The sequence below is a fragment of the Bifidobacterium catulorum genome (assembly GCF_003129925.1).
Classification (GTDB): Bacteria; Actinomycetota; Actinomycetes; order Actinomycetales; family Bifidobacteriaceae; genus Galliscardovia; species Galliscardovia catulorum.
Genome location: NZ_QFFN01000001.1, coordinates 173,014 through 230,684, shown reverse-complemented (window position 1 = coordinate 230,684; position 57,671 = coordinate 173,014). Strand labels below are relative to the sequence as shown.

Annotated in this window: 46 protein-coding genes and 2 tRNA genes (2 of these 48 only partly in view); 34 read left to right on the top strand and 14 right to left on the bottom strand. The window is 62.8% G+C overall.

The window, feature by feature from the left end:
• The 9 genes from coaE to DF200_RS00925 form a co-directional block, all read left to right on the top strand.
• Positions 1–508: the 3' portion of a dephospho-CoA kinase gene (gene coaE, locus DF200_RS00965; RefSeq protein ID WP_109136422.1), read on the top strand. Its footprint begins 149 nt before the window's first position; 508 of the gene's 657 nt are visible here — the last part of the coding sequence; the start codon falls outside the window, past its left edge; its stop codon occupies positions 506–508.
• 55 nt (positions 509–563) lie between these two features.
• Positions 564–2,675: an excinuclease ABC subunit UvrB gene (uvrB, locus tag DF200_RS00960; protein WP_109136421.1), complete on the top strand. Its 2,112-nt coding sequence runs from the start codon at positions 564–566 to the stop codon at positions 2,673–2,675.
• Between the two features lie 37 nt (positions 2,676–2,712).
• Positions 2,713–3,045, top strand: a complete 333-nt coding sequence (locus tag DF200_RS00955) for a hypothetical protein (RefSeq protein WP_109136420.1) — start codon at positions 2,713–2,715, stop codon at positions 3,043–3,045.
• Positions 3,046–3,135: 90 nt separating this feature from the next.
• Positions 3,136–4,125 carry a TerC family protein gene (locus DF200_RS00950; RefSeq protein WP_109136419.1) on the top strand — a complete coding sequence of 330 codons (990 nt, stop codon included), beginning with the start codon at positions 3,136–3,138 and terminating at the stop codon, positions 4,123–4,125.
• Positions 4,126–4,414: 289 nt separating this feature from the next.
• Positions 4,415–5,857, top strand: coding sequence for a pyruvate kinase (gene pyk / locus DF200_RS00945; RefSeq protein ID WP_109136418.1), 1,443 nt, complete (start codon positions 4,415–4,417; stop codon positions 5,855–5,857).
• A gap of 131 nt (positions 5,858–5,988) precedes the next feature.
• Positions 5,989–6,062, top strand: a tRNA-Leu gene (locus tag DF200_RS00940).
• A 62-nt stretch (positions 6,063–6,124) separates the two neighbouring features.
• A complete protein-coding gene (locus DF200_RS00935; protein WP_109136476.1) occupies positions 6,125–6,727 on the top strand; it encodes an ANTAR domain-containing response regulator in 603 nt (200 codons plus the stop codon).
• 52 nt (positions 6,728–6,779) lie between these two features.
• Positions 6,780–9,635, top strand: a complete 2,856-nt coding sequence (polA, locus tag DF200_RS00930; RefSeq protein ID WP_109136417.1) for a DNA polymerase I — start codon at positions 6,780–6,782, stop codon at positions 9,633–9,635.
• A 56-nt stretch (positions 9,636–9,691) separates the two neighbouring features.
• The gene (locus DF200_RS00925; RefSeq protein ID WP_109136416.1) at positions 9,692–10,600 is read left to right on the top strand and encodes a Nif3-like dinuclear metal center hexameric protein; all 909 of its coding nucleotides are present in this window, start codon (positions 9,692–9,694) and stop codon (positions 10,598–10,600) included.
• Positions 10,601–10,618: 18 nt separating this feature from the next.
• Here DF200_RS00925 and DF200_RS00920 read toward each other — a convergent pair whose 3' ends face one another.
• Complete coding sequence (locus DF200_RS00920; protein WP_109136415.1) at positions 10,619–12,058, bottom strand: aspartate ammonia-lyase; 1,440 nt, start codon at positions 12,056–12,058, stop codon at positions 10,619–10,621.
• Positions 12,059–12,306: 248 nt separating this feature from the next.
• Here DF200_RS00920 and DF200_RS00915 point away from each other — a divergent pair, with 248 nt between their 5' ends.
• A complete protein-coding gene (locus DF200_RS00915; RefSeq protein ID WP_109136414.1) occupies positions 12,307–13,254 on the top strand; it encodes a LysR family transcriptional regulator in 948 nt (315 codons plus the stop codon).
• 33 nt (positions 13,255–13,287) lie between these two features.
• Here the strand turns inward: DF200_RS00915 and DF200_RS00910 are convergent, their stop codons facing one another.
• A complete protein-coding gene (locus DF200_RS00910) occupies positions 13,288–14,457 on the bottom strand; it encodes an ABC transporter permease (RefSeq protein WP_109136413.1) in 1,170 nt (389 codons plus the stop codon).
• A gap of 166 nt (positions 14,458–14,623) precedes the next feature.
• On the opposite strand from DF200_RS00910, the gene DF200_RS00905 reads away from it, so the two are divergent.
• Both DF200_RS00905 and DF200_RS00900 read left to right on the top strand, forming a co-directional pair.
• Positions 14,624–14,697 (top strand) — tRNA-Pro (locus DF200_RS00905).
• Positions 14,698–15,018: 321 nt separating this feature from the next.
• Entirely contained in the window at positions 15,019–15,693 is a 675-nt protein-coding gene (locus DF200_RS00900; protein WP_109136412.1) for a DUF3800 domain-containing protein, read from the top strand.
• A 440-nt stretch (positions 15,694–16,133) separates the two neighbouring features.
• Here DF200_RS00900 and DF200_RS00895 read toward each other — a convergent pair whose 3' ends face one another.
• The 3 genes from DF200_RS00895 to DF200_RS11050 all read right to left on the bottom strand — a co-directional run bounded on the left by DF200_RS00895 (position 16,134) and on the right by DF200_RS11050 (position 18,105).
• A complete protein-coding gene (locus DF200_RS00895) occupies positions 16,134–16,901 on the bottom strand; it encodes a protein kinase domain-containing protein (protein ID WP_109136411.1) in 768 nt (255 codons plus the stop codon).
• 462 nt (positions 16,902–17,363) lie between these two features.
• Complete coding sequence (locus DF200_RS00890) at positions 17,364–17,942, bottom strand: nucleotidyltransferase family protein (protein WP_109136410.1); 579 nt, start codon at positions 17,940–17,942, stop codon at positions 17,364–17,366.
• Positions 17,914–18,105 (bottom strand): hypothetical protein, encoded by a 192-nt coding sequence (locus tag DF200_RS11050; RefSeq protein ID WP_241520063.1) that lies wholly within the window; start codon positions 18,103–18,105, stop codon positions 17,914–17,916. The genes DF200_RS00890 and DF200_RS11050 overlap by 29 nt, the downstream gene beginning before the upstream one ends.
• Positions 18,106–18,409: 304 nt before the next feature.
• On the opposite strand from DF200_RS11050, the gene DF200_RS00880 reads away from it, so the two are divergent.
• Both DF200_RS00880 and DF200_RS00875 read left to right on the top strand, forming a co-directional pair.
• On the top strand, positions 18,410–18,670 hold the full coding sequence (locus tag DF200_RS00880; RefSeq protein WP_109136409.1) for a type II toxin-antitoxin system RelB/DinJ family antitoxin: 261 nt from the start codon (positions 18,410–18,412) through the stop codon (positions 18,668–18,670).
• Positions 18,663–18,923 carry a type II toxin-antitoxin system YafQ family toxin gene (locus tag DF200_RS00875; RefSeq protein ID WP_109136408.1) on the top strand — a complete coding sequence of 87 codons (261 nt, stop codon included), beginning with the start codon at positions 18,663–18,665 and terminating at the stop codon, positions 18,921–18,923. The genes DF200_RS00880 and DF200_RS00875 overlap by 8 nt, the downstream gene beginning before the upstream one ends.
• Before the next feature lie 270 nt (positions 18,924–19,193).
• Here the strand turns inward: DF200_RS00875 and glgX are convergent, their stop codons facing one another.
• On the bottom strand, positions 19,194–21,332 hold the full coding sequence (glgX, locus tag DF200_RS00870; protein ID WP_109136407.1) for a glycogen debranching protein GlgX: 2,139 nt from the start codon (positions 21,330–21,332) through the stop codon (positions 19,194–19,196).
• A 161-nt stretch (positions 21,333–21,493) separates the two neighbouring features.
• Between glgX and DF200_RS00865 the strand changes: the two genes are divergently transcribed.
• Positions 21,494–22,777 carry a proline-rich domain-containing protein gene (locus tag DF200_RS00865; protein ID WP_109136406.1) on the top strand — a complete coding sequence of 428 codons (1,284 nt, stop codon included), beginning with the start codon at positions 21,494–21,496 and terminating at the stop codon, positions 22,775–22,777.
• A gap of 185 nt (positions 22,778–22,962) precedes the next feature.
• A complete protein-coding gene (gene aroA, locus DF200_RS00860) occupies positions 22,963–24,303 on the top strand; it encodes a 3-phosphoshikimate 1-carboxyvinyltransferase (protein ID WP_109136475.1) in 1,341 nt (446 codons plus the stop codon).
• A gap of 104 nt (positions 24,304–24,407) precedes the next feature.
• Here aroA and DF200_RS00855 read toward each other — a convergent pair whose 3' ends face one another.
• The 3 genes from DF200_RS00855 to DF200_RS00845 all read right to left on the bottom strand — a co-directional run bounded on the left by DF200_RS00855 (position 24,408) and on the right by DF200_RS00845 (position 28,667).
• Positions 24,408–25,652 (bottom strand): acetate/propionate family kinase, encoded by a 1,245-nt coding sequence (locus tag DF200_RS00855; protein ID WP_109136405.1) that lies wholly within the window; start codon positions 25,650–25,652, stop codon positions 24,408–24,410.
• A 171-nt stretch (positions 25,653–25,823) separates the two neighbouring features.
• A complete protein-coding gene (gene pta, locus DF200_RS00850) occupies positions 25,824–27,494 on the bottom strand; it encodes a phosphate acetyltransferase (protein WP_109136404.1) in 1,671 nt (556 codons plus the stop codon).
• A gap of 162 nt (positions 27,495–27,656) precedes the next feature.
• The gene (locus DF200_RS00845; RefSeq protein ID WP_109136403.1) at positions 27,657–28,667 is read right to left on the bottom strand and encodes a sugar-binding transcriptional regulator; all 1,011 of its coding nucleotides are present in this window, start codon (positions 28,665–28,667) and stop codon (positions 27,657–27,659) included.
• 172 nt (positions 28,668–28,839) lie between these two features.
• On the opposite strand from DF200_RS00845, the gene DF200_RS00840 reads away from it, so the two are divergent.
• The 5 genes from DF200_RS00840 (at position 28,840) to DF200_RS00820 (ending at position 34,130) form a co-directional block, all read left to right on the top strand.
• Positions 28,840–30,159 (top strand): MFS transporter, encoded by a 1,320-nt coding sequence (locus DF200_RS00840; RefSeq protein ID WP_206603396.1) that lies wholly within the window; start codon positions 28,840–28,842, stop codon positions 30,157–30,159.
• Positions 30,160–30,181: 22 nt separating this feature from the next.
• The gene (locus DF200_RS00835) at positions 30,182–31,570 is read left to right on the top strand and encodes a four-carbon acid sugar kinase family protein (protein ID WP_109136401.1); all 1,389 of its coding nucleotides are present in this window, start codon (positions 30,182–30,184) and stop codon (positions 31,568–31,570) included.
• 117 nt (positions 31,571–31,687) lie between these two features.
• Positions 31,688–32,725 (top strand): 4-hydroxythreonine-4-phosphate dehydrogenase PdxA, encoded by a 1,038-nt coding sequence (gene pdxA, locus DF200_RS00830; RefSeq protein ID WP_109136400.1) that lies wholly within the window; start codon positions 31,688–31,690, stop codon positions 32,723–32,725.
• Positions 32,726–32,905: 180 nt separating this feature from the next.
• Positions 32,906–33,346 carry an RpiB/LacA/LacB family sugar-phosphate isomerase gene (locus DF200_RS00825; protein ID WP_109136399.1) on the top strand — a complete coding sequence of 147 codons (441 nt, stop codon included), beginning with the start codon at positions 32,906–32,908 and terminating at the stop codon, positions 33,344–33,346.
• A gap of 31 nt (positions 33,347–33,377) precedes the next feature.
• Entirely contained in the window at positions 33,378–34,130 is a 753-nt protein-coding gene (locus DF200_RS00820) for a triose-phosphate isomerase family protein (RefSeq protein WP_206603395.1), read from the top strand.
• A gap of 81 nt (positions 34,131–34,211) precedes the next feature.
• Here the strand turns inward: DF200_RS00820 and DF200_RS00815 are convergent, their stop codons facing one another.
• The gene (locus DF200_RS00815) at positions 34,212–36,689 is read right to left on the bottom strand and encodes a phosphoketolase (protein WP_109136397.1); all 2,478 of its coding nucleotides are present in this window, start codon (positions 36,687–36,689) and stop codon (positions 34,212–34,214) included.
• 529 nt (positions 36,690–37,218) lie between these two features.
• On the opposite strand from DF200_RS00815, the gene guaA reads away from it, so the two are divergent.
• A complete protein-coding gene (gene guaA, locus DF200_RS00810; RefSeq protein WP_109136396.1) occupies positions 37,219–38,781 on the top strand; it encodes a glutamine-hydrolyzing GMP synthase in 1,563 nt (520 codons plus the stop codon).
• A gap of 154 nt (positions 38,782–38,935) precedes the next feature.
• On the opposite strand, the gene DF200_RS00805 is transcribed toward guaA, so the two are convergent.
• Positions 38,936–40,417, bottom strand: coding sequence for an ATP-binding protein (locus DF200_RS00805; RefSeq protein ID WP_109136395.1), 1,482 nt, complete (start codon positions 40,415–40,417; stop codon positions 38,936–38,938).
• 160 nt (positions 40,418–40,577) lie between these two features.
• Between DF200_RS00805 and DF200_RS00800 the strand changes: the two genes are divergently transcribed.
• Positions 40,578–42,458 (top strand): acyltransferase family protein, encoded by a 1,881-nt coding sequence (locus tag DF200_RS00800; protein WP_158275736.1) that lies wholly within the window; start codon positions 40,578–40,580, stop codon positions 42,456–42,458.
• A gap of 88 nt (positions 42,459–42,546) precedes the next feature.
• Here the strand turns inward: DF200_RS00800 and DF200_RS00795 are convergent, their stop codons facing one another.
• Together DF200_RS00795 and DF200_RS00790 are read right to left on the bottom strand one after the other, a co-directional pair.
• Positions 42,547–43,932: a nucleobase:cation symporter-2 family protein gene (locus DF200_RS00795; RefSeq protein WP_109136474.1), complete on the bottom strand. Its 1,386-nt coding sequence runs from the start codon at positions 43,930–43,932 to the stop codon at positions 42,547–42,549.
• A gap of 56 nt (positions 43,933–43,988) precedes the next feature.
• Positions 43,989–44,570, bottom strand: coding sequence for a xanthine phosphoribosyltransferase (locus tag DF200_RS00790; protein WP_109136393.1), 582 nt, complete (start codon positions 44,568–44,570; stop codon positions 43,989–43,991).
• A gap of 284 nt (positions 44,571–44,854) precedes the next feature.
• On the opposite strand from DF200_RS00790, the gene DF200_RS00785 reads away from it, so the two are divergent.
• The 4 genes from DF200_RS00785 to DF200_RS00770 all read left to right on the top strand — a co-directional run bounded on the left by DF200_RS00785 (position 44,855) and on the right by DF200_RS00770 (position 50,694).
• The gene (locus tag DF200_RS00785; RefSeq protein WP_109136473.1) at positions 44,855–46,426 is read left to right on the top strand and encodes a sodium/proline symporter; all 1,572 of its coding nucleotides are present in this window, start codon (positions 44,855–44,857) and stop codon (positions 46,424–46,426) included.
• Between the two features lie 124 nt (positions 46,427–46,550).
• Complete coding sequence (locus tag DF200_RS00780; RefSeq protein WP_109136472.1) at positions 46,551–49,208, top strand: UvrD-helicase domain-containing protein; 2,658 nt, start codon at positions 46,551–46,553, stop codon at positions 49,206–49,208.
• A 272-nt stretch (positions 49,209–49,480) separates the two neighbouring features.
• Complete coding sequence (gene rpsD, locus DF200_RS00775; RefSeq protein ID WP_109136392.1) at positions 49,481–50,107, top strand: 30S ribosomal protein S4; 627 nt, start codon at positions 49,481–49,483, stop codon at positions 50,105–50,107.
• A 218-nt stretch (positions 50,108–50,325) separates the two neighbouring features.
• Positions 50,326–50,694, top strand: a complete 369-nt coding sequence (locus DF200_RS00770; RefSeq protein WP_109136391.1) for a YccF domain-containing protein — start codon at positions 50,326–50,328, stop codon at positions 50,692–50,694.
• Between the two features lie 28 nt (positions 50,695–50,722).
• Here DF200_RS00770 and DF200_RS00765 read toward each other — a convergent pair whose 3' ends face one another.
• Positions 50,723–51,394, bottom strand: coding sequence for a winged helix-turn-helix domain-containing protein (locus DF200_RS00765; RefSeq protein WP_109136390.1), 672 nt, complete (start codon positions 51,392–51,394; stop codon positions 50,723–50,725).
• 164 nt (positions 51,395–51,558) lie between these two features.
• Between DF200_RS00765 and DF200_RS00760 the strand changes: the two genes are divergently transcribed.
• The 7 genes from DF200_RS00760 to mltG form a co-directional block, all read left to right on the top strand.
• Positions 51,559–52,389 carry a histidine phosphatase family protein gene (locus tag DF200_RS00760; RefSeq protein ID WP_109136389.1) on the top strand — a complete coding sequence of 277 codons (831 nt, stop codon included), beginning with the start codon at positions 51,559–51,561 and terminating at the stop codon, positions 52,387–52,389.
• Positions 52,390–52,468: 79 nt separating this feature from the next.
• The gene (locus DF200_RS00755; protein WP_109136388.1) at positions 52,469–53,146 is read left to right on the top strand and encodes a histidine phosphatase family protein; all 678 of its coding nucleotides are present in this window, start codon (positions 52,469–52,471) and stop codon (positions 53,144–53,146) included.
• Between the two features lie 83 nt (positions 53,147–53,229).
• Positions 53,230–53,631 (top strand): DUF948 domain-containing protein, encoded by a 402-nt coding sequence (locus DF200_RS00750; protein WP_109136387.1) that lies wholly within the window; start codon positions 53,230–53,232, stop codon positions 53,629–53,631.
• Between the two features lies 1 nt (position 53,632).
• The gene (locus DF200_RS00745; protein ID WP_109136386.1) at positions 53,633–53,878 is read left to right on the top strand and encodes a hypothetical protein; all 246 of its coding nucleotides are present in this window, start codon (positions 53,633–53,635) and stop codon (positions 53,876–53,878) included.
• A 125-nt stretch (positions 53,879–54,003) separates the two neighbouring features.
• On the top strand, positions 54,004–56,685 hold the full coding sequence (alaS, locus tag DF200_RS00740) for an alanine--tRNA ligase (protein ID WP_109136385.1): 2,682 nt from the start codon (positions 54,004–54,006) through the stop codon (positions 56,683–56,685).
• 22 nt (positions 56,686–56,707) lie between these two features.
• Positions 56,708–57,190 (top strand): Holliday junction resolvase RuvX, encoded by a 483-nt coding sequence (ruvX, locus tag DF200_RS00735; protein WP_109136384.1) that lies wholly within the window; start codon positions 56,708–56,710, stop codon positions 57,188–57,190.
• Positions 57,187–57,671: the start of an endolytic transglycosylase MltG gene (mltG, locus tag DF200_RS00730; protein ID WP_109136383.1), read on the top strand. 709 nt of this gene lie beyond the right edge of the window; only the first 485 of its 1,194 coding nucleotides appear in the window; it begins with the start codon at positions 57,187–57,189; its stop codon lies off the right edge, out of view. The genes ruvX and mltG overlap by 4 nt, the downstream gene beginning before the upstream one ends.

Below are 57,671 nucleotides of genomic sequence, written 5' to 3'. Positions count from 1 at the left end.
GGCCAAGGGAAGCGAGGGGCTGGACGAGGTCGTCCGCCACTTCGGACGGCATGCAAGGGACTGCAACGGCGATATGAACAGGGCATGGGTCGCGGCCAACGTCTTTTCGAATCCCGATAGGCTGAAGGAGCTCAACCGCATTCTTCACCCCATCATCTTCAGGGAGGCCGGTCGCCTTGAGTACGAATGGCTCGACTCCCATCCGGAACCCGGGGACGGGAGCCGTCGTCTGGTCATCCACGACATCCCGCTTCTGGTGGAGACCGCGCGTTGGGATTATTTCGACTCCATCATCACCGTCGAGGCACCCGAGGAGGTCCGGGTCAGGCGTATGGTCAGGAACCGCGGCATGAAACGCGACGACGCCCTGGCCCGCATCCGCAACCAGGCGACCCAGGAGCAGCGTTTCGACATCAGCGACTACGTCATCGACTCCACCAAGCCCCTCGAACAGATGTTCGAGGATGTTGATAGACTGTATCGCATACTGACGCATCCCGTGTACTGACTCCGGCAGCGGGGGCCGGTGCATGTGGTGTCGTTCATCGACGTAGGGGGCGGCCATGGGATACAACATCGAACGCATCAACAAACCCTTCGTGGTCAAATCCCCTTATAAGCCAAGCGGGGACCAGCCACAGGCGATCGACGAGCTCGCCTCCCGCATCGAGAACGGGGAGAACGACGTGGTGCTCATGGGCGCCACCGGCACCGGCAAGACCGCTACGACCGCATGGCTCATCGAACGTCTGCAGCGTCCCACCCTGATCCTCGAACCGAACAAGACGCTTGCCGCCCAACTGTGCGCTGAATTCCGCGAACTCATGCCGGACAACGCCGTCAGCTATTTCGTCAGCTACTACGACTACTACCAGCCCGAGGCGTACATACCGCAGACCGACACCTATATAGAAAAGGACTCCAACATCAACGACGACGTTGAGCGACTGCGCCATGCCGCCACGGCGAATCTGCTGACGAGACGCGACTGCGTGGTGGTGGCCACGGTGAGCTGCATCTACGGACTCGGCACGCCGGAGGAATACGCGGGTCGCATGCTGTTCCTCAGGGAAGGGCAGCAGATCGACCGCGACGACCTGCTGCGCAGGTTCGTCGACATGCAGTACAAGCGCAACGACATAGCCTTCACCAGGGGAACGTTCCGGGTGCGCGGCGACACCGTCGAGATCATCCCCGTCTACGAGGAGCTGGCCATCCGCATCGAGTTCTTCGGCGACGAGATAGACCGCATCTCCACGTTGCATCCGCTCACCGGCGACGAGATCGCGCACGAGCCGGAGGTGCACATCTTCCCGGCGTCCCATTACGTGGCCGGACCGGAGCGTATGGAGAGGGCGCTGAAGACCATTCGCGAGGAGCTGGACGAGCGTGTGGCCGAACTGAGGAAACAAGGGAAGGACCTTGAGGCGCAGCGGCTCACCCAGCGCACGACGTACGACCTTGAGATGCTCACCCAGATCGGCGTCTGTCAGGGGGTGGAGAACTATTCGCGTCATTTCGACGGCCGGGCACCGGGCACCCCTCCCCACACATTGCTGGACTTCTTCCCCGACGACTTCCTCCTGGTCATCGACGAATCCCATGTGACCATCCCCCAGATCGGCGCCATGTACGAGGGGGACGCCTCACGCAAGCGAACGCTCGTGGAGCACGGGTTCCGTCTGCCGAGCGCCATGGACAACAGGCCGCTCAAATGGGACGAGTTCCTTGAACGCATCGGACAGACCGTATACCTTTCCGCCACGCCCGGCGACTATGAGCTCGGCCTTTCCGACGGGGTGGTGGAGCAGATCATCCGGCCGACGGGGCTTGTCGACCCGAAGATCGACGTCAGGCCGGTGGAGGGGCAGGTGGACGACCTGCTCGGCGAGATCAAGGAGCGTGTGTCCAGGGACGAGCGAGTACTGGTCACCACGTTGACCAAAAAGATGGCCGAGGACCTCACCGACTACCTGCTTGAGCGCGACATCAAGGTGGAGTACCTGCATTCCGACGTCGACACGCTGCGGCGCGTGGAGCTGCTCCGCGAGCTCAGGGAGGGCAAGATCGACGTGATCGTGGGCATCAACCTGTTGCGTGAGGGCCTGGATCTGCCCGAGGTCTCGCTCGTCGCGATACTCGACGCCGACAAGGAGGGGTTCCTCCGCTCCTACCGCTCACTGATCCAGACCATCGGCCGCGCGGCGCGAAACGTGTCCGGCACCGTCATCATGTACGCCGATCACCGCACCGACGCCATGACCAAGGCGATCAACGAGACCAACCGTCGACGCACCCGGCAGATTGAATACAACAAGGAGCACGGCATCGATCCGAAGCCGCTCATCAAGAAGATCAGCGACGTCAACGACATGCTCGCCAAGGAGGACGTCGACACGCAGACGCTGCTCGAAGGGGGATACCGCAACGCCAACAAGGCCGGGAACTCCCATCTGGGGGTGCCGTCGTTCAACGCGGACGAGGCCGACAGGCGTCATCGGGAGATACTTGAGGCGGGATTGCCGGCCCAGGACCTCGCCGATCTCATCCGCCAGCTCAGCGAGCAGATGCACACCGCCGCCGAACAGCTGCAGTTCGAACTCGCCGCAAGGCTGCGCGACGAGATCCGCGACCTGAAGAAGGAACTGCGGCAGATGACCGAGGCGCAGAAGTAGCCTGTATCATCGATGTATCAACGATCAGGGAGGACGTATGGCCAAGGATGGGAAACGACCGGCATCCGACGCTCGCCGGGGGCGCATCGCCTCGTATGCGGTGGCGGTCCTGCTCACGACGTCGATGATGGTGTTCGTGGGCGTCAGATACAGCTGGTGGCTCACGGTGATACTGCTCGTGGTCATGGTGCCGGCCGGAGCCGCCACACTGTATCTGAACCTGCACCCGGAACGCACCGGCGGCCGCAGCATGCTCGGCATCTCCGACGCGTCCACGCTGCTCGACCCGTTACGGGGAGGGCCAGGGACGGGACGGAACGGTCGCGGGCGGGACGGAGGCCCCTCACCGGACGAGAAGAACGACCGTTGATGAGCGAGACGACGACCCCTTTGTAAAAAAACGTCAGAGCTTCCCCGCAGACGGATACCCCGTCATTGACCCTCCGTATAGTGATGTGACATGGCTGAGACTCCACTGTGGTTTATGGCCGGCACGTTCGTCGTGCTCGCCGTGTTCTTCATCATCGATCTTTTCATCATAGGCCGGCGTCCGCACGTGCCCTCGACCAGGGAATGCGTGCAGCATATCGCGTTCTTCGTGGTCATGGCGTTGATTTTCGGCGCCGCCGTATGGGTGGTAGCGGGCGCCAAGCCCGCCATCGAGTTCTATTCCGGATGGCTGACCGAATACTCCCTGAGCATCGACAACCTGTTCGTGTTCGTCATCATCATGGCCAACTTCGCCGTCCCGAAGCAGCTGCAGAAGTTCGTGCTGTCCATCGGCATCACCATCGCGCTGGTCCTGCGCGGCATCTTCATCCTGCTCGGCGCGGCGATCATCACCCGCTTCACCTGGGTGTTCTTCCTGTTCGGGGCCTTCCTGCTGTTCACGGCCTTCAAACTCGCCTTCGGCAAGGACGATGACGAGGAATACCATGAAAACGCCCTGATCTCCACGCTGCGCAAGGTCATCAGGATCTCCGACGAATACGACGGCGAACGCCTGCGCACCACCAAGAACGGCATCCGATACTGGACCCCGATGCTCATCGTCTTCCTCGCCATAGGCACCACCGACGTCATGTTCGCCTTCGACTCCATCCCGGCGATCTTCGGCCTGACCAAGGACCCGTTCATCGTGTTCACGTCCAACGTCTTCGCCCTGCTGGGCCTCCAGCAGCTATACTTCCTGCTCGGCGCCCTGCTCGACAAGCTCGTGTACCTGCCCGTCGGCCTCTCGGTCGTGCTCGGCTTCATCGGCGTCAAGCTCATCATGGAGGCCCTGCACGGCAACACACTGCCGTTCATCAACGGCGGACAGCCCATCCATGCGGTGCCCGAGGTGCCGACATGGCTTTCCCTCGCCGTCATCATCGTATCCATCGGCACCGCGGCGCTCGCCAGTGTGCTGAAGATGCGCAAGGTCGACGCGGAGTCGTCGCGCGACTGACCGTCGGCGCCCCGGCTTCCCGCATTCCGCGCCATACGAATCATGAATCCGAAATCCGTCCCGCATCCTCCGCAAGAGATGCGGGACGGTTTGCTATCGTTAACGGGTCCAACCCTGAAACGACGGCCCGGACGACCACGTGGCGCGATGTGCGCTGTATGTTATCCTGGCGTTCATGCAACACGCCGCCGCGGTTATCGGTCAGGTCTTGAACAGCTAGTAAGCTAATCCATGGCAACAGCGGGGACATCCCTGTTCCCCGTCCGTCTAGAAGGAATAGGCAGGCAATATGCGTAAAGCCAAGATCGTAGATACCATCGGACCGGCCACCGAGTCTCTCGAGAACATCACCAAGCTCGTCGAAGCTGGCATGGACGTTGCTCGACTGAACCGCTCCCACGGCACGCCCGAGGATCATCTGAAGGTCTACAACAACCTCCGCGAGGCCGGCAAGACCGTTGGTCGCAATGTCGCCGCCCTGGTTGATCTGCAGGGCCCGAAGATTCGTTGCGGCTGGTTTAAGAAGAACGCTGACGGTGAAGACAAGGTCATCCTCAAGGAGGGCCAGGAGTTCGTCATCACGACCGACGACATCGAGGGCGACGAGCACATCACCTCCACCACGTTCAAGGGCCTTCCGGGCGACTGCCACCCCGGCGACCCGATTCTGATCGACGACGGCAAGGTCCGTCTTGAGGTCACCAAGGTCGAAGGCAACAACGTCCACACCAAGGTCGTCGTGGCCGGACCGGTCTCCTCCCACAAGGGCATCAACCTCCCGGGCGTGGCCGTGAGCCTGCCCGCACTGACCGAGAAGGACGAGGCCGACCTTCGTTGGGCCATCCGCACCGGCGCCGACATCATCGCCATGTCCTTCGTGCGCTTCGCCTCCGACATCGACCGCGCCCACGAGATCATGGACGAGGAGGGACGCCGCATTCCGATCGTCGCCAAGATCGAGAAGCCGCAGGCCCTTGAGAACCTTGAGGACATCGTCAAGGCCTTCGACGGCATCATGGCCGCCCGCGGCGACATGGCCGTCGAGTGCCCGCTGGAGGAGGTGCCGCTGGCCACCAAGCGCATCATCGAGCTGGCCCGCAAGTACGCCAAGCCCGTCATCGTGGCCACCGAGGTTCTCGGTTCCATGGTCCACTCCCCGGTGCCGTCCCGCGCCGAGGCCTCCGACTGCGCCAACGCCGTGCTTGACGGCGCCGACGCCACCATGACCTCCAACGAGACCGCCGTCGGCGAGTACCCGACCGAGACCGTCGCCACCATGGCCCGCATCTCCGAGTACGCCACCTCCCACGGCTTCGACCGCATCCCGGACCTCAACAACCTCGACATGTCCAAGTCCGGCGCCGTCTCCTCCGCCGCCGTGGACCTCGCCGACAAGCTCAACGCCAAGGCCATCGTCGCCTTCTCCCAGACCGGTGACACCGTGCACCGCGTCTCCCGTGAGCGTCCGGCCGCCCCGATCTACGCCCTGACCGCCAACGAGCACACCTATCACTGGCTGGCCCTGAGCTGGGGCACCGAGGCGTTCCTGCTCGACAAGGACTACCACGACATGACCCGCAAGGAAGTCATGACCCTCACCGACGCCACGCTGAAGGCCGCCGGCAAGGTCGAGGACGGCGATCGCATCGTCGTGCTCAGCTGCTCCCAAGGTGACCACAAGCCGGGCAGCACCGATTCCATCTACGTGCACACCGTCGGCCACAAGGCCTGATGCTGCGTCGATGATTCGGTAGCATCATTCCGAGCGAACCATACGGGACCTGTCTGCGCGACACGGAACACGCAGACAGGTCCCGTATGTTTGTCAAGCGAAACAAAGTAGTGTAACATCCCTTGGGGAATGCCCCGGTATCCCAATTGGTAGAGGAGACAGCCTCAAAATCTGTACAGTGTGGGTTCGAGTCCCACCCGGGGCACTGGCTGATAAGCAAGGAAGCAATTTCGCTGATCATAACTGAAAGGGGCGGAAATGGCAGACATGGACGTTGATGAGATGGTTGACGATTCCAAGGGCCGAACCGTGGTCGTGGCTGAGGATGAAGCCCTTATTCGTCTTGATATCGTCGAATCCCTGCGCGGTGCCGGATATGATGTGGTCGGCGAGGCCGCCAGTGGTCAGGAGGCCGTCGATCTGGTCAAGGAGCTTGTCCCCGACGTCGTCGTCATGGACGTCAAGATGCCCGGCAAGGACGGCATCACCGCCGCCAAGGAGATCGCGGAGGAGAATCTCGCCCCCGTCGTCATGCTGACCGCCTTCTCGCAGCAGAATCTTGTGGAGAAGGCCGCAGACGCCGGTGCCATGGCCTATGTCGTCAAGCCGTTCGTCCCCGAAAAGCTGTTCCCGGCGCTTGAGGTGGCCATCAGCCGCTTCGATCAGATGAACGCATTGCGTGACGAGGTGTCCGACATGAAGGCCCGGTTCGAGGCGCGTAAGCGTGTGGACCGTGCCAAGGGTCTGCTCATGGAGAACATGGGACTGACCGAATCCGAGGCGTTCCGTTGGATTCAGAAGACGTCCATGGACCGTCGTCTGACCATGCAGGAAGTCGCCGACGCCGTCATCGAGCAGGTGCAGGGCTGATAGTCATACACATATAAATACAAGACTGTTATAGCAACGGCAAAGGAGTCTCATGGTTCTGTCCTCGCAGGAGACGGATACGGCGGTGGCAGACGGGAGGCTGCTTGTCGTCGATGGGCATTCGCTGGCGTTCCGCGCTTATTTTGCATTGCCCGTCGAGAATTTCAGCACGGAGTCGGGTCTTGCCACCAATGCGGTGTGGGGCTTCGCCAACATGCTTTCGAGGGTGATTCTCGATGAGCGGCCCACTCACGTGGCGGTTGCGTTCGACGTCAAGGGCGGCACGTTCCGCAACGAGTTGCTGCCTCAGTACAAAGGTACGCGTGACGCCGCGCCGGAGGACCTGCTTGAGCAGCTTCCCGTCATTCAGGACATGCTGAAGGCGCTTGGCGTCACCTACATCGAAAAGCCGGGCTATGAGGGCGATGACGTCATCGGCTCGCTTGCGTCGATGGGGGAGGACTCCGGATTCGACACGCTGGTCCTGTCCGGCGACAGGGATGCCTTCCAGCTGATCGACGACAAGATCACCGTGCTGTATCCGGGGCATCATTTCAAGGACCTCAAGCACATGACGCCGCAGTCCGTCGAGGAGAAGTATAAGGTCTCCCCGCGGCAGTATCCCGATCTTGCTGCGTTGCGCGGCGAGACCGCCGACAACATCCCCGGCGTTCCCGGGGTGGGCGACGGATTCGCGGCCAAGTGGCTCAACCAGTTCGGCTCGCTCGAAGGCATCATCGAGCATGCGGACGAGATCAAGGGCAAAAAGGGCGAGGCGCTGCGCGAACACATCGAGCAGGTGAAGCTGAACCGTCAGGTCAACGCGCTGGTACGGGATCTCGACCTTGGCGTCGACCTTGCCGAACTTGTGCTATCCCAGCCGAATCTCACAGCCCTCGACAAACTGTTCTCGCGTCTTGAGTTCGGCCCCCGGACCAAGTCAAGGATTCTCAAGGCGTTCCCCGAAGGGGTCGCCGGTCCGGATTACACTGATGAGGCCACGAGTCAGGAGATCGTCGAGCCGCGGGTGGACAGGCTTGCCACGGAGGACGGCGTGCTCCCCGAATCATTCCGTTCATGGGCGGATGAGCATATCGCCGGAGTGATTCGGCCGTGCGTCGTCGCTGATGACGCCGACGCCCTCGACGACCCGACCCATACTGTCGAATCGTTCTGGGTCATGCACGCCGTCGGATCGACCAGACTCGGGACAAGCCGTCTCACCTCCCTTATCGTGACGGCACCGGATAATCATGCCGTCATATTGGATCGGAGCAGGGTGGAACTGTGTCGTGACGCGATCCATTCGCTGCTGTCCTCGCATTCCGGCGCCCTCGCCGTGCACGGGTACAAGGAGCAGCGTCATCTGCTCGCGTCCGTCGGCGTCGACGTTCCCCATCCATGGTTCGATACGCAGCTCGCCGGCTATCTCGTGGAATCCGACTATCATCCCGAATCCCTGGATGCGGCCGCCGTGCATTTCCTCGATGTCGTTCCTCCCGAGCAGGACCGGCCCGCCCAGGGGGAGCTCGCTTTTGACGAGGTAGATGACGCCGATGACAATGCGCAGGATGCCGCCATGGATGACGCGTTGGCCCGGCAGGCCGCGTATGTCGTCGAATTGACGCGCCGTCTCGTCCCCATGACGGTGCAGCGCGGCCAATACGCCTTGCTGCACACCGTGGAGATTCCTGTCTCGCAGGTGCTTGCAGCCATGGAATCCGTCGGCGCCGCCGTCGACGAAGGCCGACTGATCGGCATGCGCGACCGTTTCGCCACCGAGGCCCGGGAAGCGCAGGAGCAGGCGTGGCAGTCCGCTGGCAAACGCATCAACCTGCAAAGTCCCAAGCAGCTGCAGGCCGTGCTGTTCGATGACATGCGGCTTCGCGGCACCCGCAAGACGAAATCCGGCGGATACACCACGGACGCCGCCGCATTGCAGGAGCTTGCCGTACGCAATGTGAACAACGAACGGGCGTCGACGTTCCTCGTGGCGCTGCTGCGGCATCGTGAGACCAACAAGCTCAAGCAGATCGTGCAGAGCCTGCTCGACGAGGTCAACCATGATGACGGGCGTATCCACACCACGTTCGAGCAGACGGTCGCCGCAACGGGCAGACTGAGTTCCGCCGCGCCCAACCTGCAGAACATCCCCAACCGCAATGCGGCCGGGCGTGAGATACGCGGCGCGTTCGTGCCGGGGGAGGGGTTCGTCTCCCTGATGAGCTGCGACTACTCCCAGGTGGAGCTGCGTATCATGGCGCACTGCTCCGGCGACGAGTCCCTCATCGAGGCGTTCCGGTCGGGGGCCGATTTCCACCGGTATGTGGCCTCGCTGGTGTATGAGATTCCGATGGACGACATCACGGGGGACCAGCGCTCCCACGTCAAGGCCATGAGCTATGGCCTCGCCTATGGGCTGAGCACCTATGGTCTTGCCCAGCAGCTCAAGATCTCGCCGGCCGAGGCCGATGTGTTGAAGGACAAGTACTTCGCCACGTTCGGCAAGGTGCATGAATACCTTGAGGGTCTGGTGTCTCAGGCCCGCAACAACGGGTACACGGAGACGATGTTCGGACGTCGCCGGTATTTCCCCGGTCTGAAATCCGGCAATCGTAGGGTCCGCGACGCCGCCGAGCGGGCGGCCCTCAATGCGCCGATCCAGGGTACCGCCGCCGACATCATGAAGATCGCCATGATCAAGGCGGATTCGGAACTTCGCGGACACGGCCTGCGCAGCCGCATCATCCTGCAGATCCATGACGAACTCGTGTTGGAGATCGCCCCAGGGGAAGGCGATCGGGCCACGGAGGTGGTCCGTGACGCGATGGAGCATGCCGTCGACCTCGATGTGCCGCTCGACGTCTCCACCGGCATCGGGGATGACTGGCAGCTCGCCGCGCACTGACGCCATCCATCCGGCGCCGTCGCGCTGCCCCATCGATTCGAAGGAAGGATTCCATCATGGCTGGTTCCATCAATGCGCCCGTCAACGTGAAGCAGGTCGTGGATGTTCTGGAAACGTTGTATCCGCTGCGCTATGCCGAGGACTGGGATGCGCCGGGTCTCATCGTCGGCGACCCGTCATGGACGGTGAAGGGAATATACTGCGCGGTCGATCCGACGCCGGATATCGTCGACGAGGCGATCGAGGCCGGCGCGAACCTGCTCATCACCCATCATCCGTTGTTCTTCCGTGCCGTCCATGAGGTCGGCGGACTGGGATTCCGTGGTGCCATCGTCAATCGTCTCGTCGAGCATCGTTGCGCGTTGTGGGTGGGGCACACGAACGCCGATTCGGCGCATCGCGGAACCGCGCACGCCTTCGCCGACCGTCTGGGGCTGACCGACCAGCGCCCACTGGTGCCCATCCACGACGACCATGCCGAATTCCCGGTCGGTCTGGGACGTGTGGGATCGCTGCCCGAGCCCATGAGCCTGTATGATCTGGCTCATCGTGTGGCCGATTTGCTGCCGAGGACGAATCTGGGCGTGCAGGTCGCCGGGGACCCGGAGCAGCTGGTGCGGCTCGTGGCCACGCTTCCCGGCTCCGGTGATTCGCTGTTCGACGAGGTGCGTGCCAGCGGAGCCGACGTGTACATCACCAGCGATCTGCGACATCATCCCGCGACCGACGCGTGGCAGCAGGCGCGGTATGAGGCGCGCCTGCGCCGACGTGGGCTGTCGGATATCCCGGGGGACGCCATGCCGCGGCCTGCGTTGATCAACACGCCCCATTCGGCCATCGAACGGTCCCTGTTCCATTATCTCGTCGGCGATGTGAGTTCGGCCATCGAGCGGGCGTATGGCGTCACGGTGCCGGTGGCGTTGTCCGGAACCAATACGGACCCTTGGGATTTCCGCGTGGACTAGCGGTCCGGCGACTGGCGGCTAGCGTCCCAGACGCGTGAGCTTGAGCGGATCGAGCACGTCGTCGAGAATCTCCCTGCGCACCACGCCCTCGTCCACGGCCACGTCATGGACGCTGCGGCCCTCGGCGAGGGCTTTCTTCGCCAGACGTACGGCCTCCTCATAGCCGACGTATCCGTTGAGCGATGTGGCCAGCGACGCGCTATTGGTGGCGCGGACGAGACCGATCTGCTCGTTGACGGTGATGCCTTCGACACAGTTGGTGCGAAGGGTGTCCATGGCATGGGCGAGGATGCGCATGCCGTCGAGCAGGGAGTGGGCGATAACCGGTTCGAAGGCGTTGAGCTGGAGCTGCCCGGCTTCGGCCGCGCAGCTTACGGTGGTGTCCATGCCCATCACGGTGAATACGCTTTGGTTCACGCATTCGGGGATGACCGGGTTGATCTTGCCGGGCATGATGGACGATCCGGCCTGTCGTGCGGGGATGTGGATCTCCACGAGGCCCGCCTGGGGTCCGCTGGTGAGCAGGCGGATGTCGTTGGCGATTTTGCCGAGGTGCACGGCGAGTCGTTTGATGTGCGATGAGGTGTCGACGAAATCGGCCATGTCGCTGGTGGCGGCGATGGGGTCATCGGCCGCGCTGGCGGGGATGCCGGAGACGTTGCGCAGTTCTTTGGTGACGAGTCCGCGGAATCTGGCGTCGGCGCAGATGCCGGTGCCGATGGCGGTTCCGCCGAGGTTGACTACGGCGAGTCTGGCGATTTCGTCGTTAAGCTTGTGCGAGTCGTTGGCGAGTACGGTGTGGAATGCCCCGAATTCCTGACCGAAGGTCATGGGGACGGCGTCTTGGAGCTGGGTGCGTCCGAGTTTGACGATGTCTTCGGTGCGGTGTGAGAGGGCCAGGAACGACATGGCCAGCGCGTCGCAGCTGCGGATGAGCGCGCGCAGCGCGAAGATGAGGGCGAGCCGGACGGCAGCCGGATAGGTGTCGTTGGTCGATTGCGATTTGTTCACGGTGTCATTGGGGTGGATGATCGCATAATCGCCTTTGTGGTGGCCGCCGATTTCGAGGGCCCGGTTGGCGATGACTTCGTTCATGTTCATGTTGGTGCTGGTTCCGGCGCCGCCCTGCAGGACGTCCACGGGGAACTGGTCGTTGAACCCGCCGTTATAGATGTCCCGGCATGCTGCATCGATGAGCCGTCCCTGCGTCGTGGTGATGCCGCCGAGCCGTACGTTGGCGCGGGCGCATGCCTGCTTGACGAGCGCATAGGCCTGGATGAGCTCGGGGTGACGACTGACCGGCACGCCGGAGACGGGGAAGTTCTCGATGGCCCGCTGCGTGTGGATGCCCCAGTACGCGTTCAGTGGGACCTGCAGTTCGCCGATGCAGTCGTGTTCGGTCCGTGTGGCATCGGCGGATGCGGTGGCGTGTGCTGGTGTGAGAATGGCGGCGGTCATGTTTTTGCCCTCCCTGATGGTCCGGTCGTGTCGGCCCCTGGTTCTGTGCTGTTGCGTCGCCGCTCGGTGCGGCGACAGTTCATGACCATACGCAGTGCGATGGTATCGTACAAGAGCACCACTTCCTTGAATTAACATAGGGAAAACCTATGTTGTTTATGATGCGTCGTATGAAAACGTTGCAATCACGGCAAAACAATGGTTCCGAAGCGGGAGGCGCCCCGTCGTTGAGCGGTCGTAAAGGTTACATGACCGTAACACAGCTGCAGGCGTTCTACTATGCCGCCACGTTGGGGTCGTTCACCGCGGCCGCCGAATATCTCGGCATGACGCAGCCCACGGTTTCGGAACTGGTCCGCAAGATCGAATCGACGTACGAACTGCCGTTGTTCGTGCGTGGGGGACGTCGTCTGGTGCCCACCACGGCGGGAACGACGTTGCTGCCGTGGGCGAAGCGTCTGCTGGACGGCATGCTGGGGGCGGAGACCGCCATGAACGCGTTGCTCACCGGCGAAGGCGGGACCGTGTCGTTCGGCATCCTGAGAAACGCCGGATACTATGGGCTTTCGAATCTGGCCACGGTCTTCTGCCGTGCCCACCCGAACGTCCATCTGCGCCTGGTGGGGCAGAACTCGTTCGAGGTGGCCGACGCCGTGCGTGACGGCGAGCTCGAAGGGGGACTGCTGTGCCTTCCCGTTCCCTCGGACGGATTGGAGATCGTACCTCTCATGCGGCAGCAGATCGTGTGGGCCAGTTCCAAGCGGGAACGCTGTATGCGGCCGATGCGGGTGGAGGATATTCCCAAGGAGCCGTTGATCCTGTATGACGCCCATCACGGTTGGCACGACCCCTCCCGTCGTCAGCTCGCCCAGCAGGCGCAGATGAAGGGGGTGTCGTTGGAACCGATCATCGAGATCGAGACCGTCGGCGCGGCGGTCGACCTGGTGGCGCATGGTCTGGGCGACACCATCCTGCCGCGTGCGGTGACCATGGACCGGGATTTCCCGACGTCGGTGTACACCACGACGTTCGAGGACCCCATCTACGACACTTTCGCCCTGGTGACGCGCAAGGGCTGGGAGCTTTCCCCCATGGCCGGCTACATCGCCGATCTCGCCGTCTCCATGCTTCTGTCGACCGCCGTGACCAGGGACGAGATCCTGTATGACGGCCCGACGGTGCCGTTGTCCGTCTGACGGACGAACCATCCGCGCCGGTGTTTTTCGCAATCAGTTCCTGGGGGAGATGCGCGAATCGCGGGGCGTCGTGCTCACCGGCCGTTCCGTGGTCAGCTGCGCGTATACGCGATCGGCCTCGATTGCGGCGATCTGCCGGGAGAACACGATGAACCATCCCATGAACAGGATGCAGGCTAGGGCCTCCACGTTCGTCAGCGTGGTTCCTCCCCGCAGCCAATGCGCGCCAGCCACGGCGATCGTCACGAGAATCAGGTCGGATACGACGTACATCGCCTTCGACATCTGCGGCGCGAGCCACGGCAGGAAGACCATGAGCAGACCCATCGGAAGGCTCAGGCCACGGGCGCAGACGTTGTGCAGTATGGGATGGGGCGTGTAGCGGAACAGGCCCACGCCGGCGAAGCAGATGCCGGCGAGCGATAGCAGCGTCGACAGGCATATAATGCGGGCGGGGAAATGCGGGATGTCATGCTCGGCGCCGGGGGCCGGGGGAGTGCGGTCGTTCCGTCCGGCGTCGGAATCCGCGGGCGGCTGTCTCATCCGCATCCGCTGCGTGGTGATGAGCTCCGAGACGGCGAAATAGCTCAAAATCACGACGCAGACACCAGCCAATACCAGCGTGGAGTTGAACATGCGCGCGGCGAACGTGGTGCGGTCGCCAAGCTGGGAGAAATTGTTCCTCCACCAGTTCGGATCGTCCGAGGTGAAGCCGGCCGTCGAGACGCCCGACACCACGAATAGCGGGAGCAGCGACGCGATGGTCTTCGAATTGAGCGAATCCGCCTGAACGAACACCAGATACCCGGTGACCGCGGCGAACAACGCGATAATCGCGGGGACGTACGGGCCGAACAGTCTGATTCCCATTGCCCCGTTGATGATTCCGAGCAGGGCATACACGCTGAGGAAGACAGTGGACCCATACACCACGGAGAGGGACAGCGTCTCGAACGCCCGGCGGAGGGGAACGAACCAGCCGCGCCGCAGATTCCACGAATGGGACCTGCGGGAATACCCGATGACGAAGGATACTACGGCGCAGGCCGCGACAACGCCGGCGCAGGCCGCGAACAGTCGGCCGGACACCAGCCAGATCGCCGGCGCCATGTCGAGATACAGGTTCGTGGCCGCACCGGAACACACCGCGCAGACCAGTGACGCGACAAGTCCGAACGACTCCGCCTGCTGATGCCTTCCCATATGCCTCCCGCCATGATGCACGTCATGCCCGCCTTCGGATTCCTCTTCCACTGTAGAAGGCCGGATGGAAGTCGCGAAAAAATGCGGGAATATGCCGTGTCCCCGTCTTTCATGGGTTATACTGAATACTTGTGTCCGCATGGGTCATCGGATTCCCGTACGGCAACGGGCTGTGGCGCAGTTTGGTAGCGCGCTTGCTTTGGGAGCAAGACGTCGCAGGTTCAAATCCTGTCAGCCCGACTCGAAAGCCCTGCTCCCGCTTGGAGAGCAGGGTTTTTCTTGATATGTGCCCCCTGCGTGGTAACACTCAGTAACAATGACCGCACACCTTAGCCTCAATTAGCTGTGCCGGAAAGAAAAAGCACCAGTGTTTCATGATGTTTCGCATGAGTGACGTTCCGGGGCATTCGCCATTAGTATAGCCATCATGAATCCTGGCTCTTGCATGTCAGAGCTGGTTCTGTCATAATGGTGACGCTTCGTCCCGTAAGGGCGAGGCTCCAAGTCGCCGGGGGTATTCCCCCGGCATTCCTTTATCCGCCGTCTTGTCAGGGGAATCGGTTGAGCGAATTGAGCATCTTCGTGGACGAGTCCGGCGAATGGGGCAAGCTGTCCGAATACTATCTCATCACGCTGGTGTTCCATGTGCAGTCCACGCCCATAACCACGCACATCGAGAAGTATGAACGGCATCTGACAGATTCGGCTTTGCCGGACATCCCGTTCCATGCCGGTCCGTTGTTCAACGGGCACGACGATTACGAGGACGTCTCATTCGCGGATCGCAAGAGACTGTTCTTCGCGTTCTTCACGCTTGCCCGTAACCTTCCGTTCCGATACGTGACGTTCGCCCATCGCAAAAGCATGTTCGACGGCGACAGGACCCGATTCGAAGCACAGCTCAAACGCGATCTTGCGGACTTCTTCCTATCACATCTCAACGAATTCCAATCGTATGAGACAATCAAGGTGTACTACGACAATGGGCAGCAAATCGTATCGAATGCGCTGAAAGCATCCATCGACTATGCGCTGTCCAAGGAGGCCGTCGTGTATCGCGATGCGCAACCGAAGGACTATCGCCTGGAGCAGGCCGCCGATTTGATGTGCACCATCGAACTGACAGCGTTGAAATTCAACGCCGGCGAAGAGACCGCTACCGACCGAAAGATGTTCAAAGATCGGCGTGACTTCCGTAAAAACTATCTCAAGATTCTACGACGCAAGCAATTCTGATGGAATCCAGAAGCATGGTCTTTCTGCCGGGAATCCAGTAACTACCGACGAAACAGTTCTTGCTGGACTGCAATCCAACCACTCACGACACGCCGAGCGTGTCGCCTTCCCAAGCAGCCAATCCCAGTAACATTTCAGTCACAGTGACCGTCAGGATTAGCCAAACGCACTGGTTCCAGCAAAGAACACCAAATCTCAGAAACGGCTTGATTCCAACGATATTCACCCCATCTAAAGCAGCTGATTTTTGCAAAACAACCCCCTGATGGTACAGGACGTCGCAGGTTTAAATCCCGCCGGCCCGACAACAAGAGCCCTACTCCCGCAAGGGAAGCAGGGCTCTTTCTTTTTGATGGATAGCTTTTCGATAGTCAGAATCGTGTTACTGGAACATGAACTACATCACTTTCCGCTTCCATCACGCCCTAGCTAGGCTTGTACTAACGAGCTTTGCTTTCTTGTCTTGGATCAGGCGAGCTAGGCAACGCCTTGAGCGCATCAATGACTTCTTTTACGCTTTGATATCGAGATATCGGGTTATTGTCTGAACATTTTTGAATGACCAAGATTAACGGAGATCCATTAACAAACAGACTTTCTTTTCCAGTAAATATATAACTGAGAATGAAGCCGATTGCATATATGTCATTAACTGCCCTAAAATCTTTGAAAGAAACGAGCGCTGGATCCACGATTGATCCCTTCATGACAGATCCGGAACTGGTGAGATCAGAATTGTTTTCTTTTGCTAGCCCGAAGTCGGAAATCTTGACCACAAAGGCATCGCCATCTTTATATGTATACAGCAACACATTCTTATAGCTCAGATCACGGTGATAAATGCCTTTATTATGGAGAAAATTCAATCCATATAGAAATTCCATTGCAATCTTAAGACGGAAACCAAATGAGAGTTTTGTATTGTTGCGAGCAATGTAATCCTTTAGATTACATTCACAGAATTCCATTGTGCAGCTACTATTGGATTCATCATACTGATAAACCTTTAGAATATAAGGAAAATCAAAGCTTTTCATGAGATCGAACTCTCTATGGAACCGTTGCCGATCCTTATCGCTGGTATTTTTCTTGAGCTTCTTTCGCGCAAAAACCTCCCCATAGTTCGGATCAATATATTTATGAACAATGGCATATGCCCCCTCGCCAACGAGTTGAAGGTCGGCGTTCCTAGTTCCATTACGCGTTATTTCAGCGCCCTAAACTTTAAACACCGAATCATATTTCTCAATATCAATGGGAGTGAGTCCTTTGGGGATTGAGCTGCCTCCAGATGATTGAAGCCAACTCTTGGAACTATCAATCACTCTCAGATATTCCGGCATCGTTCGGATTTTAGCCCCCGCTCTATTCGCGAGTCTAACCAATGTAAGGTATTCCTCATTGACACCAATGAGTGTGCGGCTTTCTTCGGCGTTGTAGTGTCCATCGATTCCTTGCGGTGCCTTATAATTCATAAAGTCAAAGGCATTGTTATATTGCTCATGTAGTCACGCAAAAACCTGTTGATACTTTCTTATAGTCGAATGCCATCGTTACCTCCTGATATCGGAAACGGGTTGTGCGCCTCATCGTGCGCTTGCTGATTCCAGTCTAAAGGCACATTCCATCCGCCAAGCGGGTACAACAAGCCGTTGTTGGTGCCGGCAATATCACAGGCGGACGGTCAGATCGGGCCAGCGCTCCAGCCATCGTTTGTCGCGGATGCGGCGTTCGACCAGATCGCGCGGCACGGTTGTCCCGTCGACCGTCACCGGGCGGACTATCAGATTGAGCAGGTCGGCGGAGCCGTAGCTGTAGAGGAACGACAGCTTGCCGTTCTCGTCGAGTCTGACCGCCACAGCGGTGGCGGTTTCGGTCCAGTGGGCGATGCCTTCAGCCGCGGAGTGGAATGGGACCGCGCCGTCCTTGACATGCATGCGGGCTTGGTTACGAATCTCCCAGCGCGCGAACGGGAAACGTACGTTCGCATGGTCGCTTAAGGTCCAGTCCGTTTCAGGCGCGGTATCAGAAGACCGGAAATACACCAGGTCAACATCGCGGGGTCGGACCGGTTCATTGCCCTCCAGGGCATCCCAAACACGATTGCGCAGAAAGCCCGCACCGATCCACCAGTCGGGAAGGCCCATCGACTTCGCCGCCGCGAGCACCTGCATCATCCAGTCATCAGCGGCGACGAGTCGCCCGATCTCCGCCTCGGACTTAGGAAATCGTCTCGAAAGCAGTGTCATCGTCGGCTTCGCTTACTGCTGAGACTGGAGCATGTTCGGCCGATCCGTCTTCCGCGAGCGCGGCGGACGGGATAAGCACACTCACATATGGGGTCGCGCCGGACAGGACGTTGCCGTAGAACTTGAGCCCGATCGTTTCGCAGGCCTGTTCCATCGTGTACATTGACGCTCCTCCTTACGTTCCTTCATTATCCGGCAGCTCTTACCGGTAGTTTCTACCGGCGTGTCGCAGGAGGCCCGGTTACCGTCACCAGATGACGACACAAGGGGGTGGTGACGTTTTGTTGGTCCGTATGGGCGTGCAGGAAAGGAGAATCCTCGGGGGATGTTTCGGCATGAGTGACGTTCTGGGGCATTCGCCGGTACCGTGGCCTCCGCGAGTCCTCAAAGCCGGCCCACAACGTAACTTGCATCCCCCATTGTGTTGCACTGTTCATACATTAGCATTACTCTGGCGAGGAGTTTCGATGGCCGATACCGTAACAATCAGTTTCCGCACGGATCCGCAGGTCAAGCGGCAGGCGAAGGAACTGTACGAGTCGATGGGACTGGACCTGTCGACCGCATTGAACATGTTCCTGCGCCAGTCCCTGACCGACAACGGCATGCCGTTCCGCGCCACGAGGGAGAATCCGCTGAACATGGAGGCCCGCCGCCAGGCAGACACCCGGGAGGGTGCCGCGTTCCCGTCTGTGGACGATCTGATGACGGACCTGATGGATGCTTAGATCCGTCTTCCGCACCACGCAGTTCAAGAAGGACTTCAAAGGACTGCTGAAGAAGCATTACGACCCGGACAAGCTGCGGCGCGCCGTGGAAGCGTTGATGGCAGAAGATCGCGATCTGCTGCCGACCAAATATCGCGATTACGCGCTGGTCAACAACTGGAAAGGGTATCGGGAGATCCACATCGAGTCAGACTGGCTGCTCATCTACCGCATCGAACGCGACGAGCTGCAACTGGCGCTGACCCGTACCTGATCGCACGACCAGCTGTACTGGCATGTGACGTCGGAATACCGTCCACGAGTGGAAAAAGATCATCGACCGGGGGCGTGACATGGCCGGTTATGAACTGATCAGGCAGTTCGCGCAGCTGCATCCCGACCGTCAACTACGTTCCCTTGACATGGAAAACCGCACCTCCAATCATCGGACACGAATTACTCCAGTCCAACAATTGGGGTGCGGTTCGGTTTCACTCAGCGACCGGTCAGGGCGTTTATCACGGGGAGATACGTCCGCCTCCCATTACTCCATGACGCGGCGGGAGCGTTTGGCGCTCATGAGCAGCAGGAAGCTCCTCGGCTGCGCGGTGATGACGAACCCCGCCTCATAGGTGAGCTCCGGGCCCTTCGGACTGAACGTATCCACCACCAGCGTCCACGTGGAGCCGTACTTCTCGTCCGGCAGCTTGAACACGATCGGTTCGTAATGCGCGTTGAAGATGAGCAGGAAGCTGTTGTCGGTCATGGGGGAGCCGTACCAGTCGGTCTCCGGGATGTCCTTGCCGTTGAGGAACACCATCACCGACAACGCATGCGTGTTGCTCCAATCCTCGCGGTCCATGATCTCGCCGGTGTGGTCGAACCATTCCGCCTGCGGGATGCGGTCGGACATGTCGCCGGCGGCACGCCCCGTGAAGAAGCGGCGGCGGTGCAGCACCGGATGGCTGAGACGCAGATGGATGAGCTTCTTGGTGAATTCGAGCAGGTCGCGGCGGTCCTGGTCGAGCTCCCAATCGGTCCACGAGATCTCGTTGTCCTGGCAATAGGCGTTGTTGTTGCCCTGCTGGGTGCGTCCCACCTCGTCGCCGCCGCAGATCATCGGGATGCCTTGGCTCACCATGAGCGAGGCGATGAAGTTGCGGCGCTGACGCTGGCGCAGGCAGTTGACGTCCCGGATGTCGGTGGGGCCCTCCACGCCGCAGTTCCAGGAACGGTTGTGCGATTCGCCGTCGCGGTTGTCCTCGCCGTTCGCCTCGTTGTGCTTGTCGTTGTAGGTGACCAGATCGTTGAGCGTGAACCCGTCGTGGGCGGTGATGAAGTTCACCGAGGCGACCGGTCGGCGGCCGTTGGCCTGATACAGGTCCGAGCTGCCCATGAGACGGCTCGCGAACTCGGGCAACGTGGACGGCTGCGAGCGCCAGAAGTCTCGTACGCAGTCGCGGTATCGGCCGTTCCATTCGGACCAGCTGGACGGGAAGCCGCCCACTTGGTATCCGCCGGAGCCGAGGTCCCATGGTTCGGCGATGAGCTTGATGTGGGAGAGCACGGGATCCTGCTCCACGATGTCGAAGAACGCAGAGAGCTTGTCGACCTCCTGGAACTGCCGGGCGAGCGTGGCCGCCAGATCGAAACGGAAGCCGTCAACGTGCATCTCGGTCACCCAGTACCGCAGCGAGTCGGTGATGAGCTGCAGGGCGTGGGGCGAGCGCATCAGCAGGGAGTTTCCGGTGCCGGTGGTGTCGAAGTAGTGGGCGAAGTCGCCGCCGACCAGACGATAGTAGTTGCGGTTGTCGATGCCGCGGAAGCTCAGGGTGGGGCCGCGGTGGTTGCCCTCGGCGGTGTGGTTGTACACTACGTCGAGGATGATCTCGATGCCGGCCTCGTGGTACGCCTTGACCATCGACTTGAACTCGTTGACCTGCTCGCCGTATTCGCCGGAGCTGGAGTAGGCGTTGTGCGGGGCGAAGAATCCGATGGTGTTGTAGCCCCAGTAGTTGCTCAGGCCCTTTTCGGTGAGGAAGGAGTCGTTGACGAACTGGTGGATCGGCATGAGCTCCAGCGCGGTGACGCCGAGCTCCTTGAGATAGTTCACGACGGTGGGGTAGGCGAGACCGGCGTAGGTGCCCCTGATCTCGGCCGGCACGTCCTTGCGCAGGTTGGTCATGCCGCGCACATGCGCCTCGTAGATCACCGAGTCGTGGTAGGGGATGCGGGGATGCTTGTCGTTGCCCCAGTCGAAGAACGGGTTGACGACGACCGACTTCATGGTGTGGGCCGCCGAATCCATCGTGTTGAGGTCGTATTCGTTGTCGGGGTTGCTGAACTTGTAGGAGTAGAGGCTTTCGTCGCCGTCCGTGTGGCCCTGTATGGCCTGCGCGTACGGGTCGAGCAGGAGCTTCGAGGGGTTGCAGCGGTGTCCGTTCGGCGGATCGAACGGACCGTAGACGCGGTATCCGTACCGCTGCCCGGGCTGCAGGCCCGGAATGTAGTTATGCCATACGTATGAGTTCTGCTCGGTCATCTCGATGCGGGTTTCGTTGTCGTCCGCATCGAAAAGGCAAAGCTCCACTTTTTCGGCCGCTTCCGAGAACAGGGCGAAATTGACCCCTGCGCCGTCGTAGCGGGCTCCCAACGGGTACATTGAGCCTGGTCTGATCTGCATACCTCCAGTATCGCATCGTCCATGCCCATAATCGGTGATACAACGGTTAATCTATGGTGAATCACTGACGGATATAGGGTTTTGCGCCGTGGATATCGCCGGATGGAGTGTCCCCCCGGTATAGACTGGCCTTACAACACCAGAGACGAAGGAGTTTGCCCATGGCGGATGAAGACAAGGCCAACGCGAACGGGGAGCAGGACGGCGGGAACGCCGGGACGGTGCCGGAGAACGCCGCCGCCCGGCATGATGCCGCAAATCCCGCGCCTCCCTATGGCACGACGCCCGATGGAGGTCCTCAGCAGCATGCGCGGCAGCTGCCCCCGCAGGGATACCGCCAGCCGTCGCAGGGCGGCGCACCCGCATTCAATCCCCAGGCGCCTCACTACGCGCCTTCAGGGCGTGCCGTGCTGCCGCAGTACGGGAATCCCGCACAGCGTCCCGATGCGCCCAACGTGCCCCCGCAGGGATATCCGGCCAATGGAGGCAACGGCCCGAAGGGCCCGAACGGCCCCGTTCCCCCCTATGCCGGCGGACGTCCGGCGTCCGGTCCGCAACCGCCATACGGCGGCGGATATGGCCAGCCCGTGCAGGAGAACAACGCGAAGGGCAAGGCGGGCGGCAACCGCAAGCTGTTCATAGGCCTCGGCATCGGCGGCGGGGTCATCGTCCTCGTCGTCATCATCGCGTTGGTCGCGTTCTTCGTGCTCAGGGGCGGCAAGCCGGAGGCGCAGGACTACAACAGCACGCTGACGAAGGTCTACAACTTCCAGACGAAGCAGGGAGACGTGCAGTCGAAGCTCACCCAGGTGTACTCCGCCACCTACAAGGGGGGAAGCACCTTCGATGACGACGACGTCGCCAAGGTCAAGGCCAAGCTCAAGGAATACCGGGACGAGGTGGACTCCGTCAAGGACGACAAGTCCATGAACGACGCCAAGGTCAAGGAGAAGTACGACGCCTACGTCAAGCAGGCGGACGCCTACGCCACCTACGCCACCAACCTCGCGGAATCCGGCAAGACGCTGTCCGATACCACGCAGGTGTGCGGGGACCGCCCCGACGACGGACCGTACTCCGCTTCCTTCGTGACGAACTACACGAAGTTCATCACCTCCTGCACCGCCAAGCTCGACACGCTGAGCCAGGTGCCCGACAAGGCGGTGGCGAAATACGCCACCGACATGAAGGAGAACATGAACAAGACCGGGGAGGTCGTGAAGCAGCTCGGTGCGCTCGGCAACCCCACCAAGATACAGTACGGTTCGCCCGCCTACGAGAAATACAAGAAGCTGTCCGAGGAGTTCAACGACACCCTCAGCACCTCCGACATCACCACCGATTTCTCCGACGCGCTGAAGGACGAGCAGGACAAGGCCTACTCCGACGAGCAGTACAACGCGCTGAAGGATGCGCTTCAGGACGGCTTCCAGGACGCCTTGTGATTGACGACGACTGTGACGGAAGAGCAAGGCCCTAGCGGCTTCCCGACGCCACGGCCAATCAATCAAGCGGCCCCGGATCGTATATGAACGATTCGGGGCCGCTTTTTCCCATGCGATCCATCCGGAAAGTCCTCCGACTCGGACACAGGGGCGTCGGCACGCCGGGGAACGGATACCATGGCTATATGACCGAAACGAAACCATCGCCATGGCGTGCGCCGTTCGCCGCCGAACCGCTGAACGCCACCGTAACCATACCGGGCAGCAAATCGCTGTCCAACCGCTATCTGATCCTTGCCGCCATGGGGACACGGCCCGTCACGCTCGTCGGACTGCTCCGCTCGCGGGACACCGAGCTCATGATGGGCGCATTGGAATCCCTCGGCGTATCCTGCACGCCCGACCCCGACGACGGGACCACCGTGGTGGTCGCACCCCCGAAGAACGGTGTGTTCACGGGGCGTTCCTCCGTGTTCTGCGGACTGGCCGGCACGGTGATGCGATTCGTCCCCGCCCTGGCGTTGTACGCGGACGGGCCGGTCCGTTTCGACGGGGACGAACAGGCATACCACCGCCCCATGGGGCCGATTCTCGACGGGCTCGAACAGCTCGGCGCCCGCATCGACTACGAAGGCGAGAAGGGCCGGCTTCCGTTCACGCTCACCCCACCATCCCGGGCGGTCGGAGGCGATGTGTCCATCGATTCGTCGTCGTCTAGCCAGTTCATCTCCGGTCTGCTGCTTGCCGCGCCCAAACTCGAAAACGGGCTGAAGCTCACCCATACCGGCGACCACCTGCCCAGCCTGCCGCATATCCGCATGACCATGGCCGATCTGGAAGCGGCCGGCGTGGCCGTGCGCATGGACGCGCACACGTGGACGGTCCGGCACGGTTCGGTGCAGCTGCCCGAACGCGTGGCCGTCGAACCGGACCTCTCCAACGCGGCCCCGTTCCTCGGGGCGGCGCTCATCGCCGGGGGAACGGTCCGTGTGCCGAACTGGCCGGCGAGGACGACGCAGCCGGGCGGACTGCTCCCTGAATATCTGGAACGCATGGGCGCCACCGTCACCGTGACGGAGACCGTGGACGGGGCGCGCACCCTCGCGGTGACGTCCGACGGGACGATTCATGGCCTCGGGGATTTCGACATGTCCGCAGCCGGGGAGATCGCCCCCTCGTTGGCCGCTCTGCTGGTGTTCGCCGATGGTCCTACCTCGCTGACGGGCATCGGCCATCTGCGCGGTCATGAGACGAACCGTCTTGAAGCGCTCGTCACCGAGATTCGGCGCATCGGGGGAGCGGCGGAGGAGCTCGCCGACGGCATCGCCATCCATCCGGTCGATGTGGAACGCATGCACGGTGCCGTGATGGAGACGTATGCCGACCATCGCATGGCCACGTTCGCCGCGATGCTGGGATTGCGCATCGACGGCATCGACGTGGTGAACGTGGAGACCACGCGCAAGACCATTCCCGACTTCGTCGGATTGTGGACGTCGATGATCGGCGTTGCACGTCATCGATGACATGCAGTCGTATTAACGACCGAGCCCCTCGGATTCCTTCCAGAACCCAAGGGGCTCGAATCAATATGTGCGACGACGTCACGAACGTCGTCGCTGCACATGTGTCACTCGCTGTAGTCGGCGGGCTCGAACACGTTGCCGTAGGAGTCCTTGCCTTCGGCGGCAATCTTCGCGGACTTGCGGGCGATGGCGAGCTCCTCGTTCGTCGGGTAGACGGCGATGATGACGGAGCTGTCGGGCGTGGAGATGACGCGCGGCTCGGAGGTGTGCACGTTGTTCTTCTCCTCGTCGAGCTTGACGCCGAACGGGGCAAGACGATCGACGACCATCTTGCGGATGGGGGAGGCGTTCTCGCCGACGCCAGCGGTGAAGGTGATGACGTCGACGCCACCCATCTGGGCGGTGTAGTTGCCGATGTAGGCCACGATGCGGTGCACATACACGTCAAGGGCCAGCTGGGCGTTCTCGTCGCCCTCGTCGGCCAGGCGCATGACCTCGCGCATGTCGCCGTAGCCGGTCATGCCGGTCAGGCCGGAACGCTTGTTGAACAGGGCGTCCAGCTCGTCCACGTTCATGTGGGCGTTGCGGATCAGGTGGAACACGACGGCCGGGTCGATGTCGCCGGTGCGGCCGCCCATGACCAGACCCTCAAGCGGGGTGAGGCCCATGGAGGTGTCGACGGGCTTGCCGGAGATCTGGGCGGAAGCGGAGGCGCCGTTGCCGATGTGCAGCACGATCTGCTTGAGGCCTTCGGCCGGCTTGCCGATGAGCTCCGGGACGACGGAGCCGACGAACTCGTGGGAGGTGCCGTGGGCGCCGTAGCGACGAATCTGGTAGCGGTCGGCGATTTCCTTGTTCAGGGCGTAGGTGCTGGCCTCCTTCGGAAGTTGGAAGAAGAAGGAGGAATCGAAGACGAAGACCTGCGGCACGTCGGGCAGCAGGGTGCGCATGACTTCGGCGCCCTTGGCCTCGGGGCCGTTGTGCAGCGGGGCGAGCACGGCGAGATCCTTGACCTTGCCGATGGTCTTGTCGTTGACGAGGGCCGGGCGCGGGAAGATGGAGCCGCCCTGCACGACGCGGTGGCCGACGGCGACGATGCCGGACTCGGACAGGTCGGGGCCGTACTCCTTGAAGAATCCGAGGACGCGCTTCAGACCCTGCTCGTGGTCGTGGATCGGCTCGGTGAGCTTGTGCTTCTCACCGTTGTACTCGTGCTTGTAGTTGCCGTCGATCGGCTCGCCGATCTTCTCGACCAGACCGGATGCGATGCCTTCGCCGGTCTCAAGGTCCACCAGCTGGTACTTGATAGAGCTGGAACCGGAATTGATGACAAGGACGGTTTTCGCCATTGTGGGCTTCCTCCATTGTTGTGTTCGGGGAGCGTTAACGCCCCACTTCCATCACCGAGAATACTCGTCGGTGACTACAAAATCATGTTCCCGTCCGCTTTTCCTCGTGCGGCGGGGAACGAGAAGGGCGTCCCGGCGAGCCGGGACGCCCGATGCCGTTTCAGCGGCGCGTCACTGGGCGGTGACGGCGGTCAGCGCCACGGTGTTGATGATGTCCTCGACGTTGGCGCCGCGGGACAGGTCGTTCACGGGCTTATTGAGGCCCTGCAGCACCGGGCCGATGGCCAGCGCGCCGGAGGAGCGCTGTACCGCCTTGTAGCCGATGTTGCCGGCGCACAGGTCGGGGAACACGAAGACGTTGACATGGCCGGCCACGTCGTTGCCCTTGGCCTTGGTGGAGGCCACGACCGGGGACCATGCGGCGTCGAACTGGATGGAGCCGACCACGGGCAGATCCGGGGCCTGCTGCTTGACGATGCTGGCGGCCTCCTCGACCAGGTCCACATCCGGGCCCTTGCCGGAGCCGAGCGTGGAGTAGGAGAGCATGCCCACCTTCGGGTCGATGCCGAACGCCTTGGCGGTCTCGGCGGACTGGATGGCGATCTCGGCGAGCTGCTCGGCGTTCGGGTTGAGGTTGATGGCGCAGTCGGCGAACACGGCGACGTGGTCCTTGAAGCACATGAGGAATGCGCCGGAGACGAGCTTCTGGCCGGGCTTGGTCTTGATGACCTGCAGGGCGGGGCGCACGGTGTTGGCGGTGGAGTTGATGGAGCCGGAGACCAGGCCGTCGGCCTTGCCGAGCACCACGAGCATGGTGCCGAAGTAGCTGGCGTCGGTCAGCTGCTTGCGGGCCTGCTCCGGGGTCATGCCCTTCTTGGCGCGCAGCTCGCACAGCTTCTCGGTCATCGGGGCGAGGACCTCCTCGTCGTCCATGGACTGGAAGGACGCCTTCTCCAGGTTGTTCAGACCCAGTTCCTTGCCGCGGGCCAGGATCTGGGTCTTCTCGCCGACGATGATCAGGTTGACGATGTCGCGTTCGAGCAGGTAGTCGGCGGCCTTGATGATGCGGTCCTCGGAGCCCTCGGGCAGGACGATGGTCTTCTTGGCGGCCTTGGCCTTGTTCAGCAGGTCGGACTGGAAGGCGTAGGGGGTGGTCGGCTGGGCGAAGTCCTGGTTCAGTGCGGCCAGGATCTGGGCGGCGGGGGCGTGGGACTCGAAGTCGGAGAGCGCGGCCTTGGCCTCGTCCTCGGTGCCGCAGTCATGGGCCGGGACGGTCCAGACGGGGGCGGGGAATTCGGCGAGCGCGTCCTTGACGTCGGAGGACTTCTCGTCGGCGCAGCCGGTCACGAACACGCCGGCGACGGTCTGGGCGGCGTCCGTGACGCTCTTGGCGCAGGCCTCGACGGTGGCCTTGACCTGCTTGGCATCGCGGTTCAGGCCGCAGACGGCGAGGAACACCGGGGCCTTGAGGTCCGCGGCGACGGCGGCGTTGAAGTCGAATGCTGCGGGGTCGAACACATCGCTCTTGTCGGTGCCGACGACGACGACGGCCTCCGGGTCGGCCGCGGCGACGGCGGCGGAGTAGGCGCGGACGATGTCCCCGCGGGCGCCTTCCTTGTCTTCACGCGCGGCACACGGGCATACGCCGACGGCCTGTTCGCGGGACTGTCCCGCGGTGGACGCCCCGAGCAGCACGTCGGTGAAGGTCTCCTTCTTGCAGGCGGCCGGACGGAACACTGCGGTCTTGTACTGGCCGGCGAGGGCGGAGACGACTCCGTAGGCGACGACGTTGCGGCCGTTCGCGGCCTCGGGGCTGGCGATGTACACACTGGTAAGACTCACGGTCAAACTCCTTTGCAATTGTTCAACCCGCTGTCGGGTTGAGGTGCGGGCAACACTGCTTTGCAACCGCAACTATTGTAAGTATAAACGTTGACCGGTAACTATACGTTGTCCCCGGTTGCCGTCGTTTGCCATGCCGGCGGCACGGCAAACGACATCCGGTCAGAGATGCTGCATGAGGAGGAGCTGGCGCGCGGTGGCACGGTCGACGACCAGATGCGTGGCGAACCCCGCGTTGAGCGCGACCCGCAGCGCCTTGGCCTTGCTGGGGTCGGCGACGGTGAACAGTCTTATGGGCACGCGCATCAGCTCCTGGCGGCTCATGCCGGTGGAGCGGTTGTTCACCGAGATGCCGCCGGTGCTGCCGTCCTGACGGAAGAACGTGGAGGCGAAGTTGCCGACCACATGCTCGTTGTGCAGCTCGTCTATGTCGCTCTGCTGCAGCACACCCGGGGTGAACAGCGCGCTCGGCGTCACCCCCTGCGGGGCGCCCAGCGAGGCGACCGTGAGGTCGAGGGTGCGGCGCAGGGCCAGGATCCTGCGCACGCTACGTTCCTGCCACATGAGGTTGTGGGCTGCCTCGGAGTCGAAGATCGCCGGGACGGGGAACAGGTGCACGCGGGCGTTGAGGGATTCCCCGAACCGGTTGAGCACCTTCGTCACGTAGCTCTCCCCGTAGAGGTAGGAGTCGCCGAAGCCGTGCAGCTGCACGATCTGTATGCCGTGGGCGTCCTGCTGGGTGAGATGCAGCGACACGGATTCCATGGTGCGTCCCCATGCCACGCCGATCGTCATGTTCGGACGGGCCAGACGTGAGAGCAGCCGCGCGGTGTCCTGCCCGACGAGGAACCTGCGGATGTCGGCGTCCGCCGTGTCGCTGGTGTTGCTCACGGTCACGTGGATATGGAAAAGGTCGCGCAGCCTGTCGCGCAGCTCCTGCGTCGAATCCTCCTCGCGGTTGATGACGAATTCGATGATGTTCCGTTCGCGGGCCTGCGCGAGCAGCCGCGACACGGTGGATCTGGATATGCCCAGCTTCGTGCCGATGGCCGCCACGGTCATATCCTGCATCCAGTACAGTTCGGCCACGTCGGCGAGCCTGTACCGGGCGTTCCGCCGGGATTTCGTCGCTTCGCCGTTGCGAATGCGGCCGGTCTGACGCAAATTATTCATTTTTCAAACTCCGGGTTGAGACATTTTCCCAAAAGCGCTGTCCGGGGTAGGTGCCACGCGCCTTTGACGATATTTTTTTGGTGTCACTCAAAAAACATTCATACACAGTCAAAGGCGCGTGCGTATGTCTCTCAAACAAAGAATAACATCGACCCACTATAGGTGGGTCGTATTGTCCACCATATTCATCGGATATGTGATCTGCATGGCGGACCGTTCGAACATCGGTGCAGTGCTGCCCATGATTCGCAACGAGTTCGAGATCTCGAACACCGCCGCCGGCGCGATCTCCTCGTTCTTCTTCCTCGGTTATGCGATATCGCAGATCCCGGCCGGCCTGGTGATCGGCAAGAAGGGCACCAGAACGATCGTATCGGTGGCCATCCTCGGCTTCTCCATCGTCACGTTCCTCATGGGACACGCCACCGGAGCGGTGATGCTTCTCGTCCTCCGTCTCATGCTCGGCCTGCTCGAAGGCCCGACGCCGGTGGGCATGACGTCCACAATCAACTCGTGGTTCCCGCTCAAGGAGAAGGGGACGGCCACCGGTGTGTACATCGCGTCCACCCAGGTGGCCCCGATCCTCGCGCCCATCGTCGCGGTGTTCATCGCCAACGCGTTCGGCTGGCGCCACGTTTTCATCTGGTTCTCCGTCCCCGGTTTCATCCTGGCGCTGGTCTTCTTCCTCGTCATCCGGTCGAAGCCGAGCGAGAGCAGGCACGTCAACGAAGCCGAGCTGAAGCACATCACCGGTGACGACGCCAATTCCGCATCCGCGGTACAGGACTTCGGCGACATGGGGCTGCTCGACCGCATCATCCGCCTCAAGAGCGGCGAACCGCTCAAGAAGAACATGGAGGTGCTCAAGTCCTGGCAGATCTGGGTCATCACCTTCGCCTACTTCTGCATGAACAACGTGCTGTACGGCATGATCACCTGGATTCCCGACTATCTGCAGTCCGCACGCGGATACAACGTGATCGCCATGGGCTGGATGTCGGCCACCCCGTACATCGGCGGATTCGTTGGAGCCCTGCTCGGCGGCGTGATATCCGACCGCGTGTTCCGCGGACGGCGCAAGCCCACCATGCTCATCACCGCCCTGATGACGGCGATCATGATGGCGCTGCTGCTTGTGACCCCCGACAACACGGCCCTGATCGCTCTGGTCCTGGTGCTCGCCGGATTCTTCCTGAACATCGGATGGTCCTCGTTCACCTCCATCGCCATGAACATGACGACGAACGAGACCTACCCGTTCACCATCTCCATCATCAACTCCGGTGGCAACCTCGGAGGCTTCTTCTCGCCGATCATCGTGGGCGCCATCCTCGACGTCACCGGAAACTACACCATGGCGTTCAGCTACTTCGTCATCATCCTGATCGTCGCGTTCGTCCTCCTGCTCACGCTCAACGAATTCCGCCCGGCCGTGGAGAAGAGCGGGACGAAGAAGGCCGAACGGGTCGAGGCCGCACCGGCCGCGGCATGATACGCACTACGAAGGGGAAACCATGACAAAGCTAGGTATCGTCGCCGACGACGTCACCGGAGGCACCACCGTCGGCGCCCTGCTGGCCCGCAAGGGGGCGGTGTCCACACTCTACTACGAGTTCGAGCACCTCGACGAGGTCGCCGACCCCGCGGCCGACACCGTGATCGTCAGCACCAACTCCCGCACGCAGCCGGCCCGCGAGGCGTTCGACCGGGTGAGGCAGACCACCTTCGCCCTGCGCAGGCTCGGTGTCTCCCAGTTCTCGAAACGCATCGACACCACGTTGCGCGGAGGTATAGGGCCCGAGGTGGAGGGCATGCTCAACGCCTTGGAGGACAACTACATCGCCGTCGTCGTGCCGGCCATGCCGCAGTCGAAAAAGGTCGTGGTGGGAGGATACTCCCTGATCGATTCGACGCTGCTGGCCCAGACCGGCGTGGCCCAGGACGTGCGGACGCCCGTCCGCGAGTCCTATCTGCCGAAGCTGCTGCAGGAGCAGTTCTCGGAGAAGGTGGGGTACATCCCGCTGGAGACGGTCATGGGCGGCGAACATGAGATCGCGTCGATGATGCGCAGGATGCTGGCCGACGGAACCCGCGTGTTCGTGTTCGACTCTGCCACGCTGGAACAGATCGACGACATCTCCTGCGCGGTGATCCGCGTCGGCCGTCCCGTCGTGGCGGTCGATCCCGGCCCCTTCACCGTGAGTCTCGCCCTGTTGTCCGGAACCATCGTGCCCGGCGCGCAGATCGCCAGGGAGATCCGCGAGAACCACCGCTGGGACGACGAGGGCACCGTGTTCGTCGTGGCCGGCAGCGCCACCGAGGTCACCAAATCGCAGATGAAGGTGCTCACCGCCGAACCGGGCACGAAGACCCTGCTCGCCCGCCCGTTGAGTCTCATCTCTCACGACTCCCGGGAGGTCAAGGCGGAGATGGCGCGGCTGGTCGCCGAAACCCAGGCCATGTACCGCAAGCACGTCGAACAGCCGCGGGTGCTGGTGCTCGCCGTGGACATCGCCATCACGGGGGCGCCGCCCGCCACCCGGGAGGAATTGGAGTCCGCCAGCGGTCTTGAGGCCGCGGAGGCCTCCAACCTGCTGACGCGAAGACTGGGACAGGCCGCACGGCTCGTTGCCGACGTGGTCACGCCGAAACGCTGCTCCGGCTTCTACCTCAGCGGCGGCGACACCATGGTCAAGGTCTGTCAGGCGCTCGGCGGCGACGGCCTGAAGCTGGTCGACTACGTGATTCCCCAGGTGGACCAGTCGGTGCTGGTGGGAGGCCCGTACGACGGCATCCCCGTCGTATGCAAGGGAGGCCTGACCGGCAAGCCGAACACGGCGGTACAGGCCGTCAACCGCCTGTTCGACGAACACCGCATGATGGCGAACGGGCTGGCCGCCTGATTCATGACGACAGGGGGGCGGACGCTTACCCGGCCGGCCCCGATCCTCCCCGGGAAACGGGGGACAACGAGATTTTTCCCGCGCGGCGACGCGCAACAACCAACAAAGGAGTTATCGATGAACGTCCAGCAGAAGCCGGTAATGGCCATCACGCTTGGAGACCCCGCCGGAATCGGACCGGAGATCGTGCTGCAGACCATTCTCAGCCAGAAGATCTACGACGTATGCAAGCCCTTCGTGATCGGACACCGCGACAGTCTGGAGATAGCGGCCGACATCCTCGGCATCCATGATTTCACGTTCAACATGATCGACGACCCGTCCGAGGCGAAATACGAGCGTGGAGTCATCGACCTGCTGCAGACCGACGTGTGCAACGACGCGAAGATCGAATTCGGCAGGATACAGCGCGACGCCGCGCTGCGCGCCTACTCCTATCTGGAGAAGTCCATCGAACTCGGCCTCGCGGGCAAGATCGACGCCGTCTCCACCTCGCCGATCAACAAGGCCGCGCTCAAGCTGGCCGACGTCCCGTACATCGGGCACACGGAGATCTACCAGGCGCTGACCGATTCGCCGTACGCGCTGACCATGTTCAACGTGCATAAGCTGCGCGTGTTCTTCGTCAGCCGGCATGTGGCCCTGCGCAAGGCATGCGATCTGGCCAACCACGACCGTATCCTCGACTTCCTCAAGAACATCGACACCGAATTCAAGAAGCTCGGCTTCGAACATCCGACGATCGGCGTCGCCGCCCTCAACCCGCACGTCGGCGAAGGCGGCATGTTCGGCACCGAGGAGATCACCGACATCGCGCCTGCCGTGCAGGATGCGCAGAAGCTCGGCATCCGGGCCGAGGGGCCGCTGTCGGCTGACGCGATCTTCGCGCTCAACCTCGACGGTCACAACGACTGCATCCTGTCGATGTATCACGACCAGGGGCACATCGCCTGCAAGACGCTGGACTTCGAGAAGGCCGTGACCATCACGCTCGGCCTGCCGTTCATGCGCAGCTCCGTCGACCACGGCACCGCGTTCGAGATCGCCGGCAAGGGCATCGCCCAGGCCAACAGCATGATCGAGGCCACCAGGGTCGCGGCCCTCTACGCGCAGATGCAGATCGACCACCGGAACAAGGTCGCCCAGGCCTCGTAGGGGAAGTGGGAAGGTCTCTGCGGACGGAGTCCACCTCGGTCCGCTCGGGGTGCGCCACCAGGTTGCCGGGCGCGCCCCGCTCTTCCCCCGACGGACCCGGGGCAATACACCGATGCGCCAAACACGCAATTGAACACCAGTGGGAAGAACCGGAAAACCAACCAGAAAAAGGAGTACATCATGAAAGTCGCCTTCGGATGCGATCCCAATGCCACCGAACTCAAGAACCTGCTCATGAAGGAGGCGGAGGACCTTGGATACGAGGTCGTGGACTTCCCCTCCGACGACCCCATCTACGCCAACGTCGCCATCCGCGTCGCCACCTCCGTCGCCAACGGCGAGGAGGACCGAGGCATTCTGCTGTGTGGAACGGGCATCGGCGTCTCGATCGCCGCGAACAAGGTGCCCGGCGCGTACTGCGCCTGCGTCAGCGACGTCTACCAGGCGCAGCGCGCCACGCTGAGCAACAACGCCAACCTCATCTCGATGGGCGCCCAGGTGGTGGGCCCCGAAACCGCGAAGGTGCTGATGAAGGAGTATCTGGAGCGCACGTTCGATCCCAACTCGCGCAGCAAGCCGAAGATCGACCGCATCTGCGAGTACGAGCAGGGCAGGGCCTGAAATCCACGACCATGAAGGAAAGGTGATGACAATGGCGGTCATCGCACTCAGCCTCAAGATGTATTTCCCGCGCCGGCGCACGGTGGACTACTGCCGTACGCTGGCCGGTCTGCTGACGGAGCGGGGGATTGGGGACTCCGGGCCGACGATGGCCGTGCTGCCCGATTTCCTCACGCTTGCCGAGGTGCAGGGCATACTCGCCCCGGTGAACGTGCGCGTCGGCGCGCAGGACATGTGCGCCGACGATCGGGGCGCCTTCACGGGGGAGGTGTCGGGAAGCGACCTTCGCGACCTCGGCGCCTCCGTCGTGGAGCTCGGCCATGTCGAGCGCAGGACGTTGTTCCATGAGGACGACGGCATGGTAGCCCGCAAGGTGCGGGCGGCCTGGCGCAACGGTCTGACCCCGTTGCTGTGCGTGGGCGAGACGGAGCGCGAGGGGGCCACGGCGGCAGCGGAACGATGCCTCGGCCAGATCGCTTCGGCGGTGGGCGACGATCGGGAGTCCCCGCTGTGGGTGGCGTATGAGCCCCGTTGGGCCATCGGAGCCAGCGAACCGGCTTCGGCCGAATACGTTCGCGAGGTATGCGACCGCATCAAGCAGTCGCTGGGGGAGCGCCCCTCGGCCGTTCTGTACGGCGGCTCCGCCGGTCCCGGGCTGCTTTCGCGTCTATGGCCCAGCGTCGACGGATTGTTCCTCGGCCGTTTCGCCCATGATCCCCACGCGTTCATGTCGGTGGTCGATGAGGCGATCGGTCTTGAAAACGGGGACAGCGAAAACAAGTGAGACAGGAAAAGGAAATCCCCTTCCGGAAACTTCCGGAAGGGGATTTCCTATTGGACTCGGACCGTCCTTATCGGGTCGGCGTCACTCGTTGTCGCCGGCGGTGGCGGCGGTGGCGGAGACGGCGCCCGGCAGGTTGGTCTTGACGCCCGGCCACACCCAGTCGGTGTAGTCCGGGTGGTCGTAGCCGTTGTCGACGGCGAACTGGAAGGCCTCAAGGCGGAAGTCCTCAAGCTTCTTGATCTCGTCGGCGAACTTGTCGGCGTCGACCATGCGCAGGGCCTCGGCGGTCAGCTCGTAGCGGTCGATGTTGTTCACGCGAACCATGTCGAACGGCGTGGTGGTGGAGCCCTGCTCCTCGTAGCCGTGGACGTTGAAGTTGTCGTGGTTCGGGCGATCGTAGATCAGGCCACGCACGTCGTGGGCGTAGGAGTGGTAGGCGAACAGCACCGGCTTGTCGGCGGTGAACAGATCGGCGAACTCGTCGTCGGTCAGGGCCTCGTCGTTCTCCTTGGCGGACTGGAGCTTGATCAGGTCCACCACGTTGACGACCTTGTACTTCACGCCGAGCTGGTTCAGCTTGTCGGCGGCGGCCATGATCTCCTGGGTCGGAACGTCGCCGGCGGAGGCGAGCACGACCTGGACCTCGTCGTTGGAAGAGGCGTTGGAAGCCCACTTCCATTCGGCGGCGCCCTTCTCGAGCTCGGCGCGGGCCTCGTCGAGGGTCTGCCACGTGGCGGCCGGCTGCTTGCCGGCGATGATCGCGTTGATCATGTTGGTGGACTTGTAGACCTTCTCGCCAACGGCCAGCAGCATGTTGGCGTCGGCGGCGAAGTAGATGCCGATCACGTGGTCGTTGTTGTAGCACTTGTTCAGCAGCAGGGAGGTCACGCCCGGATCCTGGTGGGAGAAGCCGTTGTGGTCCTGACGCCACACGTGGGAGGTGACGAGCAGGTTCATGGAGGCGATCGGCTTGCGCCACGGAATCTCGCGGACGGTGGCCTCAAGCCACTTGGCGTGCTGGTTCAGCATGGAGTCGATCACGTGCACGAAGGACTCGTAGGAGCTCCAGATGCCGTGGCGGCCGGTGAGCAGGTAGCCTTCGAGGAAGCCTTCCATCTGGTGCTCGGAAAGCTGCTCGACGACCTGGCCGGTGACGTTCATGTGCTCGTCGACGAGGTCGGACAGGTAGCCGGCGTCCCACTGCTTGTTGGTGACCTCGTAGGAGGCCTGCAGACGGTTGGAGGCGGTCTCGTCCGGTCCGAAGATGCGGAACGAATCCGGGTTGTTCTTGATGACGTCGCGGGTGTAGACGCCGAGGCGGCGGGTGGCCTCAAGCTGGCCCCAGCCGTGGCCGAACTCCTTGACTTCCTTGACCTCGTAGTCCTCAAGCTTCGGCAGCTTCAGGTCCTCGCGGATGCGGCCGCCGTTGGCGTTCGGGTTCTCGCCGATGCGCAGCTCGCCCTGCGGCATGAACTTGGTGACCTCGGGGCGGATGGCGCCCTTGTCGTCGAACAGCTCCTCGGGCTTGTAGGACTGCAGCCACTTCTTGAGCACGTTGAAGTGCTCCTCGGTGTCGCGGGCGGAGGCCAGCGGCACCTGATGGGAGCGCCAGGAGCCCTCGGTCTTCTTGCCGTCGATGAACTTCGGGCAGGTCCAGCCCTTCGGCGTGCGGAAGATGATCATCGGGTAGAACGGACGGTGCTTGTCGTCGGTCTGAGCGGCGGCCTTGATGTCGCAGATCTCGTCGAAGACGGTCTCGAACAGCTCGGCGAAGCGGCGGTGGATGGACAGGTGGTCCTCGTCGTCGAAGCCGGCGACGAACTCGTACGGCTCGTAGCCCATGCCGTGGAAGAACTCGTGCAGCTCCTCGTCGGAGATGCGGGAGAGGATGGTCGGGTTGGCGATCTTGTAGCCGTTGAGGTGCAGGATCGGCAGCACGATGCCATCGGTGCGCGGGTTAACGAGCTTGTTGGACTGCCAGCCGGTGGCCAGAGGGCCGGTCTCGGCCTCGCCGTCGCCGACGATCGCCGGCACGAACAGGCTCGGGTTGTCCATCACGGCGCCGTAGGCGTGGGACAGGGCGTAGCCCAGCTCGCCGCCTTCGTGGATGGAGCCCGGGGTCTCCGGGGCGTAGTGGGACGGGATGCCGCCCGGGTAGGAGAACTGGCGGAAGAACTTCTGGAGGCCGGCCTCGTCCTTGGTGATGTTCGGGAAGTACTCGGTGTAGGTGCCGTCGACGTAGGACTGCGAGGTGCCGGCGGGGCCGCCGTGGCCCGGTCCCATGATGATCACGGTGTTCTGCTGGTGATCGGCGATGAGGCGGTTGATGTGGCCGATGAGGAAGTTCAGGCCCGGGGTGGTGCCCCAGTGTCCGACCAGGCGGTGCTTCACGTCTTCGCGGGTGAAGGGCTCCTTCATCAGCGGGTTGCTGCGGAGGTAGATCTGACCGATGGAAAGGTAGTTGGTCACGCGCCAGTACTTGTCGACGGCCGCAAGGGTCTCGTCGGAGATCGGAGCGTTCAGCTTCTTCCAGGGGGTGCCAATAACAGGACTCGTCATGTGTACTCCTGTACTTCTGCACATAATGTGCGATCGGTTATTTTCTCAGGAACCGCCAGCCCTTGCGCCCCTTGAGTTGGAACGTGCAATGACCGGTTTTCCCAATCGCTATTCATCGTAAGTGAACTCGCGGACTTTCATCGTCGTGCCGCGAGAGGTTTTGTAAGAAATTGTTCGGAAAGTTTTCAAAGCGGAGAGTTATTTGTGAATGTCGTCGTGATGGCCCGACCGCCCCGGCGTATTGATACGACAAGGTTTTCCGTTGCCGGAGTTTGCCTCGTTTTCTGAAAAAACTACCACGCTTCATGTAGTGCATGTTGTTAAATCCCAAGGGCGTGTCGTTGTCGATCGTCCGGCGCGCGGCCTCGGCTCATCGGGAGAACCCCGCGAAACGGCAACGCTCCGTTCACTTTCGCGACCACGGAAATTCAAACACCGAGAAGTTGTAATCGTTTTGTTATGTCGCAATCACGGGACATAATCGACACATCCGACAATCCCCCAGCCAACCGTTATATAGGAGGCATTCATGGCCAAAGGACCGGTCCTGGTCGTAGACTTCGGAGCCCAGTACGCGCAGCTCATCGCGCGTCGCGTTCGCGAGGCCCGCCTGTATTCCGAACTCGTCCCGCACTCCATGCCCGTGGACGAGATCCTCGCGAAGGATCCCCAGGCGATCATTCTCTCCGGCGGCCCCGCCTCGGTGTTCGAACCCGGTGCCCCCGGCATCGACAAGAGGATCTTCGACGCCGGCGTCCCCGTACTCGGCATCTGCTACGGCTTCCAGGTCATGGCCCACGAGCTCGGCGCAGACGTCGACAAGGCCGCCCTCGGCGAATACGGCAAGACCCCCGCAGTCATCACCGACGCCGAAGGCATCCTCGACGGGTCTCCCGCGGAACAGGACACGTGGATGAGCCACGGCGTCGCCGTCAACACCGTGCCCAAGGGGTTCAAGGTGCTCGCCCACACCGAAGGCGCGCCCGTCGCCGCCATGGCCGACGAATCCCGCAGGCTCTACGGCGTGCAGTGGCATCCCGAGGTCAAACACACCCCGCTTGGCCAGGACCTCATCGAAAACTTCCTGCACAAATGCGCCGGACTTGAGGACAACTGGGACTCCGCCGGCATCATCGAGGACCAGGTCGCGAAGATCCGCGAAAAAGTCGGCGACGCCGAAGTGATCTGCGGCCTGTCCGGCGGCGTGGACTCCGCCGTCGCCGCGGCCCTCGTGCACAAGGCCATCGGCGACCAGCTCACCTGCGTGTTCGTCGACCACGGCCTGCTCAGGAAGGGCGAGGTCGAACAGGTCAAGCACGACTTCGTCGAAGCCACCGGCATCCGCCTCATCACCGTCGACGCGGCCGACGACTTCCTCGACGCCCTCAAAGGCGTGAGCGAACCCGAGCGCAAGCGCAAGATCATCGGCGAGAAATTCATCCGCACCTTCGAAAAGGCCCAGCGGCAGGTCCTCGAAGAGGCCGGCGCACGCGGCAAGGAAGTGAAGTTCCTCGTGCAGGGCACCCTCTACCCCGACGTCGTCGAATCCGGCGGCGGCGACGGCGCGGCCAACATCAAGAGCCACCACAACGTCGGCGGTCTGCCGAAGGACATCAAGTTCCAGCTCATCGAACCGCTGCGCACCCTGTTCAAGGACGAGGTGCGCGCCATCGGCACCGAACTCGGCCTGCCCGACGAAATCGTCTGGCGCCAGCCGTTCCCCGGCCCGGGCCTCGGCATCCGCATCGTCGGCGAGATCACGCGCGAACGCCTCGACCTGCTGCGCGAAGCCGACGCCATCGCCCGCGAGGAGCTCACCAAGGCCGGCCTCGACCGCGACATCTGGCAGTGCCCGGTGGTGCTGCTCGCCGACGTCCACTCCGTCGGCGTCCAAGGCGACGAACGCACCTACGGCTCGCCCATCGTGCTGCGACCCGTCAGCTCGGAGGACGCCATGACCGCCGACTGGTCGCGCATCCCCTACGACGTGCTCGCCGCCATCTCCACGCGCATCACCAACGAATGCCGGCAGATCAACCGCGTGGTGCTGGATTGCACCTCCAAGCCCCCGGCCACCATCGAATGGGAGTGAATTGAACTGACGGAGCGCCTCCTGCGTTGCGGGGCACTCGACGTACCTTTGTACGCCTTCGTGTCCCGCGCCTTGGGGTCGCACGCGTCAGTTCAATTCACGGGGAGATGCATTACCCGCCGTGCGTGTCGGGCGAACCTCGTTGGCGGCTTGCCTAACTGGTCTTCAACCGATAACGCTGCGTCGGGTCGTCATGGAACCGCACCTGCGCGACACGGCCCTCCCGCACCAGTTCGCGCAATCCGGACGCCGCCGCCAACGGCGTCAGCTGCAGCTCGCGGATGATCTCCTTCACACTCATCGCGGAATGCCGCTCCAGCAGCGTCATGATCTCCTTCGACACGTCGCTCGGAGAGCTGCGCTTGACGGTGCGATGCCGCGTGATCGTCATGGTGAACGTGTTGATGTCGTTGCGTGTGGTCGCCGGCTCGATGCCCGCCTCCCTCAGGCTCGCGGCGATGCGCTGATAGCCGTCGCCGCCCTCCGGATTCACGAAACCCCCGCCCGGATACGGCGTGGACTCCAGCAGGGCGAACAGGAACTGGTTGTGCGTGGACGAGAACGCCGTACCCGCCACCGGATGCGGATTGGCGAGCACGTCATGCGTCACCGTGCCGTACAGGCCGCCGGGGTTGCTGATCTCGACACGGTCCGTGAACACGCTCACATGCACCTGGGTGCCGCGCGCATCGGGGGAGTAGTCGCGGTGCGTCAACGCATTCGCGATGGCCTCCCGAAGGACAGCCGGCGGATAGTCCGGCTTGCGCGCCCCGATCCATCTCATCCAAGAATCCACGGTATCATCGATCATCATCGGAATCGACCCCACCACGGTCTGCGACGCGATCAGCCGCTCGTCCCCCCGGAACACATCATCCCGGCTCGTTCCCGGAAAGACCGCGATCGAAACGCACAACCGGGGAAAGAACTTCTGCGGGTACCTGCCCAACGCCAACAGGCCCGCCAACGTCGGACGCAACACTCCGCCGACATGCCGCCGGTCGGAGTCATCGTGCCTCAACGCCTGCAGATCAAGCAGCGTATCGGTGTCCCCACGCCCGCCGAAAACATGCGGATGCTGCTCGCGCACCCGGGCAAGCAGCCCCTCGACCAGACCGGGATCGAGATCGTCACAGGTCGCACCGGGCACGATATCCAGATCATAGGTCGGCTGCAGATGCTCCTCGATAAGCCGATCCACCTCATACGACGTCATGCGCCGATCGCCGTCGCCGGTGCGGATGAACGAACCGCCATGCGCGCCGATCGCCGAGATGAAGCACGGCTTGTCACGCGGAAGCATCTCATCCACGCGCGCGAACACCAGATTACTGCCCTCGAACGGGCACGTCACAATCGTCGGCCGCACCACCGGCGTCATCTTCTCACACGCCTGGCTCAACGACTCCTGCATCGAACGGGCGTTGAAGCCCTCGACCGGGGTGAACCTGTTACGCTCCGAAAGCCCGAGGATGATCCAACCCCCCGAACCATTGGAGAACGCGGACAACGTGTCGGTGATCGTGGAGGATATCTTGCGCTTGCACTCCTTCACCTCGCACTGCTGCGTATCATTGCCGATCAGACGCATCAACGCTATCAGCTCGGTCATCTTGGCGGTGTAGGCGTCAACCATGTGAAGGCCTCCTTGATACCATCATGCGTCACCGGAAGCGACTTGTCCCACGTCTTGTTCTCCCGTTCATCGAAAATTCATATGAGTTCGTCCGCCCACATGCATCCATATCATGGACGTATGCCGTGAATTGCCTGATCCGCATACTAAAAGTAAGCAGGTGACTAAAAACACCCTCCAGAAACAGACGGTCGGACCTCGGCGCTTCCGCGGAATAGACGGCATCAAGGGACTGTCTCTCGTGTCCATCATCATCTACCACTACAACCCCCGAATGCTGCCCGGAGGATTCATCGGCGTGGACGTGTTCCTCACCGTCAGCGGATTCCTCATAACCATCGGCATGATCAAACGCCTCAGCGCCAATGGCCGCATCGGCTGGGTGGACTACCTCACACGCAGACTGCGGCGCCTCTGGCCCGCCCCCATCGTCATGGTCCCCGCCGTCATGGGCCTCGCCGCCGCCATCCAGACGGACCTCCTCGTGGGCATACGCAAACAGGCCGTCGCCGCCCTCACCTTCATCCACAACTGGACCACCATCACCTCGGGCGGCAGCTACTTCGACACCATGAACCCGCAAATGCTCAAACACCTATGGTTCATCGCCCTGCTCGCCCAACTGTACATCGCCGCACCGGCACTGGTATGGCTGCTGTGGAAACTACGGCACCCCGCGCCCGCAATCATCATCCTGACAGGTCTCTCCGGCGCAAGCTTCGCATGGATGGCACGGCTGTATGATCCCTCCGCACCGACCCGCGTATACGAGGGAACGGACACCCATGCCGGGGGATTCCTGCTGGGCATGGCACTGGCCTGGGCCGTATACGCCATCCACCACACAAAGAAAAAGCGGACGGACCGTGACATGACACGACCGGCCCGCCGACCGGCCCCATCACGCATCATCATGCGCTGCCGACACGAGGCAGCCGCCTACGGCGCATTCCTCGCAATGATCGCGCTCATCGTACTAGCCATAACGATGAAACAGGACACGGCGGCGTTCCACGGCGGCATCGCCCTCGCCTCCATCCTCTCCACCCTGCTCATCGCCGGCACCATAACCGACGACTCATGGATGCAGGGCCTGTTCGAGATACATCCCCTCGCCGTCATCGGACGATACTCCTACGGCATCTACCTATGGCACTGGCCGCTATGGCTCCTCACATCCGTGCAGGCACGCGCATGGGGAATGGACCGGCCCCTCATCGATGCCGCCACCGCCCTGACCCTCACCGCGCTCGCAGCCGGCATGTCGCATCTGCTCATCGAGCGTCCCGCATCCGTCGGCGGATTGCTCGGCATCGTCCCCGTCCCGCCTCTCACCGCGCGCACGCTCTTCCGCTGCATCGCCTCCCTGACCGTCGTACTCATGGCGTTCTCCGGAGGGGTCGTGGCATGGCGCGACGCCCCGGCGAAGACCAGCACGCAGATCGCGCTCGAACGCATGGAGAAGGAGGCCGCGCAACGCTCCCGCATGAACGGGGAACTGACGCGCCGGCCGGCGCCGAAACCCAAGCGCGCATTGCATGCGTTCCCCACTGGCGACCAGATAATCGCCATCGGCGACTCGGTGATGGACATGTCGACCCCCGAAATCGAGAACCGCTTCCCGGGCATCCTCGTCGATGCCAAGACCAGCCGCGCCATCACGGAGGCCGGGACGCTGATCGGACAGTTCCAGGCCGAGGGTCGCATGCGCCCCTGGCTGGTCCTTGGCCTGGTGACGAACTCGGTCGTCACCACCGACCAGCTCGACCAGATTCGTGCACAGGTCGGCCCGTCCACCGTCATGGTGCTCGTCAACGGTCACGGCCCGGACAGTTGGATTCCCGAATCCAACGACGTCATACGCACCTGGGCGCAGGCGCATCCGGAGAACACCGTGTACGTGGACTGGGATGCGGCCATCTCGCAGCACCCCGACCTGCTGTACAGCGATGGCGTGCATCCCAAGGAAGGCGCCGGCGGCGACATCTACCCGCAGGCGATCCAGCAGGCCATCAGGGATTGGATCGCGCAAGGCCACTGACCGGCGCGCGTCCGTTGCATAAGAAAAAGCCGGCCCCGTGAGGGGAACCGGCTTTTTCTCTTCCATGTCCGGGTCGTCGACCGGTGGGTCAGTCGTTGCCCGACCCGTTGTCATGCCCGTCCCCGGAAGATGTGTTCGCGGCGGCCAGGAAACGTTCCTCGCCGGGCAGCACCAGATTGAGGACGATCGCCACGACGAACGCCACGGCGATGCAGTTCGACGCGAAAATCTGCTGGAACAACGGGGGGAAGTGCACGAAGATGTGGTTCACCTGCGTGAATCCGATGCCCACGGTCAGGCTCAGCGCGGCGATGGTGATGTTGCGCTGGGAGTATCCGGCCTCCGAGATCATCTGGAATCCGGAAAGGATGATGTTGCCGAACATCATGATGGTGCATCCGCCCAGCACCGCCTGCGGCAGGGAGTTGAACACCTCGGCGACCGCCGGCACGAAGCTCGCGAGAACCAGGATCACTCCGCCGGAGAGGATCACCTTGCGGTTGACGACCTTCGTCATGGCCACCAGACCGATGTTCTGCGCGAAACTCGTCAGCGGCAGACATCCGAACAGGCCGGAGACCGAGGAGATCAGGCCGTCGCCGGCGATGGCTCCGGCCGTCTCTCGCTCGGTGGGCTGACGGTCGAGCCCGACCTTGGCCAATGCGGCCGTGTCGCCGAGCACCTCGACGGAGGAGACCACATACAGCAGTCCGATGGAGATGATCGCGCCCCAGTCGAATTCCGGGCGGAACGGCATGAACTGCGGGACGGACACGACCGAGAGATGCCGGAACCCGGAGAAATCGACCATGCCCATGCAGATTGCAGCCACATACCCGACGATTAGGCCGAACAGCACGGAAAGCTGCTTGGCCGTGCCCTTCATCAGTAGCTGGAACGCCAGGCACGCGACCAGCGAAACCAGGCCCAGCGTCAGGTTTTTCCACGAACCGAATTCCGGGGACGAGGCGTCGCCGCCGCCGAAGCTCGTCGCGCCCACCGACAGCAGCGAGAAACCGATGGACGTCACCACGATGGCCGAAACGATCGGCGGCACGAAACGGCGCCAGTATTTCGCCGTCAATCCCAACACGAGTTCCAGCAGGCCTCCGACCATGACCGCGCCGACCACGGCCCCATAGCCCCTGTCCGCGCAGATCGCCGTGGCGGCGGCCACGTACGTGAACGAGATGCCCGTGACCATCGGCAGGCGGGAGCCGATCATCCAAGCGCCATACAGTTGCAGGCACGTGCCCAGGCCGGCCACCAGAAGACCCGCCTGGATCACCGCCGCCGACTGCTCGGGCGTCATCCGCGCGGCATTCGCGACGATGAAGATCGGGGCGAGGTTCGCCACGAACATCGCCATCACATGCTGCAGGCCGAATGGAATGCCCTTCCAGAACGACACCGGGGCGTCAAGCGACCTCAGCGCCTCCGCCGAGATACCCGGTCCGCCCTTCCTCTCCTTCATATTCGACATATCTCTCTTCTCTTTTTTCCTTTTTGGGTGGATGATGCAATCGGTCGTCAACGACGGAATTCGATGGTCCCGTTCTCCGGATCCATCGAATCGACGATGGCCAGCGAATCCACGTCGTATCCCAGCTTCCGCAGTTCATCGCCGCCGCCCTGGAAACCCTTCTCGATGGCGATGCCGATGCCTTCGACCGTCGCGCCGGCATGTTCGCAGATGTCGATGAGGCCATGCAACGCCTTGCCGTTGGCCAGGAAGTCGTCGATCAGCAGCACGTGGTCGTCCGGACCCAGATATTTGCAGGAGACGATGACGGGGAATTCGCGCTGCTTGGTGAACGAATACACCGTCGACACGTACTGGTCGCCATCAAGGTTGATCGACTGGGCCTTCTTCGCGAAGATGACCGGCACGTCGCCGAAATGGCGTGCGGCGACGCATGCGATGCCGATGCCCGATGCCTCGATGGTGAGGATCTTCGTTATGGTCCTGCCCGCGAAATGCCTTGCCCATTCGGCGCCCATCGCATCATAGAGCGCCACGTCGCACTGATGGTTCAGGAACGCGTCCACCTTGAGCACGTTGCCCGGTTTCACGATGCCCTCCCTGCGGATCCGATCCTCAAGCTCCTTCATAATCACCTCGTTGAAATCGATTCGGATAGAACAATAGGGTGGTACGTAGCATACGTGGCGGAGGTGACGACACCGTGCATCGGCGTCACACGGCACGTGGCCCGTGCGGCCCACACGAATGGACCGTGGTACAAACCGGGGTTTGGACTCTACCATGTGAGACACATCGGGAGTCCCGTCCAGAGAAGGCTATAGTAAGGTCTCCGTGCCGCAAGACCGGCACGACATGCATAGAGAACAGGGAGCGGTTCGTGAAGTCAAGCGACATCTGGGTATTCATCGCCATGGTCCTGTATTTCGTGGCCATGCTATCGATCGGATTCTTCTACTCGCGCCGGTCGAATTCATCCGCATCGCAGTACTTCGCCGGCGGCAGGGGAGTGGGCCCCTGGCTCACCGCGCTCAGCGCCGAGGCCTCCGACATGTCCGGCTGGTTGCTCATGGGACTGCCCGGCCTCGCCTACTTCACCGGCGTCGCGGACGCCGGATGGACCGCCGCGGGACTCGCCATCGGTACATATCTCAACTGGAGGATCGTGGCCAAGCGACTGCGCCGGTATTCCGTGGCTGCGGGCAACGCCATCACCATACCCGACTACTTCTCCAAACGGTTCGGCGACACCAGGAACATCCTTTCCACCCTCGCCGCCCTCATCATCATCGTGTTCTTCGCCGTCTACGTCGGCAGCTGCTTCGTCACCGTGGGCAAGCTCTTCGACACGCTCTTCGGACTCGACTACCATCTGATGATGGTGGCCGGCGCCATCGTCGTCTTCCTCTACACCGTCATCGGAGGATACCTTTCCGTCGTATTGACCGACTTCATCCAGGGCATGCTCATGTTCTTCGCGCTGGCCGTCGTCTGCGTCGGCACGGTGGCCAACGCCGGGGGCATCGACCATGTCGCAGCCTTCCTCGGCGGCATCCCCGGCTATCTGAGCGCCGGCCACACCGCCACGCCGAGCCTCGACCCGTCCACAGGCATGCAGCTGACGCAGGGAGGCATGCCGCTGTTCGGGGCGCCCGCGGACTTCGACGCCATCACCATCGTCTCGCTGCTGGCCTGGGGCCTCGGATACTTCGGCATGCCCCAGGTGCTGGTGCGTTTCCTCTCCGTGCGCGACGCCGAGGAGATCAAACAGTCCCGCATCATCGCCACCGTATGGGTGGTGATCTCGCTCGGCTGCGCCATCGCCATCGGTATGCTCGGACGCGCCATGCTGCCCACACAGTTCGGCAGCCAGTCCGCCGCCGAAAGCGTGTTCATCGTGCTGAGCCAGATGCTGCTGCCGAGCTTCGTGTGCGGCGTGGTCGTCTCCGGCATCTTCGCCGCGTCGATGAGCTCCTCGTCGAGCTACATGATCATCGCCGGCTCCGCCGTGGCCGAGAACATCTACCGCGGCATCTTCCGACGCAACGCATCCGACCGGCAGGTGATGTGGGTCGCGCGCATCACCATCCTCGTGGTGTTCGTGTTCGGCTGCGTCATCGCATCCGACCAGAACTCATCCATCTTCCAGGTGGTCTCCTATGCGTGGGCGGGACTGGGCGCGTCCTTCGGCCCGCTCATGCTGTTCAGCCTCTACTGGCGTCGCACGAACGTCCCCGGCGCCATCGCCGGCATGGTCTGCGGAACCGTGACCGTGTTCGTCTGGAACATCCTCGTCAAGCCCCTCGGAGGTGTATTCGGCATCTATGAGCTGCTTCCGGCGTTCCTCGTCTCCGCATTGGCCATCGTCGTGGCGTCGCTGGCCACCAAGCCGCCATCGAAGGCGATCACCGACGTGTTCGACCACTACATGGACGACGACACGAACCTGGGGGAGCTTATCGAGGAACACGCCGCGAAACGGTGACGGCCATTCGCGGGACGACGTCCCGGCTCCTTCGCTTGACCGAGCCGGATGGTAGATTGCTGTACTCGGTTTTCGAGTGTGGAACAACCACGACGGCAGCATCGTAAGGGGAACGCGAATGATGATGAACGAACAGCCCGAAGTCATTGCCCGCAGCGCCGAAGAACTTCTGGGCGGTCTCAACGAGCAGCAGGCCGAGGCCGTGAGATACGACGGCCCGGCGCTGCTGATCGCCGCCGGCGCGGGGTCGGGCAAGACGCGGGTGCTCACACGGCGCATCGCGTGGCTGCTCAGCCAGGTCGGCGCATGGCCGAGCCAGATCCTTGCCATCACCTTCACCAACAAGGCGGCGGCCGAGATGAAGGAGCGCCTCACCACGCTCATCGGGCCGGTGGCCCAGCGCATGTGGGTCTCCACCTTCCATTCGGCATGTGTGCGCATCCTGCGCCGGGACGGAGAAAAAATCGGGCTCAGGTCCGGGTTCTCCATCTACGACACCGCCGATTCGCAGCGGCTCGTGAAGATCATCTGCACGGAGCTCAACATCGACGTCAAGCGGTATACGCCGCGTTCCATCCTCGCCCACATCTCCGACTACAAGAACGGCCTCATCGACTGGCGTACGCGGCTCAAGGAGCATGCCCCGCAGTTCAAGCCGGGGCAGAGGGGCTCGAAGATCGGCGGTTTCGGCGACGTCGAGGAGCTCTACGCCTGCGTATACGCCGAATACCAGTACAGGCTGGCCACGGCCAACGCCGTGGACTTCGACGACCTCATCATGCGCACCGTCGAACTGCTGCGAGCCGATCCCATGACGGCCGAATACTATCGGCGCAAGTTCCGGTACATCCTCGTCGACGAGTATCAGGACACCAACCATGCCCAGTACGTGCTGGTCCGCGAGCTCGGCGGCGTGGACTCGGGAGGGGCACGGGAGCCCGGCGCCCGCGGCGCCGGCAGGACGGGTCCCGCATGGATCACCGTGGTCGGCGACTCCGACCAGTCCATCTATGCGTTCCGCGGGGCCGACATCCGCAACATCCAGGAGTTCGAGAAGGACTTCCCCGACGCCAGGACCATCCTGCTGGAGCAGAACTACCGATCCACCCAGACCATCCTCAGCGCCGCCAACGCGGTCATCGCACTCAATCCGGGCCGCAAGCCGAAGAGGCTGTGGACCGCGCTCGGCGACGGGTCGAAGATCATCGGCTACGCCGCCGACAACGCCCAGCAGGAGGGCGCGTGGATCGCCGGCGAGATCGCAAGGCTGACGGCAGAGGAGGGCTTCCGGTACTCCGACATCGCGCTCATGTACCGCGCCAACGCACAGTCCCGCTCCCTGGAGGAGGCGCTCATCAACGCGCGGATCCCGTACCAGCTCGTCGGCGGCACCAAGTTCTACGAGCGCAAGGAGGTCAAGGACGCCATGGCCTACCTTCAGGCGATCGCCAACCCCTCCGACGACGTGAACCTGCGCCGCATCCTCAACGTGCCGAAGCGAGGTCTTGGTGCGCGCGCCGAGGCCGTGCTCACCGCGTTCGCCGCCGAGCATCGTACCAGCGTATGGGAGGCCCTCGAATCTCTCGAATCCATGCCGGATGTCCCCACCCGCACCGCGAAGCTCCTGACGCAGTTCCGTGACCTCATGCGTGCCCTGCAGACGTTCGCCGCCGGGAACGACGGCAGCCCCAGCGAGATCGTGGCGGAGGTCCTGGAGAAATCCGGGTTGGTGGCCGAATTGAGGAAATCGACCGACCCACAGGACATGACGAGGGTGGACAATCTGTCCCAGCTCCAGTCCACGGCGGCGGAGTACGAGCAGAACACGCCCGATCCCACGCTTAACGGTTTCCTTGAGACCACGGCGCTTGTGGCCGACAGCGACCAGCTGCCCGACGGGGACGAGGACACCGGCAAGGTCACCCTCATGACCCTGCACACGGCCAAGGGGCTGGAATACCCCGTGGTGTTCCTCACCGGCATGGAGCAGGGGACGTTCCCCCATTCCCGGGCCATGGAGAACGAAAGCGAACTTGAGGAGGAGCGGCGTCTCGCCTATGTGGGCATAACGCGCGCCCGGCAGGTTCTGTACGTCACCCGCGCCGCCGTCCGTGCCCAATGGGGGCAGGCCGCCGAAATGCTGCCGAGCCAGTTCCTCGACGACATCCCCGAGAACCTCATCGAGTGGAAGCGCCGGGAGACCGGCGTGGACTCCCTGCGCGGCGGCTGGCGCGACGACGGTGACGACGAGTTCGGGGGATTCGAAGGAGGATACTCCTCGTCGTCATCGTCATACGGGTCGCGTTCCCGTTGGGGGTCGGCGTCGCGTCGTGCGTCGTCGGACCGGTCATCGTATGGGTCGTATGGGTCGTCGTCCTCCCGTGGCGGATACGGGGGCGGGTCGTACGGATCGGGGCATGGCTCACGAGGCGGCTCATCCCGCGGAGGATATTCATCCGGTTCGTCGTATGGTTCGTCGTATGGCGGTTCGTCGTCGGGCCGATCGGGCAGGGTGACCACAAGACGCATGAAGAAGGACCTGCTCGATTCACTGACGAAGGCGAAGAGCGCGGCGGCCGCCAAGGCCGCGGAGTCGTCGCGGCCGAGCCAGCTCGATGTGGCCGACTTCCATGAAGGCGACAGGGTGTCCCATGACCAGTACGGTCTGGGCAAGGTCATCGCGGTGGAGGACAAGGGCCGCAACTCGGTGATCACGGTCGACTTCGGTTCCGACGGCGTCAAACGGCTTCTGCTGCGAGTGGCCCCGATAGAGAAGCTGTGACCGTCCGGCGGTTGCCGGCGGGGACTTCCCGACATGCCTGGGCCGTCAGTGAATTGACCGGTTCGGTGCGAAGGTGTAGAATTTACGTCTTGGTGTCTGCCAACCGGCAGGACCTATCTGGAGTCTTAGCCCGTCAATGGGTCGGCGGCGTCCGCAAGGACGCCGTTCGCGTGTCATCAAGACGCGGTGAAGCATTGGAGAGGCCGACTCAGCGCATGGCGCGTCCATGCGTTCCGTTCAGATAACGACAGAAACAAAGGATGAGTCAAACCATGACTAACGTTCAGCGCTCCCGCCGTCAGGTGCGTCTTTCCCGCGCCCTCGGCATCGCCCTGACCCCGAAGGCCCAGCGAATCTTCGAGAAGCGTCCGTACGCCCCCGGCGAGCACGGCCGCACCCGTCGTCGCACCGAGTCCGATTACGCCGTCCGTCTGCGTGAGAAGCAGCGTCTGCGCGCCCAGTACGGCATCTCCGAGAAGCAGCTCCGTGCCGCCTACGAGAAGGGCACCCATGAGCCCGGACAGACCGGCAACGCCATGCTGCAGTTCCTCGAGTCCCGTCTCGACGCCCTCGTGCTGCGTGCCGGCTTCGCCCGCACCACCGCGCAGGCCCGCCAGTTCATCGTCCACGGCCACATCATGGTCGACGGCAACAAGGTCGATCGTCCGAGCTACAAGGTCAAGCCCGGCCAGACCATCCAGGTCCGTCCGAAGAGCCAGACCATGGTTCCGTTCCAGATCGCCGCGGAAGGCGTGCACCGTGACGTGCTGCCGGCCGTCCCGGGATATCTTGAGGTCGACCTCGCGCAGCTGAAGGCCACCCTGACCCGTAAGCCCGCAGCCGAGGAGATTCCGGTGCAGGTGAACATCCAGTACGTGGTCGAGTTCTACGCTCGCTGATCGTCTTCGATCATCGCCCTGCGTGCCGAAAGGCCCGCAGGGTTTTTCTTTTCCCGCGCGCCTGCCTTCCCTGATGCCTTCAGGGTGGAATGGGGGAGGAATCAGGGTGAACCCGCATGGCGGTCCATGATCGAATCCCCGATAATGGAGTCATCGACGATTCCAAGAGACGGGACTGCAAATGATTGCAGTATTCCGCGAAAAAAGGGGAGAAGACCATGAGACTCATCGGTAACATCATCTGGCTGATATTCGGGGGACTGTTCCTGGCCATCGGCTGGGCCATCATCGGACTCGTGCTGTGCATCACCGTCATCGGCATCCCACTGGGTGTGCAGGCCTTCAAGATGGCGCAATTGACCCTGACGCCGTTCGGCAAGGAAATCGTCTATGGGGGAGGACTTGGCTCGACGCTGCTCAACATCGTCTGGCTGCTGCTGGCAGGTCTGTGGATGGCCATCGGCTACGTCATCGCCGGTCTCGCCAACTGCATCACCATCATCGGCATCCCGTTCGGACTGCAATCGTTCAAGATGGCGAAACTCGCGCTGATGCCGTTCGGCGCCACCGTGATGCGGGGCGCTTGAGGGCCGCCTCCCGCGGGAAGTTGTCGGCCTATCCGATGCGGTAGCTGTCGCCGTGCTTCGTGATGAACAGCCCGACGCGGCGCATCTTTCGTATGAGCCGGTACATCACCGTCGTCATGATGTCCCGTTGCTCGAACACTCCGCGGCCGCACACGCGTTCGAGCAGCTCCTCGAAGGAGAGATAGGAGCCGTCCGCCTCGATGAGGGCAAGCAGTGCGGCGTATTCGCGGGGGGAGAGGGCGATCGGCGTGTCATCGCCGTAGAAGGCCTGTTTGGATTCGGTGTCAAGCACCAGGCCGCCGCGGGCCAGCAGTGGCCCATGTCCGGTGCCATGCTCCCGCACCATCCGCACATATGCCAGAAGCTGCGCGTCGGAGAAGGGCTTGTCCAGCAGGATTCCGGCGTGTACCGATGCGAGCTCGGAGGGCAGCGGCGACCTCGTCCCGGCCCGCCCCAATGCGGGGGAGCGCAGCATCATCGTCGGCGCGGTCTGCATATTGCGCAACACGATGTTCCATTGATCCGGATGGGATTGGAACGGGAACCCGTCGTCGATGATGACCAGATCGGCGCGGACGTCGTCGGGCGGTTCCTCGTCGGCGGGCACGGGGAATGCGATCACCGTATGATGCGCCCTGCGAAGCGTGTCGCCCAAGGCGTCGCGAAGCGCCGGGCTCCCGGCGGCCAGTATGATATCCATGATGAAATCCCGTTCCGCATGGTCTATGGTCCTCGATACCCCTCAACAATAGGCCCCATATCGGAAAACCCTGTTTTGCCCGTCTCTCGTGCGTTCGGCTCCCGGCATCATCCTATGATGATGAACCGTAAGGCCCACGGGCACGTCAGACGGGACGGGACACCATGATTACCGAAGTGATGCTGATACGGCACGGACGAACCGCATACAACCTCGCGCACCGATTGCAGGGACAGATCGATGTGCCCCTCGACGTCATCGGGCAATGGCAGGCCGACCAGACCGGCTACGAGCTCGCCAGAAGGTTCTATTGGGCCAAGGTCTCCAACATCGCCCGCCATCCGGATGCGCTGCCCCAGCCGGGGCCCGGCGCCGCCGAGCTCAGCGACATCGACGAGTACCGCAACGCCCCGGTGGCGGGACGATCCATGATCGTCATGTCGTCCGACCTGTTCCGTGCGGAGCAGACGGCCCATGCGTTCGCGGACCTGCTTGGTCTGCCGGTCATACTCGACGAACGGTTCCGGGAACGCAGCTTCGGTCAATGGGAGGGGCTCACCCGTCCCGAGATCAGGCAGATCGACGATGCCGCATACCGTTCGTGGCGAGCCCACACGGGCGGCGAACTGCGCTATGGCGTCGAAAGCCGTGTCGACTGCGGCCGCCGGGGCGCCGACGCCCTGAACGCGATCGTGTCCGTCCACGAGAACGATGACGAGGACACCACCCTGGTCGTGGTCAGCCACGGTTCGTGGATCGTGGCGACGGTGGAGACCCTGATCGGCATGAATCCGGACGGGTTGAACGGGCTGGGGGCGATGCGCAACGCCTTCTGGTCGAGGCTCACCCCCGGATGTCGTCCGGGCGGCAGGCGCGTCTGGTCGTTGAATGAGTTCAACACCGGACCGCAGGTCGCCGGTCTTCTGGACTGGGAGAACGGCCCCGCCGACCTGCGGCATGAGGAGATGCCGCGATGGAAGCCGCTGGTACAGTGATGGGGACGGCGGCCGTCGACGGTGTCGACCAGGCCGGAATATCCGAATCATGCCGCGTAAACGATGGGAATGAGGAGAAATGACGTTTCATCTGCATCTGGTCCGACACGGACAGACGTATTTCAACCGATACAACCGCCTGCAGGGGTGGTCCAACTCGCCGTTGACCGAGTCCGGCGTCGCCGACGCCGAAAAGGCCGGCCATAAGCTGGCGGACGTCGAGTTCGTCGCCGCTTATTGCTCCGATACCACGAGGGCCGAGCTGACGGCGCGGTCGATCCTCGACATCAGCGAGGCGGCCGGGCATCGGCGTCCGCCGCTGACCGTGGACATGCATTTCCGGGAGCAGTTCTACGGGTACTACGAGGGGCTCGACATGGCCATGGCCTGGTATGCGGCCGGCGCCCCCCACGGGGTGAAGACCTACAACGCCATCGTCGAGCGATATGGTCTGGCGGCCACCAAGGACTTCCTCAAGGAGGCCGATCCGTTCCATGACGCCGAAAGCGAATCCGAATACTGGCGGCGCATCGAGGGCGGCTTCGACATCATCGCCGCGAACGCGGATCTCCATGACGGCGACGATGTCCTGGTCATTTCACACGGCAACACGTTGTTGAGTCTTATGCATCGGTTCGCGCCGGCCGGATACGACCTGACCGAACGTCCCGCGAACGGCAGCGTGACCGTATTGGACTACGATCCGTCGAAGCCCCTGGACGAAGGCGGCATCACCATCGTCTCCTACAACCAATGACGCCGGTGTTCGCATCAGGTGATAGCCTGTTATGCTGTATTGCGTCCAAGACGCACGAAATCGTCAGGAAATGAGGTATCGGCATGGACATCGGCCAGATCGCCGGATTGATCGCCGCCATCGCGTTCGCCATACTGGCGGGATTCATGATCTACCCGCTTATCCGTCTGGGGAAGCTGTTCGATCAGATCGCACAGACCGTCAAGGACACCGGCGACCATGCCGTTCCGGCGCTGGACGAGGGCGTATCCACCGTGCAGAAGGTGAACCGCTCCCTTGATGACGTCAACGCCATCTCCGACGCCGCCCAACGCTCCGCCACGAACGTGGGGGCCCTGACCGACCTCTATGGCTCCTTCCTCGGCAAGCCGGTCATCAAGGCCGCGTCCGCCGCATGGGCGGTGAAGGCGACCGCACGGGATTTCCTGAACAAACGCGCGGCCGGCGAGACGACCGCGAACGACGGCACCGCCAAGGGGGAGTGACATGTTCAAACGACTGCTGTGGATCACCATCGGCGTCGGGGTCGGCGTGATGGCCGTGACCAAGGCGCAGGCCTATGTCAAGGCGCATACGCCCGAACCCGCCCGCAGTTTCGTGTTCGGCCCCGAGCAGGAGCAGCCCTCCATCACGCTCCAGACCGTGCAGTCGCTGTTCGACGACTTCCAGACGCACCGGCGGGCGCGCGAGGAGGAGCTCAACCGGCAGTTCATCGAGAAGGCGTCCCGCTAGCATCCGTCGGGAGGGCGCGCCGCGCACGTCTTCCCGAATCGCCGCATCCGCAGCAGGGTCCGCCACGGCCGGGCCGATTCCACAACGTTCGATCCAGACCAATCAACATAAGGAGCCGCACATCCATGCGCACATCGGAAATCGCGAAACGATACCTGGACTATTTCGCGAAGCAAGACCATATGGTCGTTCCCTCGGCGTCCCTCATCTCGCCGAACCCGACCACCCTGTTCACCATCGCCGGCATGGTGCCGTTCATCCCGTACCTCCTCGGTGAGCAGACCCCGCCCCATAAGCGCATGGCCAGCAACCAGAAGTGCGTGCGCACCCTCGACATCGACGAGGTGGGCAAGACCACCCGCCATGGCACGTTCTTCCAGATGCTCGGCAACTTCTCCTTCGGCGACTATTTCAAGGAGGAGGCCATCCACTATGCGTGGACGCTGCTGACCACGCCGCAGAGCGAGGGCGGCTACGGCTTCGACCCCGAGAAGCTGTGGGTCACGACGTACACCGACGACGAAGAGGCGCGCTCCCTGTGGCGCAACGAGGGCTTCGACCCCGAGCACATGCAGATCTTCGGCATGGAGGACAACTTCTGGACGACCGGCGGCCCCGGCCCCGGCGGCCCCTGCTCCGAGATCTACGTCGACCGCGGCCCCAAGTACGGCAAGGACGGCGGCCCCGCCGCCGACGAGACCCGCTTCATCGAGATCTGGGACCTCGTGTTCGAGAACTACGAGGTGGACAACGTCAAGTCCAAGACCGACCTGCACATCGTGGGCGAGCTGGAGAACAAGAACATCGACACCGGTGCCGGTCTGGAACGCCTCGCCTACCTCATGCAGGGCAAGGAGAACATCTACGAGACCGACGAGGTCTATCCGGTCATCGAGGAGGCCGAACGGCTCTCCGGCCTCAAGTACGGCGAGAACGAGGAGGCCGACGTGCGCTTCCGTGTCGTCGCCGATCATGTGCGCTCCGCGCTCATGATTATGAGCGACGGCGTGCGCCCGAGCAATGTGGGCCGCGGCTACGTGCTGCGCCGCCTGCTGCGCCGCACCGTGCGGTCCATGCGCATGCTGGGCGTCACCGACGAGGTGCTGCCCCACCTGTTCCCCGTCTCCAAGGACGCCATGGCCCCCAGCTACCCGGAGCTCAACGACACCTTCCACGAGGTCTCCGAATCCGCCTACGACGAGGAGGACGCCTTCCGCCGCACCCTCGACAAGGGAACGTCCATCCTCGACGTCGCCGTGAACCGCGCCAAGGAATCCGGCTCCGAGCCCACAGTCTCCGGCAAGGACGCGTTCACGCTGCACGACACCTACGGCTTCCCGATCGAGCTGACCCTGGAGATGGCCGCCGAACAGGGCGTGAAGGTGGACGAGGCCAAGTTCCGCGAGCTCATGAGCGAGCAGAAGTCCCGGGCACGTGCCGACGCGCTGAAGAAGCGTCACAACGTGGACCTCTCCGTGTACGACGACTTCAAGAAGACGCTTGAGGCGCCGCTCGAATTCCTCGGCTACACCGACTTCTCCAGCCGCTCCAACGTGCTGGGCATCATCCAGGAGGGCAAGGGCTCCGTCCCGGCCGTCACCGCCCCCGCCACCGTGGAGGTCGTGCTCGACCGCACACCGTTCTATGCGGAGGCCGGCGGCCAGCTCGCCGACCAGGGCGAGATCCTCGCCGACGACGGCGCCGTGCTTGAGGTCGACGACGTGCAGCACCCCATCAAGGGACTGACCGTGCACCAGTGCCGACTGACCGAGGGCACGCTCGTCCGCGGCGCCAAGGTCACCGCCACCATCGACCAGGCCCGACGCGGCGCCATCGCCCGTTCGCACACCGCCACCCACATGGTGCACAAGGCGCTGCGCGAGGAGCTCGGCCCCCAGGCCACGCAGCGTGGTTCCGAGGATGCCCCGAACCGTCTGCGCTTCGACTTCCAATGGGGCAAGGCCCCGAGCAAGGGTGTCATGAGCGCCGTCGAGGCACGGGTGAACGACCGTCTGCGCGACAACCTCGCCGTCACCACCCAGGAGATGAAGTTCGACGACGCCATCGCCCTCGGCGCCATGCACCTGTTCGGCGAGAAATACGGCGACATCGTGCGCGTCGTCTCCATCGGCGAGGACGGCTGGAGCCGTGAGCTGTGCGGCGGCACCCACGTGGACCACGTCGGCAAGATCGGCGCCGTGTCCATCATGTCCGAGGCCTCGGTCGGCACCGGCGTCCGCCGCGTCGACGCCGTGGTAGGCCAGGGCGCCTACGAGTACAACGCCCGTGAGCACGCCCTCGTCTCCCAGCTTTCCGACAAGCTCAACGCACGTCCCGACGAACTGGCCGAACGAGTCAACGCGCTGCTCGCCAAGCTCAAGGAGTCCGACCGCCGTCTGGCCTCCATGTACGAGAGCAACCTCGCGGGCCAGGTGCCGCAGCTCGTCGAGAATGCGAAGAACAGCACTGACGACATCGTCGTGGCGGCGCGGAACGTGGGGCGCTTCGGCTCGGTCGACGCCTTGCGCAAGACCGTGATGGACGTCCGCGGCCGCATCGGCGAAAGCAAGCCTCTGGTGGTCGCCCTGTGCGGCGAGGGCGAGAACGGCAACCCCGTCATCATCGTGGCCACGAACTCCTCCGCCCGCGACAACGGCGTGAAGGCGGGCGACCTCGTCCGCACCGCGTCCAAGGTTCTCGGCGGCGGCGGTGGCGGCAAGCCCGACTTCGCCCAGGGCGGCGGTCAGGACGCGTCGAAGGTCGACGACGCCCTTGCCTCGCTCAAGGCCCAGGTGGCGGGCCGCTGACCGCGGACGATCGGCTGGGCATATGGCGACCGATAAGTCATGCTGGCTGGGCGTCGATCTCGGCAACGCCCGGGTCGGACTCGCATTGTCCGACCCGGAGCTCACCCTCGCCCACCCCATTGGCAACATCCAGGTGCGGGGAGACTATTTCCAGGCCCTGTACGACGTCCTGGACGTCATCGAGGACAATCACGTATCCCACGTGGTCGTCGGATACCCGTTGCTGTTAAATGGAACGGAAGGGGCAAGCGCCAAGAAGGCACGCCGCTGGGCCGGAAACCTCCGGCGACGTCTCGAGGGCGCGGGGATTGCGGCAACGGTGCAACTCCTGGATGAACGTATGACCACGGTCAGCGCGCATCGCCAGCTTCTCGAAGCGGGATTGGGCATGCGCGCGCATCGACCGAACGTGGACCAGCAATCCGCCGTGGTGCTGCTGCAGGCCGCTCTGGACGCGGCCGACCGGCATGGTAGGCAGACGGATACTGATGTGGAGGCTTTATGAGCGACGACGATGATATGCAGGATTTCTTCGCCGAACAGACCCGCTGGGTGGGAGCGGGCGGGGAATCCGAGTTGGATCCCTCCATGCCGCCCCGTCCGCCTCGGTCGAGGCGGGAGCTCCGTAAGCATCGTCGCAAGAAGCAGCGTTCCCGAGTGGTCAAGATCGTCGTGGCCGTCTTCGTGCTGGCGGCTGTGATCGGCGGCGGCTGGTTCTTGTACTCCAACCTGTCGGCCGCACGCGACAAGGTGCAGGTCTCCCGCACCCAGGCCCCGGATTATCCGGGACCGGGCAGCGGAAGCGTGGAGTTCACCGTCGAGAACGGGCAGAACAGCGTGCAGATCGGAGACAGCCTCACCAAGGCGGGCATCGTCAAGTCCAGCGTGGCGTTCCAGCAGGCGGTGACGAACTCCGGCCTGCAGGACCAGCTGCAGCCGGGCACGTTCGAGCTGCGGTACCGCATGAGCGCCGACGACGTGGTGAA

Bases quoted from the DNA above. Each gene is read 5' to 3' on its own strand.
- DF200_RS00815 (WP_109136397.1), bottom strand. From the start codon at position 36,689: ATGACGAGTCCTGTTATTGGCACCCCCTGGAAGAAGCTGAACGCTCCG.
- DF200_RS00925 (WP_109136416.1), top strand. From the start codon at position 9,692: ATGGCTGGTTCCATCAATGCGCCCGTCAACGTGAAGCAGGTCGTGGAT.
- DF200_RS00915 (WP_109136414.1), top strand. From the start codon at position 12,307: ATGACCGTAACACAGCTGCAGGCGTTCTACTATGCCGCCACGTTGGGG.
- polA (WP_109136417.1), top strand. From the start codon at position 6,780: ATGGTTCTGTCCTCGCAGGAGACGGATACGGCGGTGGCAGACGGGAGG.
- DF200_RS00935 (WP_109136476.1), top strand. From the start codon at position 6,125: ATGGACGTTGATGAGATGGTTGACGATTCCAAGGGCCGAACCGTGGTC.
- rpsD (WP_109136392.1), top strand. From the start codon at position 49,481: ATGACTAACGTTCAGCGCTCCCGCCGTCAGGTGCGTCTTTCCCGCGCC.
- DF200_RS00845 (WP_109136403.1), bottom strand. From the start codon at position 28,667: ATGAATAATTTGCGTCAGACCGGCCGCATTCGCAACGGCGAAGCGACG.
- DF200_RS00795 (WP_109136474.1), bottom strand. From the start codon at position 43,932: ATGAAGGAGAGGAAGGGCGGACCGGGTATCTCGGCGGAGGCGCTGAGG.
- aroA (WP_109136475.1), top strand. From the start codon at position 22,963: ATGACCGAAACGAAACCATCGCCATGGCGTGCGCCGTTCGCCGCCGAA.
- DF200_RS00875 (WP_109136408.1), top strand. From the start codon at position 18,663: ATGCTTAGATCCGTCTTCCGCACCACGCAGTTCAAGAAGGACTTCAAA.
- DF200_RS00825 (WP_109136399.1), top strand. From the start codon at position 32,906: ATGAAAGTCGCCTTCGGATGCGATCCCAATGCCACCGAACTCAAGAAC.
- DF200_RS00755 (WP_109136388.1), top strand. From the start codon at position 52,469: ATGACGTTTCATCTGCATCTGGTCCGACACGGACAGACGTATTTCAAC.
- DF200_RS00835 (WP_109136401.1), top strand. From the start codon at position 30,182: ATGACAAAGCTAGGTATCGTCGCCGACGACGTCACCGGAGGCACCACC.
- DF200_RS00910 (WP_109136413.1), bottom strand. From the start codon at position 14,457: ATGGGAAGGCATCAGCAGGCGGAGTCGTTCGGACTTGTCGCGTCACTG.
- DF200_RS00865 (WP_109136406.1), top strand. From the start codon at position 21,494: ATGGCGGATGAAGACAAGGCCAACGCGAACGGGGAGCAGGACGGCGGG.
- DF200_RS00745 (WP_109136386.1), top strand. From the start codon at position 53,633: ATGTTCAAACGACTGCTGTGGATCACCATCGGCGTCGGGGTCGGCGTG.
- uvrB (WP_109136421.1), top strand. From the start codon at position 564: ATGGGATACAACATCGAACGCATCAACAAACCCTTCGTGGTCAAATCC.
- alaS (WP_109136385.1), top strand. From the start codon at position 54,004: ATGCGCACATCGGAAATCGCGAAACGATACCTGGACTATTTCGCGAAG.
- DF200_RS00920 (WP_109136415.1), bottom strand. From the start codon at position 12,058: ATGACCGCCGCCATTCTCACACCAGCACACGCCACCGCATCCGCCGAT.
- DF200_RS00955 (WP_109136420.1), top strand. From the start codon at position 2,713: ATGGCCAAGGATGGGAAACGACCGGCATCCGACGCTCGCCGGGGGCGC.
- DF200_RS00785 (WP_109136473.1), top strand. From the start codon at position 44,855: ATGGTCCTGTATTTCGTGGCCATGCTATCGATCGGATTCTTCTACTCG.
- DF200_RS00770 (WP_109136391.1), top strand. From the start codon at position 50,326: ATGAGACTCATCGGTAACATCATCTGGCTGATATTCGGGGGACTGTTC.
- DF200_RS00765 (WP_109136390.1), bottom strand. From the start codon at position 51,394: ATGGATATCATACTGGCCGCCGGGAGCCCGGCGCTTCGCGACGCCTTG.
- DF200_RS00820 (WP_206603395.1), top strand. From the start codon at position 33,378: ATGGCGGTCATCGCACTCAGCCTCAAGATGTATTTCCCGCGCCGGCGC.
- pdxA (WP_109136400.1), top strand. From the start codon at position 31,688: ATGAACGTCCAGCAGAAGCCGGTAATGGCCATCACGCTTGGAGACCCC.
- DF200_RS00950 (WP_109136419.1), top strand. From the start codon at position 3,136: ATGGCTGAGACTCCACTGTGGTTTATGGCCGGCACGTTCGTCGTGCTC.
- ruvX (WP_109136384.1), top strand. From the start codon at position 56,708: ATGGCGACCGATAAGTCATGCTGGCTGGGCGTCGATCTCGGCAACGCC.
- DF200_RS00880 (WP_109136409.1), top strand. From the start codon at position 18,410: ATGGCCGATACCGTAACAATCAGTTTCCGCACGGATCCGCAGGTCAAG.
- guaA (WP_109136396.1), top strand. From the start codon at position 37,219: ATGGCCAAAGGACCGGTCCTGGTCGTAGACTTCGGAGCCCAGTACGCG.
- glgX (WP_109136407.1), bottom strand. From the start codon at position 21,332: ATGCAGATCAGACCAGGCTCAATGTACCCGTTGGGAGCCCGCTACGAC.
- DF200_RS00855 (WP_109136405.1), bottom strand. From the start codon at position 25,652: ATGGCGAAAACCGTCCTTGTCATCAATTCCGGTTCCAGCTCTATCAAG.
- DF200_RS00890 (WP_109136410.1), bottom strand. From the start codon at position 17,942: ATGACACTGCTTTCGAGACGATTTCCTAAGTCCGAGGCGGAGATCGGG.
- DF200_RS00760 (WP_109136389.1), top strand. From the start codon at position 51,559: ATGATTACCGAAGTGATGCTGATACGGCACGGACGAACCGCATACAAC.
- DF200_RS00805 (WP_109136395.1), bottom strand. From the start codon at position 40,417: ATGGTTGACGCCTACACCGCCAAGATGACCGAGCTGATAGCGTTGATG.
- pyk (WP_109136418.1), top strand. From the start codon at position 4,415: ATGCGTAAAGCCAAGATCGTAGATACCATCGGACCGGCCACCGAGTCT.
- DF200_RS00780 (WP_109136472.1), top strand. From the start codon at position 46,551: ATGAACGAACAGCCCGAAGTCATTGCCCGCAGCGCCGAAGAACTTCTG.
- DF200_RS00790 (WP_109136393.1), bottom strand. From the start codon at position 44,570: ATGAAGGAGCTTGAGGATCGGATCCGCAGGGAGGGCATCGTGAAACCG.
- DF200_RS00750 (WP_109136387.1), top strand. From the start codon at position 53,230: ATGGACATCGGCCAGATCGCCGGATTGATCGCCGCCATCGCGTTCGCC.
- DF200_RS11050 (WP_241520063.1), bottom strand. From the start codon at position 18,105: ATGTACACGATGGAACAGGCCTGCGAAACGATCGGGCTCAAGTTCTAC.